General features: G+C 67.5%; 57 protein-coding genes (2 of these 57 running past the window's edge). 27 read left to right on the forward strand and 30 right to left on the reverse strand.

What is annotated here, in order from left to right; genetic code table 11:
• Positions 1 to 1,042, forward strand: the 3' portion of a protein-coding gene (pgi, locus tag ASF81_RS11860) for a glucose-6-phosphate isomerase (RefSeq protein ID WP_055809006.1). The gene continues 566 nt to the left of window position 1, outside the view; 1,042 of the gene's 1,608 nt are visible here — the last part of the coding sequence; its start codon lies off the left edge, out of view; the stop codon is at positions 1,040 to 1,042.
• A gap of 60 nt (positions 1,043 to 1,102) precedes the next feature.
• Here pgi and ASF81_RS11865 read toward each other — a convergent pair whose 3' ends face one another.
• Complete coding sequence (locus tag ASF81_RS11865) at positions 1,103 to 1,525, reverse strand: hypothetical protein (RefSeq protein ID WP_055809009.1); 423 nt, start codon at positions 1,523 to 1,525, stop codon at positions 1,103 to 1,105.
• A 298-nt stretch (positions 1,526 to 1,823) separates the two neighbouring features.
• Here ASF81_RS11865 and groES point away from each other — a divergent pair, with 298 nt between their 5' ends.
• On the forward strand, positions 1,824 to 2,111 hold the full coding sequence (gene groES / locus ASF81_RS11870; protein WP_055808823.1) for a co-chaperone GroES: 288 nt from the start codon (positions 1,824 to 1,826) through the stop codon (positions 2,109 to 2,111).
• Positions 2,112 to 2,164: 53 nt separating this feature from the next.
• Complete coding sequence (groL, locus tag ASF81_RS11875; protein ID WP_055754584.1) at positions 2,165 to 3,811, forward strand: chaperonin GroEL; 1,647 nt, start codon at positions 2,165 to 2,167, stop codon at positions 3,809 to 3,811.
• 102 nt (positions 3,812 to 3,913) lie between these two features.
• On the opposite strand, the gene ASF81_RS11880 is transcribed toward groL, so the two are convergent.
• Positions 3,914 to 4,642 (reverse strand): glycosyltransferase family 2 protein, encoded by a 729-nt coding sequence (locus ASF81_RS11880; protein WP_055808825.1) that lies wholly within the window; start codon positions 4,640 to 4,642, stop codon positions 3,914 to 3,916.
• 76 nt (positions 4,643 to 4,718) lie between these two features.
• Here ASF81_RS11880 and ASF81_RS11885 point away from each other — a divergent pair, with 76 nt between their 5' ends.
• The 3 genes from ASF81_RS11885 (at position 4,719) to ASF81_RS11895 (ending at position 7,836) form a co-directional block, all read left to right on the forward strand.
• On the forward strand, positions 4,719 to 6,413 hold the full coding sequence (locus ASF81_RS11885) for a glycosyltransferase family 39 protein (protein ID WP_055808828.1): 1,695 nt from the start codon (positions 4,719 to 4,721) through the stop codon (positions 6,411 to 6,413).
• Positions 6,413 to 7,327, forward strand: a complete 915-nt coding sequence (locus ASF81_RS11890; RefSeq protein WP_055808830.1) for a hydroxymethylglutaryl-CoA lyase — start codon at positions 6,413 to 6,415, stop codon at positions 7,325 to 7,327. Before ASF81_RS11885 ends, ASF81_RS11890 begins: the two co-directional genes overlap by 1 nt.
• Before the next feature lie 83 nt (positions 7,328 to 7,410).
• Positions 7,411 to 7,836 carry a hypothetical protein gene (locus ASF81_RS11895; RefSeq protein WP_055808832.1) on the forward strand — a complete coding sequence of 142 codons (426 nt, stop codon included), beginning with the start codon at positions 7,411 to 7,413 and terminating at the stop codon, positions 7,834 to 7,836.
• Between the two features lie 224 nt (positions 7,837 to 8,060).
• On the opposite strand, the gene ASF81_RS11900 is transcribed toward ASF81_RS11895, so the two are convergent.
• From ASF81_RS11900 to ASF81_RS11910, 3 genes are all read right to left on the reverse strand, one after another.
• Entirely contained in the window at positions 8,061 to 8,414 is a 354-nt protein-coding gene (locus ASF81_RS11900; RefSeq protein ID WP_055808834.1) for a hypothetical protein, read from the reverse strand.
• Positions 8,411 to 9,040 carry a polyhydroxyalkanoate synthesis repressor PhaR gene (phaR, locus tag ASF81_RS11905; protein WP_055808835.1) on the reverse strand — a complete coding sequence of 210 codons (630 nt, stop codon included), beginning with the start codon at positions 9,038 to 9,040 and terminating at the stop codon, positions 8,411 to 8,413. The genes ASF81_RS11900 and phaR overlap by 4 nt, the downstream gene beginning before the upstream one ends.
• A 91-nt stretch (positions 9,041 to 9,131) precedes the next feature.
• Positions 9,132 to 9,845: a hemolysin III family protein gene (locus ASF81_RS11910; protein WP_055808836.1), complete on the reverse strand. Its 714-nt coding sequence runs from the start codon at positions 9,843 to 9,845 to the stop codon at positions 9,132 to 9,134.
• A gap of 160 nt (positions 9,846 to 10,005) precedes the next feature.
• Here ASF81_RS11910 and ASF81_RS11915 point away from each other — a divergent pair, with 160 nt between their 5' ends.
• Positions 10,006 to 11,181 (forward strand): acetyl-CoA C-acetyltransferase, encoded by a 1,176-nt coding sequence (locus ASF81_RS11915; protein ID WP_055808837.1) that lies wholly within the window; start codon positions 10,006 to 10,008, stop codon positions 11,179 to 11,181.
• A gap of 169 nt (positions 11,182 to 11,350) precedes the next feature.
• On the opposite strand, the gene ASF81_RS11920 is transcribed toward ASF81_RS11915, so the two are convergent.
• Together ASF81_RS11920 and htpX are read right to left on the reverse strand one after the other, a co-directional pair.
• Complete coding sequence (locus tag ASF81_RS11920) at positions 11,351 to 12,958, reverse strand: M20/M25/M40 family metallo-hydrolase (RefSeq protein WP_055808839.1); 1,608 nt, start codon at positions 12,956 to 12,958, stop codon at positions 11,351 to 11,353.
• A gap of 120 nt (positions 12,959 to 13,078) precedes the next feature.
• On the reverse strand, positions 13,079 to 14,044 hold the full coding sequence (gene htpX, locus ASF81_RS11925; protein WP_055808841.1) for a zinc metalloprotease HtpX: 966 nt from the start codon (positions 14,042 to 14,044) through the stop codon (positions 13,079 to 13,081).
• Positions 14,045 to 14,130: 86 nt separating this feature from the next.
• On the opposite strand from htpX, the gene ASF81_RS11930 reads away from it, so the two are divergent.
• A complete protein-coding gene (locus ASF81_RS11930) occupies positions 14,131 to 14,388 on the forward strand; it encodes a DUF1674 domain-containing protein (RefSeq protein WP_082503556.1) in 258 nt (85 codons plus the stop codon).
• Positions 14,389 to 14,486: 98 nt separating this feature from the next.
• A complete protein-coding gene (locus ASF81_RS15595) occupies positions 14,487 to 15,647 on the forward strand; it encodes a hypothetical protein (RefSeq protein ID WP_055808843.1) in 1,161 nt (386 codons plus the stop codon).
• A 49-nt stretch (positions 15,648 to 15,696) separates the two neighbouring features.
• On the opposite strand, the gene pyrF is transcribed toward ASF81_RS15595, so the two are convergent.
• Positions 15,697 to 16,425 carry an orotidine-5'-phosphate decarboxylase gene (gene pyrF, locus ASF81_RS11940; protein WP_055808845.1) on the reverse strand — a complete coding sequence of 243 codons (729 nt, stop codon included), beginning with the start codon at positions 16,423 to 16,425 and terminating at the stop codon, positions 15,697 to 15,699.
• 83 nt (positions 16,426 to 16,508) lie between these two features.
• On the opposite strand from pyrF, the gene ASF81_RS11945 reads away from it, so the two are divergent.
• Positions 16,509 to 17,204, forward strand: a complete 696-nt coding sequence (locus ASF81_RS11945; RefSeq protein WP_017505485.1) for a MarC family protein — start codon at positions 16,509 to 16,511, stop codon at positions 17,202 to 17,204.
• 7 nt (positions 17,205 to 17,211) lie between these two features.
• Here the strand turns inward: ASF81_RS11945 and ASF81_RS11950 are convergent, their stop codons facing one another.
• The gene (locus ASF81_RS11950; RefSeq protein ID WP_055808848.1) at positions 17,212 to 17,610 is read right to left on the reverse strand and encodes a metallopeptidase family protein; all 399 of its coding nucleotides are present in this window, start codon (positions 17,608 to 17,610) and stop codon (positions 17,212 to 17,214) included.
• Between the two features lie 129 nt (positions 17,611 to 17,739).
• On the opposite strand from ASF81_RS11950, the gene ASF81_RS11955 reads away from it, so the two are divergent.
• The gene (locus ASF81_RS11955) at positions 17,740 to 20,061 is read left to right on the forward strand and encodes a PAS domain-containing sensor histidine kinase (RefSeq protein WP_055808849.1); all 2,322 of its coding nucleotides are present in this window, start codon (positions 17,740 to 17,742) and stop codon (positions 20,059 to 20,061) included.
• Here the strand turns inward: ASF81_RS11955 and ASF81_RS11960 are convergent.
• Positions 20,058 to 21,704, reverse strand: coding sequence for a M28 family metallopeptidase (locus ASF81_RS11960; RefSeq protein ID WP_055808852.1), 1,647 nt, complete (start codon positions 21,702 to 21,704; stop codon positions 20,058 to 20,060). The two genes, ASF81_RS11955 and ASF81_RS11960, sit on opposite strands and share 4 nt — an antisense overlap.
• A 37-nt stretch (positions 21,705 to 21,741) precedes the next feature.
• A complete protein-coding gene (locus tag ASF81_RS11965) occupies positions 21,742 to 22,956 on the reverse strand; it encodes a TIGR03862 family flavoprotein (protein WP_200932960.1) in 1,215 nt (404 codons plus the stop codon).
• 64 nt (positions 22,957 to 23,020) lie between these two features.
• On the opposite strand from ASF81_RS11965, the gene greA reads away from it, so the two are divergent.
• Positions 23,021 to 23,500, forward strand: a complete 480-nt coding sequence (greA, locus tag ASF81_RS11970; RefSeq protein ID WP_055809013.1) for a transcription elongation factor GreA — start codon at positions 23,021 to 23,023, stop codon at positions 23,498 to 23,500.
• 3 nt (positions 23,501 to 23,503) lie between these two features.
• On the opposite strand, the gene ASF81_RS11975 is transcribed toward greA, so the two are convergent.
• Genes ASF81_RS11975 through ASF81_RS12020 form a run of 10 tightly spaced genes read right to left on the reverse strand, consistent with a single transcriptional unit; the run spans position 23,504 to position 32,343 of the window.
• Positions 23,504 to 23,911, reverse strand: coding sequence for a helix-turn-helix transcriptional regulator (locus ASF81_RS11975; protein ID WP_055808854.1), 408 nt, complete (start codon positions 23,909 to 23,911; stop codon positions 23,504 to 23,506).
• A 16-nt stretch (positions 23,912 to 23,927) separates the two neighbouring features.
• Positions 23,928 to 25,565 carry an apolipoprotein N-acyltransferase gene (gene lnt, locus ASF81_RS11980; protein WP_082503558.1) on the reverse strand — a complete coding sequence of 546 codons (1,638 nt, stop codon included), beginning with the start codon at positions 25,563 to 25,565 and terminating at the stop codon, positions 23,928 to 23,930.
• 4 nt (positions 25,566 to 25,569) lie between these two features.
• Positions 25,570 to 26,016 (reverse strand): rRNA maturation RNase YbeY, encoded by a 447-nt coding sequence (gene ybeY, locus ASF81_RS11985; protein WP_055808856.1) that lies wholly within the window; start codon positions 26,014 to 26,016, stop codon positions 25,570 to 25,572.
• A complete protein-coding gene (locus ASF81_RS11990; protein WP_055808858.1) occupies positions 26,013 to 26,999 on the reverse strand; it encodes a PhoH family protein in 987 nt (328 codons plus the stop codon). The genes ybeY and ASF81_RS11990 overlap by 4 nt, the downstream gene beginning before the upstream one ends.
• Positions 26,999 to 28,435: a tRNA (N6-isopentenyl adenosine(37)-C2)-methylthiotransferase MiaB gene (miaB, locus tag ASF81_RS11995; RefSeq protein WP_055809016.1), complete on the reverse strand. Its 1,437-nt coding sequence runs from the start codon at positions 28,433 to 28,435 to the stop codon at positions 26,999 to 27,001. The genes ASF81_RS11990 and miaB overlap by 1 nt, the downstream gene beginning before the upstream one ends.
• A gap of 43 nt (positions 28,436 to 28,478) precedes the next feature.
• Positions 28,479 to 28,964: a Fur family transcriptional regulator gene (locus ASF81_RS12000; RefSeq protein WP_055808861.1), complete on the reverse strand. Its 486-nt coding sequence runs from the start codon at positions 28,962 to 28,964 to the stop codon at positions 28,479 to 28,481.
• 27 nt (positions 28,965 to 28,991) lie between these two features.
• Positions 28,992 to 29,435, reverse strand: a complete 444-nt coding sequence (rimI, locus tag ASF81_RS12005; RefSeq protein WP_055808863.1) for a ribosomal protein S18-alanine N-acetyltransferase — start codon at positions 29,433 to 29,435, stop codon at positions 28,992 to 28,994.
• Positions 29,432 to 30,112, reverse strand: a complete 681-nt coding sequence (gene tsaB / locus ASF81_RS12010; protein ID WP_055808865.1) for a tRNA (adenosine(37)-N6)-threonylcarbamoyltransferase complex dimerization subunit type 1 TsaB — start codon at positions 30,110 to 30,112, stop codon at positions 29,432 to 29,434. The genes rimI and tsaB overlap by 4 nt, the downstream gene beginning before the upstream one ends.
• A gap of 46 nt (positions 30,113 to 30,158) precedes the next feature.
• A complete protein-coding gene (locus tag ASF81_RS12015; protein ID WP_055808867.1) occupies positions 30,159 to 30,719 on the reverse strand; it encodes a NifU family protein in 561 nt (186 codons plus the stop codon).
• A gap of 49 nt (positions 30,720 to 30,768) precedes the next feature.
• A complete protein-coding gene (locus ASF81_RS12020) occupies positions 30,769 to 32,343 on the reverse strand; it encodes a helicase HerA-like domain-containing protein (RefSeq protein ID WP_055808870.1) in 1,575 nt (524 codons plus the stop codon).
• 98 nt (positions 32,344 to 32,441) lie between these two features.
• Here ASF81_RS12020 and ASF81_RS12025 point away from each other — a divergent pair, with 98 nt between their 5' ends.
• Positions 32,442 to 33,575 (forward strand): AI-2E family transporter, encoded by a 1,134-nt coding sequence (locus tag ASF81_RS12025; RefSeq protein ID WP_055808872.1) that lies wholly within the window; start codon positions 32,442 to 32,444, stop codon positions 33,573 to 33,575.
• Here ASF81_RS12025 and obgE read toward each other — a convergent pair whose 3' ends face one another.
• The 6 genes from obgE to ASF81_RS12055 all read right to left on the reverse strand — a co-directional run bounded on the left by obgE (position 33,576) and on the right by ASF81_RS12055 (position 39,016).
• The gene (gene obgE / locus ASF81_RS12030) at positions 33,576 to 34,622 is read right to left on the reverse strand and encodes a GTPase ObgE (protein ID WP_055808874.1); all 1,047 of its coding nucleotides are present in this window, start codon (positions 34,620 to 34,622) and stop codon (positions 33,576 to 33,578) included.
• Between the two features lie 52 nt (positions 34,623 to 34,674).
• Positions 34,675 to 36,129: an NAD-dependent succinate-semialdehyde dehydrogenase gene (locus tag ASF81_RS12035; protein WP_055808877.1), complete on the reverse strand. Its 1,455-nt coding sequence runs from the start codon at positions 36,127 to 36,129 to the stop codon at positions 34,675 to 34,677.
• 93 nt (positions 36,130 to 36,222) lie between these two features.
• Complete coding sequence (locus tag ASF81_RS12040) at positions 36,223 to 36,360, reverse strand: entericidin A/B family lipoprotein (protein WP_017505506.1); 138 nt, start codon at positions 36,358 to 36,360, stop codon at positions 36,223 to 36,225.
• Between the two features lie 50 nt (positions 36,361 to 36,410).
• Complete coding sequence (locus ASF81_RS12045; protein ID WP_055808879.1) at positions 36,411 to 38,105, reverse strand: sensor histidine kinase; 1,695 nt, start codon at positions 38,103 to 38,105, stop codon at positions 36,411 to 36,413.
• Positions 38,106 to 38,207: 102 nt separating this feature from the next.
• On the reverse strand, positions 38,208 to 38,819 hold the full coding sequence (locus ASF81_RS12050; protein WP_055754558.1) for a sigma-70 family RNA polymerase sigma factor: 612 nt from the start codon (positions 38,817 to 38,819) through the stop codon (positions 38,208 to 38,210).
• Positions 38,816 to 39,016: a NepR family anti-sigma factor gene (locus tag ASF81_RS12055; RefSeq protein WP_045809524.1), complete on the reverse strand. Its 201-nt coding sequence runs from the start codon at positions 39,014 to 39,016 to the stop codon at positions 38,816 to 38,818. The genes ASF81_RS12050 and ASF81_RS12055 overlap by 4 nt, the downstream gene beginning before the upstream one ends.
• Positions 39,017 to 39,217: 201 nt before the next feature.
• Between ASF81_RS12055 and ASF81_RS12060 the strand changes: the two genes are divergently transcribed.
• From ASF81_RS12060 to ASF81_RS12070, 3 genes are all read left to right on the forward strand, one after another.
• The gene (locus ASF81_RS12060) at positions 39,218 to 40,012 is read left to right on the forward strand and encodes a response regulator (protein ID WP_026108480.1); all 795 of its coding nucleotides are present in this window, start codon (positions 39,218 to 39,220) and stop codon (positions 40,010 to 40,012) included.
• A 337-nt stretch (positions 40,013 to 40,349) separates the two neighbouring features.
• Positions 40,350 to 41,381: an NADP-dependent oxidoreductase gene (locus ASF81_RS12065; protein ID WP_055808881.1), complete on the forward strand. Its 1,032-nt coding sequence runs from the start codon at positions 40,350 to 40,352 to the stop codon at positions 41,379 to 41,381.
• A 15-nt stretch (positions 41,382 to 41,396) separates the two neighbouring features.
• On the forward strand, positions 41,397 to 41,804 hold the full coding sequence (locus ASF81_RS12070) for a hypothetical protein (RefSeq protein WP_055808883.1): 408 nt from the start codon (positions 41,397 to 41,399) through the stop codon (positions 41,802 to 41,804).
• Positions 41,805 to 41,865: 61 nt separating this feature from the next.
• Here the strand turns inward: ASF81_RS12070 and ASF81_RS12075 are convergent, their stop codons facing one another.
• Positions 41,866 to 42,648: a SapC family protein gene (locus ASF81_RS12075; RefSeq protein WP_055808885.1), complete on the reverse strand. Its 783-nt coding sequence runs from the start codon at positions 42,646 to 42,648 to the stop codon at positions 41,866 to 41,868.
• A 117-nt stretch (positions 42,649 to 42,765) separates the two neighbouring features.
• Between ASF81_RS12075 and ASF81_RS12080 the strand changes: the two genes are divergently transcribed.
• The 7 genes from ASF81_RS12080 (at position 42,766) to ASF81_RS12110 (ending at position 48,537) form a co-directional block, all read left to right on the forward strand.
• Positions 42,766 to 43,254, forward strand: coding sequence for a Fur family transcriptional regulator (locus ASF81_RS12080; protein WP_017505514.1), 489 nt, complete (start codon positions 42,766 to 42,768; stop codon positions 43,252 to 43,254).
• A gap of 2 nt (positions 43,255 to 43,256) precedes the next feature.
• Positions 43,257 to 44,147 carry an alpha/beta fold hydrolase gene (locus ASF81_RS12085; RefSeq protein ID WP_055808888.1) on the forward strand — a complete coding sequence of 297 codons (891 nt, stop codon included), beginning with the start codon at positions 43,257 to 43,259 and terminating at the stop codon, positions 44,145 to 44,147.
• A 79-nt stretch (positions 44,148 to 44,226) separates the two neighbouring features.
• Entirely contained in the window at positions 44,227 to 44,892 is a 666-nt protein-coding gene (locus tag ASF81_RS12090) for a nicotinate-nucleotide adenylyltransferase (RefSeq protein ID WP_055809018.1), read from the forward strand.
• A gap of 144 nt (positions 44,893 to 45,036) precedes the next feature.
• Entirely contained in the window at positions 45,037 to 45,471 is a 435-nt protein-coding gene (gene rsfS / locus ASF81_RS12095) for a ribosome silencing factor (RefSeq protein WP_082064315.1), read from the forward strand.
• A 4-nt stretch (positions 45,472 to 45,475) separates the two neighbouring features.
• Positions 45,476 to 45,940, forward strand: coding sequence for a 23S rRNA (pseudouridine(1915)-N(3))-methyltransferase RlmH (rlmH, locus tag ASF81_RS12100; protein ID WP_055808890.1), 465 nt, complete (start codon positions 45,476 to 45,478; stop codon positions 45,938 to 45,940).
• Position 45,941: 1 nt separating this feature from the next.
• Positions 45,942 to 47,021, forward strand: a complete 1,080-nt coding sequence (locus tag ASF81_RS12105) for a murein hydrolase activator EnvC (RefSeq protein WP_055808892.1) — start codon at positions 45,942 to 45,944, stop codon at positions 47,019 to 47,021.
• Positions 47,022 to 47,160: 139 nt separating this feature from the next.
• Positions 47,161 to 48,537, forward strand: a complete 1,377-nt coding sequence (locus ASF81_RS12110; RefSeq protein ID WP_055808894.1) for a S41 family peptidase — start codon at positions 47,161 to 47,163, stop codon at positions 48,535 to 48,537.
• A 39-nt stretch (positions 48,538 to 48,576) separates the two neighbouring features.
• Here ASF81_RS12110 and ASF81_RS12115 read toward each other — a convergent pair whose 3' ends face one another.
• Together ASF81_RS12115 and ASF81_RS12120 are read right to left on the reverse strand one after the other, a co-directional pair.
• Positions 48,577 to 49,749: a carboxynorspermidine decarboxylase gene (locus tag ASF81_RS12115; RefSeq protein WP_055808896.1), complete on the reverse strand. Its 1,173-nt coding sequence runs from the start codon at positions 49,747 to 49,749 to the stop codon at positions 48,577 to 48,579.
• A gap of 13 nt (positions 49,750 to 49,762) precedes the next feature.
• Positions 49,763 to 50,968 (reverse strand): saccharopine dehydrogenase family protein, encoded by a 1,206-nt coding sequence (locus ASF81_RS12120; RefSeq protein WP_039245835.1) that lies wholly within the window; start codon positions 50,966 to 50,968, stop codon positions 49,763 to 49,765.
• A gap of 314 nt (positions 50,969 to 51,282) precedes the next feature.
• On the opposite strand from ASF81_RS12120, the gene ffh reads away from it, so the two are divergent.
• The 4 genes from ffh to ASF81_RS12140 form a co-directional block, all read left to right on the forward strand.
• Positions 51,283 to 52,821, forward strand: a complete 1,539-nt coding sequence (ffh, locus tag ASF81_RS12125; RefSeq protein WP_055808898.1) for a signal recognition particle protein — start codon at positions 51,283 to 51,285, stop codon at positions 52,819 to 52,821.
• A 24-nt stretch (positions 52,822 to 52,845) separates the two neighbouring features.
• Positions 52,846 to 53,397, forward strand: coding sequence for a 30S ribosomal protein S16 (gene rpsP / locus ASF81_RS12130; RefSeq protein WP_055754551.1), 552 nt, complete (start codon positions 52,846 to 52,848; stop codon positions 53,395 to 53,397).
• A 69-nt stretch (positions 53,398 to 53,466) separates the two neighbouring features.
• Entirely contained in the window at positions 53,467 to 53,994 is a 528-nt protein-coding gene (gene rimM / locus ASF81_RS12135; protein ID WP_055808900.1) for a ribosome maturation factor RimM, read from the forward strand.
• Positions 53,995 to 54,077: 83 nt separating this feature from the next.
• Positions 54,078 to 54,311, forward strand: the 5' portion of a protein-coding gene (locus ASF81_RS12140; protein ID WP_055808902.1) for a glutathione S-transferase N-terminal domain-containing protein. The gene runs 483 nt beyond the window's last position; the window shows 234 of its 717 coding nt (coding positions 1–234); the start codon lies at positions 54,078 to 54,080; its stop codon lies beyond the right edge, outside the window.

A 54,311-nucleotide genomic window follows, 5' to 3' on the forward strand; every position in this document is an offset into this window, starting at 1 on the left:
CCTGAATCCCGAAACCACCCTGGTGGTGGTCGTGTCCAAGACCTTCACGACGCAGGAAACCTTGGCCAACGCCGAGGCGGCGAAAGCTTGGCTGGCGGCGTCGCTGCCGGCCGAGGGGATGACGAAACACTTCATCGGGGTGACGGCGGCGCCGGAGAAGGCGGCGGCCTTTGGCTGCGGCCGGACGTTCGCCTTCCGGGACTGGGTCGGCGGGCGCTATTCGCTGTGGTCGGCGGTCAGCCTGTCGTGCGGCATCGCCCTGGGCTGGGACGTGTTCGAAAGGATGCTGGCGGGCGCCGCCGCGATGGACGACCATTTCGTGTCGGCGCCGCTGGAGCGGAATGCCCCGGTTCTGCTGGCCCTGGCCCAGGTGTTCAACGTCGATGGCCTGAACCGGCCGGCGCGTACGGTGGCGCCCTACGCCCACGCCCTGCGTCGCCTGCCCTCCTTCCTGCAGCAGCTGGAGATGGAGTCGAACGGCAAGCGGGTGCATCGCGACGGCACGCCGGTGACGCGTCAGACCTGCCCCGTCGTCTTCGGCGAGCCGGGCACCAACGGCCAGCACGCCTTCTTCCAGCAAATCCACCAAGGGCCGCAGACCGTTCCGGCAGAGTTCGTGATCGTCGCCAGGACGCATGAGGACGCGCCGGAGTCGCCGCTTTGGTCGAATGCGCTCGCTCAGGGCCAGGCCCTGATGCTGGGCAAGACGACCGAGGCCGCCAAGGGCGAAGGGCTGGCGCAAGGGTTGTCGGAGGAGGAGGCGACGCGCCTGGCGTCCCACCGCACCTTCACCGGCAACCGTCCGTCGACGGCCATCGTCATGGAGCGGCTGACGCCCGAGACCCTGGGCGCGCTGCTGGCCCTCTATGAGCACAAGACCTTCGTCGAGGGCGTGATCTGGGACATCAACAGCTTCGACCAGTGGGGCGTCGAACTGGGCAAGGTCCTGGCCAAGGCGATCCTGAAGGACGTGGACGCGGGCGGCCCCTTGGCGGACCTGGATCCGTCCACGGCGGCCCTGATGCGCCGCCTGATGGGCTGACGCGAAAAAGGGCCCGTCCTTGCCGGACGGACCCTTCCAGTCATCTAAACTGTCAAACGCTTACCAGCGGCGGTCGTAGCGGTAGTCGCGATTGTTGCGATAGTCGCGGCGGTCATAGCGCGAGTCGTAACGGCGGCCGTCGTAGCGGTAGTCGTAGCCCGAGCGGCTGCGGTCGATGCCGTGCTCGCGCTCCCAATGGCCTTGGTTACGGTAGCATTGGCCGCCGCGATAATATTCGCAGCCCGAGCCGCGGTTGGAGGCCACCGCGCCCAGCGCCGCACCGGCAAGCGCACCGCCCGCGATGTAGCTGCCGTCGCCGTTGCCATAGATGGCGCCGGCCAGACCGCCCACGGCGGCGCCGATCAGGGCGTTACGGCCGGTGTTGTCGCGATCGCGCGATTGGGCGGAAGCCGGAGCGGCCATCAGGCTCAGGGCCACGACGGGAGCGGCGGCGACCGCAGTGATCTTCAGCAGCTTGGACATTTTGGTCTCCTTCTTGGCTTGCCGATCTGCGTTTCCGGGACGGGAAGGCATCCAGCGTTGAGGCCTTTCTATCGCTGCCAGTTTGAACGACCCCGGAGGTCGGCATTCATTTTCGGTTCATTTGTCACAGAGAATTCGTGCGGCGATCCATCGCCGCCGCTTGACGATGACCCTGCCTCTGCCTAACTCCCGCTCGCGTTAGCACTCTCTCTGGTCGGCTGCCAAAACGGCGATCGCGAGAGCGCCGCACACCGTTTCAAAAACGCCCCGATCCGGGGGTTTTACAGGGAGAAGTCCGATGGCGTTCCGTCCGCTCGGCGACCGCGTGCTGGTCAAGCGCGTTGAAGAAGAATCCAAGACCAAGGGTGGCATCATCATCCCCGACACCGCCAAGGAAAAGCCGCAGGAAGGCGAAGTCGTCTCCGTCGGCCCTGGCGCCCGCGACGACACCGGCAAGGTCAATGCTCTGGAGCTGAAGGCCGGCGACCGCATCCTGTTCGGCAAATGGTCGGGCACGGAAGTGAAGATCGACGGCGAAGACCTGATCATCATGAAGGAATCCGACGTCCTGGGCGTGCTGTCCTAAGCACCCGACGTCCGACGTTCTTCAATCAATCCACATAGATAGGAGCTGCCCGCATGGCCGCTAAAATCGTACACTTCAACACCGACGCGCGCGACAAGATGCTGCGCGGCGTCAACGTGCTTGCCAACGCCGTCAAGGTGACGCTGGGTCCCAAGGGCCGCAACGTCGTGATCCAGAAGTCCTTCGGCGCTCCGCGCTCGACCAAGGACGGCGTGTCGGTCGCCAAAGAGATCGAGCTGGAAGACGCCTTCGAGAACATGGGCGCCCAGATGATCCGCGAAGTCGCTTCGAAAACGAACGACAAGGCGGGCGACGGCACCACCACCGCAACCGTTCTGGCTCAAGCCATCGTGCAAGAGGGCCTGAAGGCCGTCGCCGCCGGCATGAACCCGATGGATCTGAAGCGCGGCATCGACAAGGCCGTCGGCCTGGTGCTGGAAGAGATCAAGTCGAACTCCAAGCCGGTCTCCAACAACTCGGAAATCGCCCAGGTCGGCACCATCTCGGCCAACGGCGACTCGGAAATCGGTGAGCTGATCGCTCAGGCGATGGCCAAGGTCGGCAACGAAGGCGTCATCACCGTCGAGGAAGCCAAGACCGCCGACACCACCGTCGACGTCGTCGAAGGCATGCAGTTCGACCGCGGCTACCTGTCGCCCTACTTCATCACCAACGCCGACAAGATGGAGGCCCAACTCGAAGAGCCGCTCATCCTGCTGTTCGAGAAGAAGCTGACCTCGCTGCAAGCCATGCTGCCGATCCTGGAAGCCGTGGTGCAGTCGGGCCGTCCGCTGCTGATCATCGCCGAGGACATCGAAGGCGAAGCCCTGGCGACCCTGGTCGTCAACAAGCTGCGTGGCGGCCTGCGCGTCGCCGCCGTCAAGGCTCCGGGCTTCGGCGACCGCCGCAAGGCCATGCTGGAAGACATCGCCATCCTGACGGGCGGCCAGGTCATCTCCGAAGACCTGGGCATCAAGCTTGAGAGCGTCACCATCGACATGCTCGGCAAGGCCAAGAAGGTCACCATCACCAAGGACGACACCACCATCGTCGAAGGCGTCGGCGGCAAGGACGAGATCGAAGCCCGCGTGGCCCAGATCAAGCGCCAGATCGAAGACACCACCTCCGACTACGACAAGGAAAAACTGCAGGAACGTCTGGCCAAGCTGGCCGGCGGCGTCGCGGTTCTCCGCGTCGGCGGTTCGACCGAAGTCGAAGTGAAGGAAAAGAAGGACCGCGTCGACGACGCCCTGAACGCCACGCGCGCCGCGGCTGACGAAGGCATCGTTCCGGGCGGCGGCATTGCTCTGCTGAAGGCCTCCAAGATCCTGGCCGACGTCAAGGGCGACAACGCCGACCAGAACGCCGGCATCGCGATCATCCGTCGCGCCCTGCAGGCTCCGATCCGTCAGATCGCCGAAAACTCCGGCGTCGAAGGCTCGATCGTGGTCGGCAAGGTGCTGGAAAACGGCGACGCTTCGTTCGGCTTCAACGCCCAGACCGAAGAGTACGGCGACCTGGTGCAGATGGGCGTCATCGACCCGGCCAAGGTCGTCCGCACGGCCCTGCAAGACGCCGCTTCGGTGGCCGGCATCCTGATCACGACGGAAGCCGCCGTCGCCGACGCGCCCAAGAAGTCGGGCGGCGCCTCGGCCCCCGACATGGGCGGCATGGGCGGCATGGGCGGCATGGACTTCTAAGTCCAAGCTGACCGACGCTGAAATGCAGAAGGGCGGGGCCGCAAGGTCCCGCCCTTTTTGTTTGCCTATCCTCTCTGCCAAGCAGGGAGGGTGTGGGCCGTCTCAGAACTCCGAAATCGCGCCTGGCTTGCGGGACCGCGTCTTCAGCCACATGACGCCCAAGAGGTCCGAGACCGACGCCCGCAGTCGGCCCCAGTTGGTGTATTTCGAGCGGCCGACCTCGCGGTGGCGGTGGTCCACGTCGAGATACTGGTTCTTGAACCCCTCGCGGATCATCAGCGCCGGCAGGTAGCGGTGGATGTGATCGAAGTAGGGCAGGCGCAGGAAGACGTCGCGGCGGAAGGCCTTCAGTCCACAGCCGGTGTCGTCGGCGTCGTCGCCCAACAGTTTGCGGCGGATGCGGTTGGCCCAGATGGAGGCCTGGCGCTTGGCCTCGGTGTCCTGACGTTTGGCGCGACGGCCGCCGACCAGGCCCACGTCGCCGGGGGCGGACAGAAGCGCATCGACTAGGCGGGGCGCATCGGCCGGCGGGTTCTGGCCGTCGCCGTCCATCGTCACCACGACCGGCGCGCGCGCAGCCAGGACGCCGGTTCGAACCGCCCGGCTCTGGCCCGCGTTAGCGCCGTGGGCCAGCACGCGGAGCGCTGGCAGTTCGGCCATGGCCGCCTTCAACTCGGCCAGGGTCGCGTCCCTGGACGCATCGTCCACGAAGATCATCTCGTACGAACGGCCGGCGAAGGCGGCGGCGATCTCGCGCGCCAGGGGCACGGCGGCGCCCGCCTCGTCATGGACGGGAACGACGACGGAGATTTCGGGCGTTTCGACGGTCATCGGCGCTCCATAGAGGATAACGTGAGCTTAGGGGAGACGGCTGACGCAGGCGTGGTCGCCGTGTAAGGAGTCTGGAATGAAGACTTTCGATCTGGATGGCCGCATCGCCGGCTGGCGCGGGCCGGTTCTCGCGGCCCTGCTGACGCTGATCGCCGGCCTGCCGGGCCTGCTGCTGCTGCCGCCGCTGGATCGCGACGAGAGCCGGTTCGCCCAGGCGACGTCCCAGATGCTGGAAAGCGGCGACTATGTCGACATCCGCTATCAGGACGAGCCGCGTTGGAAGAAGCCGGTCGGCATCTACTGGATGCAGGCGCTCGCCGTGGGTCTGACCTCGGATGTCGAGGACCGCGAAATCGCGCCCTATCGCATCCCCTCCCTGCTGGGCGCCATGCTGGCGGCCTGGGCCGTGGCCTGGGCCGGCTCGGCCATGCTGGGCGGGCGGGTCGGCTTCTTTGGCGGGGCCATCATGGGGGCGACCTTCCTGCTGTCGACCGAGGCGGGGATCGCCAAGACCGACGCCATGCTGTGCGGCGCGACGACCCTGGCCATGGCGGCGTTGGCGCGCATCTATATGGCGACGAAGGCGGGCGAACGACCGATCCGGCCGCACAAGCTGCTGTTCTGGATCGGGATCGGTCTGTCGATCCTGATCAAGGGACCGATCGGGTTCTTGGTCGTGGCCCTGGCGATCATCGCCCTGTCGATCTGGGATCGGAACGTCAAATGGCTGTATCGCCTCGGCTGGGGTTGGGGCTTGCCGCTGGTCGCCCTGATGGTCGGACCGTGGGCGATCGCCATCACCATCGCCACCGACGGCGGCTTCTGGCGCGAGGCCATCGGCGGGGACCTGGCGCCCAAGATCGCCGGCGCGCACGAAAGCCATTCGGGCTTCCCCGGCATGTATCTGCTGCTGGCGCCCCTGCTGTTCTTCCCTTCGACCCTGCTGTTGCCCGCCGCCGTCTCGACGGGGTGGAGCCGACGCGCCGAGCCGGCGATCCGGTTCCTGGTCTGCTGGCTGGTCCCAGGCTGGCTGATGTTCGAACTGGCCCCGACCAAGCTGTGGCACTACACCCTGCCGACGTTTGGGGCGCTGGCCCTGCTGGCGGCCGCCGCCCTGGCCCAGCCCATCGGCAAGGTCTCGCGGATCACCGGCGCGGTGCTGGGCGCGTTCGCGGCTCTGCTGATCATCGCCATCACCGTCTATGGACTGACCGTCTATGGCACCTCGACGGCCCAGACCTGGGCGGCGCTGACGGTGGTCATGGCGCTGGCGGCGGGGGCGATGGGGGGCTTCCTTCTGCTGAACCGCGCGCCGGTCGCAGCGCTGGTCGCCTCGCTGGCCTTCGGGATCGTGGCGCACGCGGCTCTGTCGGGCACGATCCGCCAACTGCGGCCCCTGGCCATCGCGCCCCAGCTTGAAAAGGCGCTGGAGGCGGCCGATCTGCACCCGCGTCAGGGCCGCACGCCGGGGCCGGTGGCGATCACCGGCTTCCATGAACCCAGCTTCGTATTCCTGACCGGGCGCGACACCGACCTGACCGACGCCCAAGGCGCGGCTGAGGCCCTGGCCGAGGGGCGGCCTGCCATCGTCGAAGGACGCGACGCCGACGCCTTCCGTGCGGCGGCGGCGCGTCTGGGCGTGTCCGGTCGCGCGGTCGGGACGGTCAACGGCTACAACTATTCGGCGGGCGATCCGGTCAGCCTGACCGTCTATGCGCCGCCGCCCCGAAACGGAAACGGGAACGGGAACGCCGCAGCGGGAGCCGAGTGATGGGCCGCTTCATCCAGATCGTCGAAGTCGGGCCGCGTGACGGGCTGCAGAACGAAAAGGCGGTGCTTGAGCCCGCGGTCCGCGCCGATCTGGTGCGACGACTGGAGCAGGCGGGGGCGAAGCGGATCGAGGCCGTCTCCTTCGTCCATCCCAAATATGTGCCGCAGATGGCCGGCGCCGAAGAGGTCATGGCCGCCCTGCCGCATGAAGCGGGGCGCAGCCGCATCGGCCTCGTGTTGAACGGCAAGGGCTATGACCGGGCGCTGGCGACCGGGGTGGACGAGGTCAATGTCTCGGTCGCCGCCACCGACGGCTTCGGCCTAAAGAACCAGGGCTTGGCGGTGAAGGATCAACTGGCCATGCTGGGCGAGATCGTCGCCCGCCGCCACAACGCCGAGGCCAGCGAGGGCGCGCCGTCGCTGTCGGCCATGATCTCCTGCGTCTGGGGCTGTCCTTTCGATGGCGAGGTTTCGGTCGATCAGGTCGCGGACATGGTCGGGGCGATAGCCGAGATGGGCGTCGGCGAAATCGGTCTGGCCGACACCATCGGCGCGGGCGATCCCTGGGCGGTAACGAAAAAGGTCGAGGCGGCCAGGGCGGCCGCACCGGACGCGAGCCTGCGTCTACATTTCCACGACACCCGCAACACAGGCCTGGCCAACGCCTATGCGGGCGTCGAGGCCGGGATCGACGTGCTGGACGCCTCGGTCGGGGGGATCGGCGGCTGCCCGTTCGCGCCGGGCGCCACGGGAAACATCGCCACCGAAGACCTGGCCTATATGCTGGCGCGCGGCGGGTTCGAAACCGGCTATGACCTGGACGCCCTGATCGCGACGGCGCGCTGGATCGGCGAGGCCATCGGGCGGCCGGCGCCGTCGGCGCTCAGCCGGGCAGGTGGATTTCCCAAGGCTTGAACCCTTGTGGCGGCGTTTCGCAAACGGCGCTAAATCAGGGTGAACAGGCGTAGCCGTTGGACCGGCTGCGAAGAGGACCGTCCATGCTGCTCGCCATTCCGCTGCTGCTGATCCCGGTGGTGCTCTACAATATCGTGGTGCTGTTCGGCGCGCCGAGCGGGGCAGGGATGGTGCAGGCGGACGTTCTGCTGCGCGATCCGCTGTTTTCCGTCACGATGACCTCGGGCGCGCAATGGACGATCGGGTCCGGCGACCTGATCCTGTTTCTTGGCCTGATCCTGCTGTTCTTCGAGCTGGTGAAGTCCACCTCCAGCCAGCGGATCGCCATCATCAATCACGCCCTGTCGATGATCCTGTTCATAGGCGTGCTGGTGGAGTTTCTGCTGCTGCCGGGCTTTGCGACCTCGACCTTCTTCTTGATCGTGATCATGATCCTGCTGGACGTGCTGGCCGGGTTCATCGTGACCATCATCGCGTCGCGCAAGGATTTCGATTTGGGCGGGGCATGAGCCGAACGGCCTCAAGTCGCGCAAAGCGCGGTAGGCCCTAAAAAACATGCGCTCAAGCAGCGCGAAGCGCGGTAGCGCTTACGAAAATGCCGTGAAGATCAGGGCGACGACGGCGACGTCGAAGGCTTTGGCGGCGAGGGTGAAGACGGCGGGCATGGGCGGGTCCGGCTGAGAGCGTTCTGTCTCGCCCCCAGCAAACCCCGTGCCGCCCGAGCGGCGTCAGCTCAGATGTCGGTCTTGGCGGTCTTGCCCGTTTTCGGACGACGCTCGGCCGCGCCCGAATATTCGGCTCCGAGGTAGGCGGAGCGGGCTGCATCCAGCACCGGCGGCCCGCCGCGCAGGCCGCGTTTCTGCCCGCTCTGGCCCATCTGCTGGGCGACGAAGGCGGCGGCGCCGGGCTCGGGCGTCGGCAGGACGGCAGCTCTTGCCGGGGTTGGTTGCGGCTCGACGATCTCAGGCGCATCCACGGGGACCAGGGCGCGCGAGGCGGATCGGGCGCGCCGCTCGCGCTCGCGGCGTTCGCCTTCGCGGCGATCCACCCTGTCCGGTCCGCCGACGGCCTGGATCCGGTCGGTCATTTGCTCTTGCCGCCCGCCAGTTTCTCGATCTGACGGCGCATCTCGTCCATCTGGCGACGCATCTCGTCCAGGGCGTCCGGCGCCTCGGGCGGCGGCGCTGGTTCAGCCTTTTCGTCCGAGGCGGCAGGCGTCGGCTCGGCGCGGGGATAGGTAAAGGCCGGGAACATCTGCATGGCGCGCTCGAACATCGCCATATTGGCGCGCGCGGCGTCCTCCATCAGGGTCGCGCCTGCGCCGGTTCCGAAGGCGCGGCCCATCTGACTGGCGAACTGTTCCTGCTGGCGGCCGAAGTTGGCCAACGACATCTCCAGGTAGGAGGGCAGCACGCCCTGCATCTGGCCGCCGTAGAAGCCGATCAGCTGGCGCAGGAACTGAACCGGCAGCAAGGCCTCGCCCCGGCTCTCTTCCTCGAAAATGATCTGGGTCAGGATCTGGCGGGTCAGGTCGTCGTTGGTCTTGGCGTCATAGACGACGAACTCCGTCCCCTCGCGCACCATGGTGGCCAGGTCTTCCAGCGTCACATAGGCGCTGGTCCGCGTGTTGTAGAGCCTGCGGTTCGCATACTTCTTGATGACGACCTGAGCACTGTCGCCGGTCTTTCCACCCTTGGTCTTTTCGTCAGCCACGCTTGTTCTCGCGATGTTGCAACGCGTCACTATCCTCCGTTGCGACGCGATGCGCCAGAGGGGGAGAAAACCGCGGGGAACGGACGGTTGATCAGTGGCTCATGGCCGGGGCTAGCACGACGCCGACTAAGACGGCTGTCCAGTGGACTGTCGCGCCGGTGACGACGAAGCCGTGCCAGATGGCGCGGCGGAACCTCACGCGCGGGCTGATGAAGACGAAGACCCCGGCGGTGTAGATCAGGCCGCCGATGACCAGCAGGGCCAGGGCGATCGGGTGCACCGTCTCGACCATCGGCTTCAGGGCCGCGACCGCCAGCCAGCCGAAGACGACATAGACGCCGCTCCAGAACTTGTCCGAGATGCGTGGCGCGAACAGCTTCACCCCGGCGCCGAGGAAAGCCAGGGTCCAGATCAGGGTGGTGAATCCGATGGCCCACAGACCCTCGAACCGCTGAGTGGTGAAGGGGGTGTAGCTGCCGGCGATCATCAGGAAGATCGCCGCCTCGTCCAGTCGCCGCAGCACCGGCCGCGCGGCGCAGGGGTTGGTCCAGTTGTAGATGGTCGAGGCCGTCAGCATGCCGACGAGGCACAGGGCGTAGATGGCGGTGGCCATCACGCCGCCGATCCCCGCATAGACCCCGGCCAGACCTGCGAGAATGATGCCGCCGACCGCCGCCAGCATCAGGCCGACGACATGGACCCACAGATCGGCCAACTTTTCCGCGCGTGTCGGATAGTGCTCGATCATGTCCAGCTCGTCCGGCGTGCATACGTGGGTGACAAGACGTTTCAGCGTGCGCAGCATGGACCTTCCAATCCGTCGATCGCCTCTATCGTTCCCCGACAATGCGCCGACAGGGTGACGATTGGCTGAATCGCGCCCTGTCCATGTCGTCGCAGGTGACGAAAGCGCTGCAATGCGGCAAAACGGTCATGCCGAGTTATTCTCCAAAGAGTGAAATCCCATGACCGACGTCGTCATCGTTTCCGCCGCGCGCACCCCGGTCGGCTCCTTCCTGGGCGCCTTGTCGTCGCTTCCGGCGTCCAAGCTGGGCGAGATCGCCATCAAGGCGGCGCTGGAACGGGCCGGTGTTTCCGGCGACGAGGTCGACGAGGTGATCCTGGGTCATGTGTTGCAGGCCGCCGCGGGTCAGGGCCCTGCGCGCCAGGCCGCCGTCGGCGCCGGGGTGCGCAAGGAAGCCGCCGCCTGGAGCCTGAACCAAATCTGCGGCTCGGGCCTGCGCGCCGTCGCCATCGCCGCCCAGCAGATCGCTTTGGGCGACGCCAGGATCGTGGTCGCCGGCGGTCAGGAGAGCATGAGCCAGGCGCCGCACGCCCAACAGCTGCGCAACGGTCACAAGATGGGCGACGTCGCCCTGGTCGACACCATGGTCAAGGACGGCCTGTGGGACGCCTTCAACGGCTATCACATGGGGCAGACGGCCGAGAACATCGCCGAAAAATGGTCCATCAGCCGCGAGGCGCAGGACGAATTCGGGCTGGCCAGCCAGCACAAGGCCGAGGCGGCCCAGAACGCCGGCAAGTTCGATGACGAGATCGCGCCGGTCGTTATCCCCGGCCGCAAGGGCGATGTGACGGTCGACAAGGACGAATACATCCGCCACGGCGCGACGCTGGAGCTGATGCAGAAGCTCAAACCGGCCTTCACCAAGGACGGCAGCGTCACCGCCGCCAATGCATCCGGGCTGAACGACGGCGCCGCCGCCCTGGTGCTGATGAGCGCCGACGAGGCCAAGGCGCGCGGGCTGGAGCCGCTGGCCCGCATCGCCTCCTACGCCACCGCCGGCGTCGATCCGTCGATCATGGGGACCGGCCCGATCCCGGCGTCGAAGAAGGCGCTGGAGAAGGCGGGCTGGGACGTTTCCGATCTGGATCTGGTAGAGTCCAACGAGGCCTTCGCCGCCCAGAGCCTGTGCGTGGTCAAGGAACTGGGTCTCGACCCAGCCAAGGTCAACGTCAACGGCGGCGCCATCGCCATCGGCCATCCCATCGGCGCCTCGGGCGCGCGCATCCTGACGACGCTTCTGTTCGAGATGAAGCGCTCGGGCGCGAAGAAGGGTCTGGCGACCCTGTGCATCGGCGGCGGCATGGGCGTGGCCATGTGCGTCGAGCGCGCGTGATTTTCTAAGCCCTTCTCCCGGTGGGAGAAGGTGGCCGGGCGGAGCTCGGCCGGATGAGGGTCGGATGGTGGGCTAGATCGCACCAGCCGACCCTCACCCTTTCGCACAAGCACGACGGCTGCGCCGCCGTGTGCTCAAGCCCTCTCCCACCGGGAGAGGGTCGTCAATTTCAGTCCGCCGTCGGATATTCGAACGGATCGCTCGGCGTGGGCTGGGTCGGCAGCGGCATGCGAGGCAGGGGCTCGTCGCGGTTGGCGGCGTTCAGCAGGAAGCTGGCCAGGATGACGGCCGCCTGACGCAGGTCGTCGGCCTTCAGGTGGTCATAGCTGTCGATGCTGGTGTGGTGCAGGCGGCTGGAATAGTCGAGCGGGTCCTGGATGAACTGATATCCCGGCACGCCGACGGTCTGCATATAGACGTGGTCGGTGCCGCCCGAATTGCGCAGCGAGACCGTCGTCGCGCCCATGCTGGCGAACGGCGCCAGCCATTCCTGGAAGATCGGGGCGGCGGCGACATTGCCCTCGGCGTTGATGCCGCGAATCTTGCCCGAGCCGTTGTCCAGATTGAAATAGGCGACCAGATCGCGATAGCCGGCGCGCGGCTCGATCGGCCAGCGGCTGCGCCAGGTGCGGTTGTCCGGCAGGCCCGCCAGCGCCGGATCGTTCGACGCAGCCCGCGTCGCCAGATGCCGGTCGACATAGGCCAGCGAGCCGAGGATGCCCTGCTCCTCGCCGTTCCACAGGGCGAAACGAATGGTGCGCTTGGGCTTGACGTTGAGCGCCTTCAGGATGCGGGCGGCCTCCATGACCACCGCGCTGCCGGCGGCGTTGTCGACCGCGCCGTCCGAGGCGACCCAGCTGTCCAGATGGGCGCCGGCCATGACGTATTCGGTTCCGCGCGCCGTGCCGGGGATGTCGGCCAGGATGTTGTAGGCGTTGACGTCCTCGTCGTGGAACCGGACCTCGCTCATCAGCTCCAGCGTCGGCGGCGCGTCGGTCAGTGCGAGGCGCGCCAGACGGCGATAGTCCTCGGCCGCCAGCTCCATCCCCGCCAGCTTGGGCGTGGCGCCCACCTGATAGGTGTAGCCCGTGCCGTGCAGCAGGCCGCCGTCACGCTGGGAAATCCGCACCCAGGCCAGGGCGCCTTGTTCAGCCAGGAAGGCGTCCAGCTGAGTGGCGAAGTTGACGGTCTTCAGCGAGCGTTCGATGGCGGCCGGCGAATGTTGAGGCTGATTATAGGTGTTGCGCTCGGCCAGTTCGGCGCTGGTCCAGCGGCGGAAGGCCGGCTCGGTCGGCTCCGATCCCGTGCCCGGCTGGGACAGCATGACGATCTTGCCCGACAGCTTACCGCGCCATTTGTCGAAATCCTCGACCTTGGAGATCGGGGCCACGATCACGCCGCCGCTGATCACGCCATTGGTCGAGGGCGTCCAGGCCACCGGGATGGCGCGCAGATCCAGCGGGCGCGGCGCGGTCATGCGGGCGCTGGAGCGGACGATGGACCAGCCCCGGCCGAACTCGAACCCTTCGGCGCGCACGTCGGACAGACCGTAGTCGCGGAACTGCTGCTGCGCCCAGCGTTCGGCTTCGCGCATCTGGGGCGAGTTGGTCATTCGCCCACCGATCCGGTCGGTCAGATAGGCGGCGGTCTGCATCACCTGGCTGTGGTTCAGCCCCTGATCGATGATGCCGTTGACGGCGACGCGGTCCACCGACTGGGCGGCGACCGGCGTGGCGAGAAGAGCGGCGGCGGAGACGAAGGCGAGCAGACGCGACATGGATTTCCCCAAGAAAGCCCGATGGCTGAACAGGGGCGCATCTGAGGTGATCCGGTCGCGGAGTGCAAACCGCAAACGGCGTTCAGGCCGCGACGATCAGCCCCATGTTCACCCGCATCGTCACCCCCAGGGGCCGCGCGGCTCCGTCGGGGTAGTCGGGACGCCGGTGGTCGTGAAACCAGCGGCCGGTCGCGGCTGGGTCAGGTCCGGCGTTCGGGCGCGGGACTGGATGCCCATCTTCGCGCCCAGCTCCATCAAGGCCCGGACGCGGTTTCCCGTCGCCGGATGGGTCGAAAACAGATTGTCCGCGCCGCGGCCCGCCAGCGGATTGATGATGAACATCTGACCCGAGGCCGGATTGCGCTCGGCCGTCTGATTGGTGATCCGCTTGGCGTAGGCGTCGATCTTCTGCAGGGCCGAAGCCAGGGCCTGGGGATCGCCGGCGATCTCGGCGCCGACGCGGTCGGCCTCATATTCGCGGCCCCGGCTGATGGCCATCTGCACCAGCCCGGCGGCCATGGGCGCCAGCAGCATCAGGGCGATTGTGCCAATGATGCCGCCCGGCCGCTCGCGGTCGTTGCCGCCAAAGAACAGGGCGAAGTTGGCGAGCGCCGCGATGGCGCCCGCGATGGTTGCCGTCACCGTCATGATCAGAGTGTCGCGGTTCTTCACATGGGCCAACTCGTGCGCCATCACCCCGCGCACCTCCTCGCGCGTCAGCATGTCCAGCAGGCCGGTGGTGGCGCAGACGGCGGCGTTCTCGGGATTTCGGCCCGTGGCGAAGGCATTGGGCTGATCATTGGGGATGATGGCGACCTGCGGCTGGGGCAGGCCCGCGTCGCGGGCCATCTGGCGCACGTCGGCGACATAGTTGCGGACCACGGCGTTGGGGTGCTGCTCGTCGACCGGCTGGGCCCGATACATCTTCAGCACGATCTTGTCGGCGTTCCAGTAGCTGAACAGATTCATCCCGCCCGCGAACAGCAGGGCGATCGCCATGCCGGTCGCGCCGCCGATCAGATAGCCGACCCCTGCGAACAGGGCCGTCATCGCCGCCAACAGAATGAAGGTCTTCAGATGGTTCATTGCGGTTCCATTCCCGATCCGACTGGCGTCACGGGCTTGAACCTCTATTTGAGAGAAGGCGCATCAAGCCTCAAGGGAGCCGCCCTGTGACCGAACATCCCACCCTCGCGCCGAATGACGCCGACGAAACGCCGGTTGCGACTCCTGTCTTCAACGCCGGCGTGCCCCACGCTACGCCTGAACGGCCGCTCAGCGAGGCCGCACGGCGCGCGCTTCAGGAAGCGGCGGATCGTCGCGCGGCGGAAACGACCGTTCAGGCGGACACGGAATACGGCGGTCCGACCGGTCCCGAACCGACCCGCTTCGGCGACTGGGAGAAGAAGGGTCTGGCGGTCGATTTCTGACCCGCCGAGCCTGCTGCGACGGGCGCAAAGGTTAACCACGCCTTAAGAAACAGGCGCCGGACTTGCCAGTGTCGGGACAACTCAGAGGAGTCTGTCCCGTGACGATACAGTCGATACTTACCGCCGCGTCGGCGGCTCTGCTGCTCTCCGCAGCGCCCGCTTTGGCCGGTGGTCCCGGTCACGGGGGGTATGGCGGCGGCCATCCCGGCGGCGGCTGCGGCGGGGGATGCGGCGGCGGCGGTCACTACGGCGGCGGCAACTACAACGCCAACCACAACGTCAATGTGAACGTGAACGGCGGCGCCTACGCCAATGCCAACGCCAACGCCTATGCGAGCGCCTCCAGCTATTCGGCGAGCAGCGCCCGGTCCTATTCCAGTTCGTCCAGCTTCCAGCGCGGCTATGTCGGCGGCGGCACGACCTACGTCGGAAGCGGCGGCTATTCGGAGGGCTACTACGGAGGCGGCTATGTCGGCGGCGTCAGCGCGACCTCGGTCCTGGTCGGCCGTCCTCCGGTCAGCGCCCCGGTCGGCTATCCGGTCTATGGGTTCGGCCGTGACTACATCGGCTGGCGTCCGTATCCGGGACGTCCGGTCGACTGCAACTGCCGTCCGCCCGTTCGCCCGCCGGTTCGCTACGAACAACGCTATGAGCAGCGTTACGAGCAAAGCTACGTCGATCAGCCGCCGGTCTATGTCCAGGCGCCGCCCGTCCAGATCGCGCCGCAGCGCATCTATGTCGCCCCGTCTCAGGTCAGAATGGCGCCGCCCCAGATCGAGATGGGACCGCCCACCTATATCGAACAGCCGCCCATCTATGTGCAGGCGCCGCCGGTGAACATCGGGCCGCAGCGCGTTCAGGTGGCTCCGTCGCAGGTGAACCTGGCCCCGGCCCAGGTCGATGTCGGCCCGCCCGTCTACGTCGATCAGGCCCCGGTCTATGTGCAGTCGGCGCCCGTCAACATCGGCCCGCAACACATCCAGGTCGCCCCGGCCCAGGTCAATGTCGCGCCCGCCCAGGTCGAGGTCGGAGGCCCGGTCTATGTCGATCAGTCGCCGGTCTATGTGCAGTCCGCGCCGGTCAATGTGGCTCCGGCCCAAGTCTATGTCGCGCCGCCGGAAGTGAATACGGCCCCGCCGCCGCCGCCTCCGCCCCCGCCGCCGTCGGGCTACTACGGCGATCTGCCGCCGCCCGAGGCGCCTGCGCCCCACGCCCCGCCGCGTCACGGCTACGCCCAGGAGCCGGGCGAGCGCGGCTGATCGCCTGTTGCGAAAATAACCGAAGACGAAACGGTCGCCCTGGTCTGTCTCAGATCAGGGCGATCTGCTGTGTGATCTGTTGCGCCGCCGCGCGTGGATCGCTCGACGCCGTGATCGGCCGACCAATGACCAGATGGGTCGCGCCGGCTTCAAGCGCCGCCTCGGGCGTCGCCGCCCGCGCCTGGTCGTCCAGCGCGGCGCCGACCGGTCGCACGCCGGGCGTGACGATCAGAAAGTCGGGCCGCCCCGCCTCGATCGCCAGAGCCCGGGCGCGCGCCGCCTCATGCGGGCTGGAGACGACGCCGTCGATCCCGGCCTCCAGAGCTTGCCGCACGCGCCGCTCGACCAGATCGGCCGGCGATAGGCTGTGGTCGTCGGCGGCCAAATCCTCGGCCGTCAGGCTGGTCAGGACCGTAACCCCCAGCACCTTCATATTCGAGCCCGCCGCGCCGCGCGCCGCCGCCGCCATGACCTGGGGCCGCGCATGGACCGTCAGCAGGTCGCAGTCGGCGCCCGCCAGATTGGCCGTCGCCTTCTCCACGGTCGCGCCGATGTCGTGCAGTTTCCAGTCCAGGAAGATCTTTCGCCCCTGCGCCTTCAGCTCACGCGCCAGCGCCATGCCATCGACCGCGAACAGTTGCAGTCCAACCTTGTAGAAGCCGATCGCATCGCCGATCCGCTCGGCCAGGGCGACCGCCTCAGCCGCCGTCGGGACGTCCAGGGCGCAGATGATCCGCTCGTCGGGCGCACGATCGGAGGCGGTTTGGGGATCGGTCATCGACGGACTCGCGCTGAGCGGCTATGCCGGACACGAGGGCGCGTCGGCAGGGCGGCGTGATGGATTGAGGGCGAGGGCAGGCGATGAACGCAGTCGATTTGGGTGTCAACCTGTTCGTGACCCTGTTCGCCTTGCTGGACCCGATCGGCAATCTGCCGATCTTCGCCGCCGCGACGGCGGGGGCGACCCTGCGTCAGCGGATTTCGGTCTCGGCCCTGATCTGCGCCTTCGCCGCCGTCTTCCTGGCCTTCTTCCTGTTCACGGGCCTGGGCCTGTTGCAGTTCTTCGGCATTTCGCTGGCGGCGTTCCGCATCGCGGGCGGCATATTGCTGCTGTTCCTGGGGCTGGACATGGCGCGCGGCGACTTCCTGGCCATGTTCGCCGACAAGGATGCGCTGGCCGATTCCAAGGACGTGCGCGGCTATGCCCGCAGGCGTTTCCAGCGTCTGGTCGTGCCCTTCGCCATTCCGCTGATGATCGGCCCCGGCGCCATTTCGGCGGTCATCATCCAGGCGGGGGAGGCGGCCAAGCTGGGCTACGCCGGGACCATGGGCTCGCTGGTCGCGATCGCGGCGGCCTGCGCCGTCTCCTTCGTCTGTTTCGCCCTGACCGGGTCGCTTAGCCGCCTGCTGGGCGAGGTCGGCATGGCGATCATCGTCAAGGTGCTGGGCCTGATCCTGTGCGCCCTGGCGATCCAGTTCATTCTGTTGGGCCTGGGCGAGGCCATCCCCGGCATGATCTCCGGCGCGGTGACGACGCCCTATCCGGCGACCAAATAGGCCGGGTTCAGTCCGCGTCGTCCTCGATGGCGTGGATGTCGTCGTCGGTCAGGCCCAGGTGGTGGCCGATCTCGTGGATCAGGACGTGGGCGATCAGTTCGCCGATCCCCACGTCGCCGCGCTCGCACCATTCGTCCAAGATGGGGCGGCGATAGAGGAAGACCCGCGACGGCTCGGCCGCCGGGCCCAGGCTGTCGCGCCGGCCGATGTCCACGCCATGGTACAGGCCCGTCAGCTCGAACGGATCCTCGATCTCCATCTCCGCCAGCGTCGCCTCGTCGGCGAAGTCGTCGATGCGGATGACCACCTCGCCCGCCGCCTGTTTGAACGGTCCGGGCAGGGCGTCGAACGCCTCCTGAGCCAGGCGGGCGAAGTCATCGAGGGAGGGGGCGATCGGGTCGGTCATGTCCGCATATCGCCGCCCCGACGCCCTGCCGCAACGGGGCGCGATGACGCGATTACGAGACTGCCGCTTTTTCGCGCGCTTGGAGTATGGTTAGCGAATCGGGGCTGAGACTCTTCTCCAGGGACACGAATGGCCGAGGCCGACATCGCCTATGTCGCCACAGCGGGCGCAGCCGGACTGGCCATGGCCGTCAGCGCCTGGGCCTTGCTGCTGCGTGGGCGGTTGCATGAGACCGCCGTCGCCGCCGAGCGCGAGCGGGTCGAGGCCCTGGCCGACCTCAGCCGCCATGACGCCATGTTGCGCGCCTTCGACGACGTCAGCCTGGCCCTGACGCCGGATGGGCAGGCGGCTGGTGTGCCGATCGGTTCGGCCGAACTGATCGCGCGGCTGGCGGGTGAAGACGCCGAGGCCGGGGCCGCCGTCCTGAACAAACTCCGGATCACCCACGGCGCGCTGATCGACGCCCTGGTTCACGAAGGTCAGGCGTTCGAAGGTCTGGTCGCGCTGGACGATGTGGAACCCTGGCGGATCGAGGGCCGGGTTGCGGGCGGTTCCGCCTGGCTGCGGCTGTCGCCCGCCTCGCGCTTCACCCTGACCGGGGCGGATGCGACCGAAAGCGGCCTGGCCCTGCTGGGCGACGCCTCGCCCACCCCGACCTGGGTCGTGGACGGGACCGGAAAACTGGCCTGGGCCAACCGCGCCTGGCTGAACGAGACCAGTGCCGAGAGCATCGACGACGCCGTCGAAAAGAGCGTGTCCTTCGACCGCGGCGCCGACGCCCTGGTCGCTGAGGCCGCGCGGCTGGGCGTGCGCCAGGAGGGCTTCCGCTGGACGACCGGCGGGGGCGCGCGGCGCGCCTGGCGCATCATCGCAGAACCGGCGGGCGGCGGCGCCGTCACCGCCTTCGCCATCGAAGTGACCGAGGCGGAAGAGACGCGCGACACACTGCGCCGCCACGTCGACGCCCATGACGAGACGCTGAACCACCTGGCCGACGCCGTCGCCATCTTCGGCCCGCAGAAGCGGCTGGCCTTCCACAACACCGCCTTCCAGACCCTGTTCGACATCGACGCGGCCTGGCTGGACGAACGTCCGACCCATGCCGAGCTGCTGGATCGCCTGCGCCAGCGTCGCAGCCTGCCCGAGGTCGTCGATTACGCCGGCTGGAAGGCGCGGGAGCTTGAGTTCTATGGCGCGTCGGAGGCTTCGCCGGACGACAGCTGGTCCCTGCCGGACGGGCGCACCCTGCGCGTCGTGCGCCAGCCGCACCCGCTGGGCGGCATTCTGCTGATCTTCTCGGACATCACCGACGAGCTGAAGTTGCGCAGCCGCTTCAACGCCCAGATCCAGGTCCAGCGCGCGACGCTGGACAAGCTGAACGACGCGGTCGCAGTGTTCGGCTCGGACGGCCGGCTGCGGCTGCACAATGAGGCGTTCGAGACCTTCTGGAACCTGTCGGCGGACAAGATCGCGACGGCCTCGGATTTCGACGCCCTGGCCGAACTGTGCAAGGCCGTGCTGCCCGATCCCGCCCTGTGGCTGGGGCTGAAGGCGCGCGTCGCCGATCCCGATCCCGAAAGCCGTGTCGCCATCTCGGGCGAGGGCCGGACCGTGGACGGTCGCGTCGCCGCCTGGCAGACCCGCCCCCTGCCGGACGGCGCGACCCTGGTCGCCTTCTCGGACGTAACGGCCCGACGCGGGCTGGAGCAGGCGCTGGTGCAGCGCGAACAGGCCCTGGCCGAAAGCCAGGCGCTGAAGCGCGAGTTCGTGGGCAGCGTCTCGTATGAGCTGCGCACGCCGCTGACGACCATCGTCGGCTATTCCGAACTGCTGGAGACGATGGGTGACCTGCCCGAACGCAGCCGTCAGCACGCGGGCGCCATCCGCATCGCCGCCAGCCAGCTGGCCCGCTCCATCGACGACGTGCTGGACATGGCCCAGATCGACGCCGGCGAGATGGAGCTTTCGCTGGGCGATCTGCGGGTCTGCGACCTGCTGAGCCAGGCCGCCGAAAAGGTCCGGGCGCGGGTCGAGGGGCGCGGCGCCACCCTGACCGTGTCCTGTCCCGCCGATCTCAAACCCATCCGCGCCGACGAGCACCGCATCGGCCAGGCGCTGGATCATCTGCTGGAGAATGCGGCGCGCGCCGTGTCCGAAGGCGGGGCGGTCGAGCTGAAAGCCGAGGCCGGCCCGTCTGAAATCCGTCTGACGGTGTCCGACACCGGGCGCGGGATTCCCTATCACCTGCAGGCCCACGTCTTCGACCGCTTCGTGCGGCGCGAGCGCGGCGGTCCCGGCGTGGGGCTGGCCCTGGTCAAGGCCTTGGTCGAACTGCACGGCGGCTGGGCCGAGGTCGAAAGCGAGCCGGGCAAGGGCGCCGCCTTCATCCTGCATCTGCCGCTGGGCGCCGCGACCACCGCCGCCGCGCCCGAGCTTCAGCTAGAGATCTAGCGTCGCGAAGCCTTCGAGGCGTCCCGCGCCGGGCCGAACTCGGCGCCGGCGTTCCATTCCGGCCATTGGTCTCCATCCGCCAGCTCGCGACCGACGGCGTAGATCAGGGCCACATCGGCGGCGGCGGCGTCCATCGTCCAGGTCGAATCCCATTCGTCCGTGGGCTGATGATAGCGGTTCTGGACGTAGTCGCGGCTGGCCGCGCTAGCGCCGGTGAAGCCCGCCGCCGGGAACAGGGCCGGCACGCCCTCCAACGCCAGTGGGAAATGGTCCGAGCGATAGAAGGCTCCGGCCTGGGGCGCCGGATCGGCGATCAGGGTGCGGCCCGTCTCGGTCGCGTGGCGCGCCAGGATGTCGTCCAACTGGTTCTTGCCCCTGCCGATGACGACGACGTTCGGGTCGATCTCGGTCCCCGGCAGCAGGCTGTCGACGTTGATGTTGGCGACCGTGGTCTCCAGCGGCCAGACCGGATTGGCGGCGTAATAGGTCGAGCCCAAGAGGCCCGCCTCCTCTCCCGACCAGGCGGCGAAGACGACCGAGCGTTTCGGGCGCGGACCCTCGGCGAAGGTGTGGGCCAGTTCCAGCAGGGCCGCAACGCCGGTCGCATTGTCCACCGCCGCATTATAGATCTTGTCGCCCTGGGCGTTCGGCGTGCCGACGCCGTAGCCGTCCCAATGGGCCCCGTACATGACGGTTTCGTCCGGGCGTTCGGAGCCGGGAATGCGGGCGATGACGTTCTTGGTTTCCACCTTGTCGGCGATCTGGCCGAAGTCGACGCTCATCGTCAGGCCGGGCAGGACGACGGGCTTGAAATCGGCGCTGCGCGCACTGTCCTTCAGGGCGGCGAAGTCGAGGCCGGCGGCGGTGAACAGCTCTTCCGCCTTGGCGCGCTGGATCCAGCCCTGGAACGCCGCGCGCTCGGCGTCGGGGTTGGCGCGCACGATGTCGAACTTGGGCGCGGCCGATGAGTTCTGCAGCGTCGACCAGGGATAGCCGGCGCCGGCCGTCTCATGCACCACCAGCACGCCCGCCGCGCCACGACGACCCGCTTCCTGGAACTTGTAGGTCCAGCGGCCATAGAAGGTCATGGCGTTTCCGTCGAACTTGCCTGCGACCGGATCGCCGTCGGGCGCCTGGAAGTCGGGATCGTTGACCAGGACGACGATGACCTTGCCGCGCACGTCCATGTCCTTGAAATCGTCCCACTGGCGCTCGGGCGCCGTTGCGCCGTAGCCGACGAAGACCACGGGAGCGTCGGTCACCGTGATGTGGTTGGTCGGCCGGTCGCTGGACACCAGAACGTCGGGACCGCGCTCCAGGCTGATGGTCTTGCCGCCAACGGTCGCGGCGACGGTCGCCGGACCGTCCTGGCGCGTGCGCGAAAGATGAGCGACCTGGACGAAGGCGCCGTCCGGCCCGCCGCCCTCAGCCCCCGTGGCTTTGAACTGTTCGACCAGCCAGGCGACGGTCTTTTCCTCGCCGGCCGAGGCGGGGGCGCGGCCTTCGAATTCGTCCGACGCCAGAACCCGAACCGACTCATTCATCCGCGCGGCGTCGATGTTCGGCGCCGTCTCCTGCGCCAGGGCCGGCGAGCAGGCCATCATCAGGGCGAGGATGGAAACAGCGGGGAGGGCGTGGCGCATCGGATACTCCTGATCGAACCGCGCGACCCTGCCTTTCTCAGTCCCGGCTGTCGAGCCAGTCGATGACGCCCTCGGCCGCGACGACGGCGGAGGCGAAGCTGGCCTGAAGCAGATAGCCGCCGGTCGGCGCCTCCCAATCCAGCATCTCGCCGGCGACGAAGACACCCGGTCGCGCGACCAGCATCAGCCGTTCGTCCACGCCGTCCAACACCACGCCGCCCGCCGAGGAAATCGCCCGTTCCAGTCCCTGAACGCCGCTCAGGGTCAGGGGCATGGCCTTGATCCGTTCGGCCAAGGCCCGAGGCGAGGCGGGCAGGGGGCCGGCCTCATACAGCAGGGCGACGGCGGCCGGCTCCAGTCCGACAACCTTGCGCAGATGGTTCGACAGGCTGGCCTTGCCGCGCGGCTTCGACAGGCGGTCGGTCAATTTTCCGACCGCCACATCGGGCTTCAGGTCGATCTGGATCTCGGCGCGCCCCGCCGTCTCGACCGTCGTCCTCAGCGCAGCAGACAGCGCATAGATGGCGCCGCCCTCGATGCCGTAGCGGGCGATCATCGCCTCGCCCCGCGCCGTCCGGTCGCCATGGGTGACAGCGACGCCTTTCAGCGGCTGGCCCGCGAACCGATCACGGAACAGCGCCGACCAGGCCACGTCGAAGCCGACATTGGCTGGCCGGAACGGCGACACGGCGGCACCCTGCGCTTGGAGCCACGGCGTCCAGGCGCCGTCCGAACCCAGGCGCGGCCAGCTGGCGCCGCCCAGCGCCAGGACCACGGCGTCGGGTCGTTCCAGCCGTTCGCCCTCCGGCGTCTCGAATGTCAGCGCGCCGTCGCGCCAACCGGTCCAGCGCGAACGCGTGCGAATCTCGACGCCCTGTGCCTCCAGCCGCGCCAGCCAGGCCCGCACCAGCGGCGAGGCCTTCATGGCCTTCGGAAACACTCGCCCGCTTGAGCCGACGAAGGTCTCCTGCCCCAGGGCCTCGACCCAGGCGGTCAGGTCGGCAGGCGTGAACCGGTCGATCCAGGCGGCGGCCGTCGGCTGGGCAGGGCCATAGCGGGTCATGAACCGGTCCAGCGGTTCCGAATGGGTCAGGTTCAGCCCGCCGCGCCCGGCCATCAGCAGCTTGCGGGCCACGGACGGCATTCGGTCGTGCGCCACGACCGTCGCCCCCGCCTGCGCCAGCCGTTCGGCCGCCATCAGTCCTGCGGGACCGGCGCCGATCACATGAACCTGACGGGGCGATTTCATCATCGGCCCGCTTTGCCCGGTTGCTGTCGCGCTGGCTATAGGCGCCGTCATCGCTATGTTCCCGGCCATGAGCGTTGCCTTCACCCGCGAAGAAGATCTGGAAGCCACCGCCGCCGATTTGGCGGACCGCCCGATCTCGCACCATCCCAATCTTGTCACGCCCGAGGGTCTGGCCGCGATCGAGGCCGAACTGGCCTCGGCCCGCGCCGCCTATACCGCCGCCCAGGTGCAAGGCTCGATCGAGAGCGACCGCACCGCCATGGCGCGGGCGACGCGGGATCTCCGCTACTGGTCCGCACGGCGCGCCTCGGCCCAACTGATCGCGCCGACCGAGGACGATGGGGCCGTGCGGTTCGGGGGTTCGGTCTCCATCGAGCGCGAGGATGGACGCGCCCAAACCTGGCGCATCGTCGGCGAGGACGAGGCCGATCCGGCCGCAGGCTCGGTCAGCCATGTCTCGCCCCTCGCCCGCGCCGTCATGGGCAAAAGGGTCGGCGACGAGGTGACGGTGGCCGGTCAGTCGGCCGAGATCGTCGCGGTTGGCTAGACCTCAGTTCTGGGTGTCGTCGTCGCCCAGCATATCCCGCATCATATCCAGGATCAGCTTTTGCTTGCGCGCCGGCAGGCGCGGCGCCAGCCGGGTGATCTCGACGCTGGTCTTGGTGGGGCGATGCTCGTGGTCGAAGGCGGGCGCCTCTTCGGCGACCCCCACCGTCGCGCCGCTGTAGCCGTCGAAGAAGAAAGGAATGCCGACCTTCATGAACTCGGCCATCTCGAACAGTTTCGAGGCCGAGACGCGGTTCGTGCCCTTTTCGTACTTCTGCACCTGCTGGAAGCTGACGCCGACGGCCTTGGCCAAGGCGGTCTGGGTCAGGCCAAGGTCGAGACGCTTTTCCTGAACGCGACGGCCGACATGGCGATCGACGGGGTGCGGATCCTCGTCCTTTTCACGCGCCATCGCCGTCACCCTTCACCTAGATCGCTACTCGACTTCTCTGGACCCTAGATCGCCGAATCGACGGCCACAAGGACAGGACGAACGCTGTTAGCATTGAGAAAAAGAACAGGAAATCGCCAAATCGACCGTAGGGCGTGACGCCCGTCGGACGGGGCAGGGGAGCGTCGATGACGCCCATGACGCCGGGGTCCAGCCGTTGCCCGTCGACGATTCGTCCCCACGGGTCGATCATGGCCGAAATGCCGGTCGGGGTGGCCCGCGCGATGGGCAGACCGGTCTCGATCGCGCGATAGCTGGCCAGGTTCAGGTGCTGGCGCGGGCCCGAGGTCGCGCCGAACCAGGCGTCATTTGACGCATTGACGATCCACTCGGGCCGCCCGGCCGCGCCGGGCGTGAAGCCGGGATACAGGCTCTCATAGCAGATCAGCACCTGCGCCGGCGGGGCGCCGGGAACAGAGATCGGGGCCGGCGTCGGTCCAGCGGAAAAGTCGCTGGGCATATGCACCAGGCTGCGCAGGCCGATGGAGGTCATGATCGACCCCAAGGGGAGGTACTCGCCGAACGGCACCAGCCGGTGCTTGTCATAGACGGCGGCGACCCTCAGGCCCGCTCCGCCTTCGTCGGCCAGGGCGAACAGGCTGTTGTAATAGCGCGCGCCCTCGGGCGCGGTCAGGTCCGGCTCGCCGCGCGCCAGGCCCATCAGCAAGGTCTGTCCGGGTCGCAGGGCGCCCGCGATGGCCTGGGCGTCGGCTGAGGCGAAGACGTCGTTGGCCGAGGCGGGCAGGGCGCCTTCGGGCCAGACCACGACGTTGGGCGTGCGCGCCGCCGCCTGACCCGTCAAGGCGACATAGCGATCGACGATGGAGCGATAGGCCTCGGGCGACCATTTGGTTTCCTGCTTCACATCAGCTTGGACCAACCGCACGACTGTGTCTGTGAACTGAAGATCCGACTGCGCCAATCTGACGGCGCCGAAGCCGCCGACGGCGATCAGGGCCAGGGCGCCCAAGCCCGCTGAGATCAACCGGCTGCGCTTGTCGCCAAGTCCGATCAGGGGCGCGAAAGCCGTCGTGGCCGCGACCGTCACCAGGCTCAGCCCATAGACGCCGACGACCGAGGCGAATTGAGACATGCCGCCGCCCGCGCGCCAGGTCGCGCCAGCCGGGTTCCACGGAAAGCCCGTCAGCACATGACCCCGCAACCATTCGGCGGCGCAGAACAGGGCGGCGAACAGCAGCACCCGCACGGCGCCAAGCGGCGCGAACCTGCGATAGAGGGCGCAGGCCGTCCCCCAGAACAGCCCCAGGCCCGCCGGCAGCAGGCTGGCCGCAAACGGCGCCATCCACGCCTGTTCGGGATTGACGAAGAACGCCTCGGCCACCCACCAGCACCCGACAAAGAAATAGGCGAACCCCGCCAGCCAGCCCATCCAGAAGGCCCCGCGCGTCGTGTCGGACCGCTCCGACAGGATCATCAGCAGCGGATAGCCCAAAAGCCCGATCAGCACGCCGAACGGCGGATGGGCGAAGGCCGTTCCGGCGCCGGCCAGCAGCGCCAGAACGATGCGGATCAGCCGCCACGTCAGGGCGCGCTTCTTGTCGGGCAGGGCGCGGATCGGGGCCGCGAGACGGTCCAGCAGGGCGTCTGGGAACATCGGGTCAGTCCTGCTCGGCGAGATAGGGGTCGGCGACGCCGATCTGGGCCAGGATGTCGCGCTCCTCGGCCTCCATCTCCTCGGCCTCGGCGTCGTCTTCGTGGTCGCGTCCCAAGAGGTGCAGCACGCCGTGGACGACCAGATGGCTTAGATGATCGGCCAGGGTCTTGCCCTGCGCCTCGGCCTCGGTCGCGCAGACGCCATAAGCCAGGACGATGTCGCCCAGATGCGGAAAGGCGTTCTCCGGCGCGGGGAAGGACAGGACATTGGTCGGCTTGTCCTTGTCGCGAAACCGACCGTTCAGTTCGCGCACGGCCGCGTCGTCGGTCAGCAGGACGACGATGTCGCCCTCCACGGCGCCCAGCGCGGCCTGCGCCGCGCGTTCGACGACGGCCTCGGCGTCCGGCAGGGCGCCGGTCCAGGCCTCGGCCTCGACTTCAATCTCGATCATGCGGGGTCTTCGAGGTCCGGGGCGGGGCGTCTGCGCGCGGCGTCGGCGTCATAGGCGCGGACGATCCGCTCGACCATGGCGTGACGCACCACGTCGGACGCCTCGAACTTCAGGATGCCGACGCCCTGAACCCCGTCCAGGATGCGCAGGGCGTGGGCCAGACCGGAATCGCGCGGGTTCAGCAGGTCGATCTGCGACGGGTCGCCCGTCACCACCATCCGCGCGCCTTCGCCCAGACGGGTCAGCACCATCTTCATCTGCAGGCGGCTGGTGTTCTGGGCCTCATCGACGATGACGAAGGCATGGCTGAGCGTGCGGCCGCGCATGAAGGCGATGGGGGCGGCTTCGATCTCGCCCTTGTCGCGGCGACGTTGCACGTCCTCGGCGCCCAGAATGTCGTTCAGCGCCTCCCAGATCGGCGCCAGATAGGGATCGACCTTTTCGTTAAGGTCGCCGGGCAGGAAGCCCAGCTTCTCGCCCGCCTCGACCGCCGGGCGGGTGATGACCAGTCGGTCCACCTGCCCCCGCCGCAGCAGCGATGCGCCATAGGCCGCCGCCAGAAAGGTCTTGCCGGTGCCCGCCGGGCCGACGCCGAAGCTCAGTTCGCACCGGCCCAGCATGTCCAGATAGGCGGCCTGCGCCTTGGTCTTGGGCACGATGGCGCCGCGCTTGCCGCCCGGCAGCGACACGCCCGCCGCCGCCATGCCCGGCGTGCCGCGACCGCCGCGCGCCTGGCCGAGTGCTGCGCGCACGTCGGCCTCGGTGACTTCGGCGCCCAGGGCCGCGCGCTTGGCCAGGTCCTCGATCACCTGGCGGGCGTCCGTGCGGTCGCGTGCGCCGCCGTTGACGGAGACCCCGCCGCCCGGGGCCTCGACCAGCACCTTGAAGGCGTCCTCGATCAGGGCGACGTGGCGACTGTTCGGCCCGATGACCGCCCGCAATTCGGCATCGTTCAAGGGGACGAATTCAGACTCACGCGCCATCAAGCGGCCTTTTCTTTTTGGGCTGTCGCCGAGCCTGCGCGACCCGGCTGTTTGAGCCCGTCTGCTATGAGCCGGCCTGACAGACTGTTCTGCTGGCCGGCGATGATCTCGACCGGAACGATCTGCCCGATCAGATGATCCGCGTCATCGACGTGGACCGATTGAAGATATGGGGATCGACCGATCGCTTGGCGACGGTGGCCGTGCCGTCCCGGCTTGTCGAACAGGACGTTCAGCGTCCGGCCGGCCTGAGCCGCATTGAAGGCGGTCTGCTGTTCCGTCAGCAGGGCGATCAGGCGATGCAGTCGATCCTTGACGATTTCCGGCTCGACCTGTTTACCCATGCCCGCCGCCGGCGTGCCCGGTCGCGGCGAATAGGCGAAGGCGAACGCCCCCGCGTAGTTCACACGCTGCACCAGATCGAGCGTGTCCTCGAACTCCCGATCCGTCTCACCGGGGAAGCCGACGATGAAGTCGCCGGCGATGGCGATGTCCGGCCGTGCAGCGCGAATCCGGTCGATCAGGTCGAAATATTTCTGACGCCCGTGCTTGCGGTTCATCGTCCGCAAAATGCGATCCGACCCCGCCTGAACCGGGAGGTGCAGATAGGGCATCAGGGCGTCCAGATCGCCATGCGCGGCGATCAACTCATCGGCCATGTCGTTGGGGTGGCTGGTCGTATAGCGGATGCGGTCCAGGCCGGGGATCTCGGCCAGGGCATAGGCCAGTTCGGCCAGGGTCGCCTTTCGCCCGTCCGACCGCTCGCCATCATAGGCGTTGACGTTCTGGCCCAGCAGGGTGACTTCGCGCACGCCCCGATCCGCCAACTGCCGCGCCTCTTCCAGCACCGCCGCCATCGGCCGCGACCACTCTGCGCCGCGCGTATAGGGCACGACGCAGAAGGTGCAGAACTTGTCGCAACCCTCCTGCACCGTCAGGAAGGCGGTCGGCCCCTCGGTGAAGCGGGCCGCGGGCAGAGCGTCGAACTTGTCGTCAGGAGCGAAGTCGGCGCCGATCCGCTCGCCTCGCGCCCGCGCCGTGCGGGTCAGAAGCTCGGGCAGTTGGTGATAGGCCTGGGGACCGACGACGATGTCGACGGCTGGTTGACGCCGCATGATCTCCTCGCCCTCGGCCTGGGCGACGCAGCCGGCGACGGCGATGGTCAGGTCCCCGCCGGTCTCGCGCCGGATGTCGCGCATCTCGCGCAGCTTGCCGAGCTCGGAATAGATCTTCTCGGCCGCCTTTTCGCGGATGTGGCAGGTGTTCAGGATGACGAAGTCGGCGGCCTTCACGTCGTCGGTGACGCCATAACCCAGCGGGCGCAGCACATCGGCCATGCGCTCACTATCATAGACGTTCATCTGACAGCCGTAGGTCTTGATGAACAGACGCTTTTCGGGCGCCGTCTCGACTTGAGGAACCAGGGTCTCGGTCATCGTGGGCTTATGATCGCCCGCAAGCGTCGCGACAAGCCGAGCGTCAGCCCGCATCCACATCGGCGGGATCGATCCGCGCCGCATGGCGGGTGAAGATCAGGCCTTCGCGCTTGGACGGCTCGGCGCCCTCGATCGCAACGCCGTAGAGCTCCAGCTTGTGGCCGATCAGCTGGAAGCCCAGCCGTTCCGCGATCTCATTCTTCAGCCGCTCGATCTCGGCGTCGAAGAATTCGATCACCTCGCCCGACTTGGTGTCGATCAGGTGATCGTGGTGATCGTCGCCGGCCTCTTCATAGCGGCTGCGGCCGTCGCCGAAGTCATGCTTCTCGACCACGCCCGCCTCTTCGAACAGGCGCACGGTGCGATAGACGGTGGCGATGGAGATGTGCGGATCGATGGCCGACGCGCGGCGATACAGCTCTTCCACATCCGGGTGGTCCGCGGCGTTAGACAGCACCCGGGCGATCACCCGGCGCTGTTCGGTCATACGCATGCCGCGCTCGGCGCAGAGTTTTTCGATCCGGTCCATGCGCCTAGAATAGGGGCTTGGATCGCATCAGGGAAGCGTCAGGTTGGCGTCCGGCGCACAGAGGTCGCGGCTCATCACCACAGCATCGGTCCGCGATCCGTCGGCGCCCGCATAATAGGCTTTGCGGAGACCGATCGGGTCGAACCCGGTCCGCTCATACAGGCTGCGCGCGGCGACATTGTCGTCGGCGACCTCCAGGAACAGCCGCGTCGCGCCGGCCTGGACCGCAGCGAGGGCCGCCGCCTCGACCAGACGCCGCCCCAGTCCGTGGCGGCGTGCGGACGGGACCACGGCCAGGGTCAGGATTTCCGCCTCGTCGACCACGGTCCGGATAAGGATGAAGCCGTCGGGCTCACTGACCGCCAGCACGCCCGGTTGCGACAACAGATCGGCGAAGGTGTCGGCCCCCCACGGCGCGGCGAAGGCCTGGGCGTGCAGGGCGGCGAGTGAGGCGGGGTCCGCCGCCGTCATGACGCAGGCTGGCGCGGCTGGCCCGGCAGGCGGCTGGGCGGCGTGGCGTCGGGCGCGCGCAGATAGAGCGGACGGGGCGGCTGGGTCGCCGGATCGGCGGCGGCGGCCAGGCGCGCCAGCGCCTCCGGCGACGGTGCGACCCGGTCGTCCAGATGGGCGAAGGTCAGATCAGGGAAGGCCTGGCTCACGACCGCCGCGCCATTACCGACCAGGGAGACGCCCGGTCCGATGTCGGCGATCCGCCGCGCGGCCTCTTCCAGCGACAACGCTTCATCGGGTCCAAGGGGCCCACCGTCGGCGAAGAGGCGCGCATAGACCTGACCGCGCCGTGCATCGATCAGGGCTGCGATGGGGCCGTCTTGATTGGTGAGCGAAGCGGCGAGGGCATCCAGCGCCGAAAGACCGACGACCGGCCGATCCAGCGCCGCGCCCAGACCCTGAGCAAAAGCCAGACCGACGCGCAGACCGGTGAACGAACCCGGTCCGACCGTGACGCCGATCCGGTCCAGGCTGTCGAACCCGCCGCCCGCCTCGGCCATGACATCGCGCACCAGGCCGCCGATCCGTTCCTGGTGCCCCTTGGTCATCGGCTCGAAGCGCACGGCGAGCGCGCGATCGTCCTCGAACACCGCCGCCGTGCAGGCGCCGAGCGCCGTATCGATCACCAGAAGTCTCATGGGCGTCTTCTAGGCGGCGCGTTGCAGAACCGCCACCGCGTCCGGATCAGAGGGTCTGCTCGACCCGCGTCACCTCGGGCACATAGTGGCGCATCATCTGCTCGACCCCGGCCTTCAAGGTCGCCGACGACGACGGACAGCCGGCGCAGGCGCCGCGCATCCGCAGGTTCAGAACGCCGGTCGCCTCGTCAAAGGAATCGAACAGAATGTCGCCGCCGTCCTGGGCCACGGCGGGGCGAATGCGGCTGTCCAGCAGGGCCTTGATCTCGGCGACGATCTCGCTGTCGTCCTCGGCATGGCCGTCGGTTTCGCCGCCGGCGCCGCGCGTCAGCGCCTGACCCGAGACGAAGTGATCCATGACGACGCCCAGGATCGGCGCCTTCATCTCGGACCACTCCGGACCCTGCGGCTGGCGGGTCACCGAAACATAGTCCGCGCCGAAGAAGACGCCGTCGACGCCTTCCAGCTCGAACAAGGCCTCAGCCAGCGGAGAGGCCGTCGCCTCGTCGATGGTGCGGTATTCCAGCGCGGCGGTCGGCGACACGTCGCGGCCGGGCAGGAACTTCAGCACGTTGGGATTGGGCGTGGGTTCGGTCTGGATGAACATGGGCGGGAGATGCGCTCGCCCCCGCCCCGTTGCAAGACCCGAGCAGAACCTAGCGCCGCTTCAACCCGCCCAGCAGACCGCGCATCAGCTCGCGGGTCAGGGTCGACCCAGCGGTGCGCAGGACCGACTTGGTCAGCGCCTCGACCGGCGTTTCGCGGGTCGACCGGCGCGCAGGCTTTGCGGCTTCGCGCGCCGCCCGCGCTTCGGCCTGAGCTTGAGCCTTCGCCCGCGCTTCGGCAGCCTTCTGATCAGCCTTGGCCTGAGCGGCGGCGGCCTTGTCGGTCTCGGCCTGCGCCTTGGCCTGGATTTGGGCCTGAACTTCAGCCTGATCGGCGGCGCTGTGGCGATTGGCCAGGATTTCGGCGGCGGATTCGCGGTTCAGCACCTGCTCGTAAAGGCCCCGCACCGGGCTGGCGGCCATGACGGCGGCGCGCTCAGTATCGGTCGCGGGACCCAGGCGCGAGGCCGGCGGGCGGATCTTGGTGCGGGCCACGATGGTCGGCGCGCCCTTTTCGTCCAGCACGGACACCAGGGCCTCGCCCACGCCCAGACCCTGAATGGCCTCGGCCGTGTCGAAGGCGGCGTTGGCGCGGAAGCTCTGTGAGGCCGCCTTCAGCCCCTTCTGCTCGGACGGCGTATAGGCGCGAAGCGCATGCTGAATGCGGTTGCCCAGCTGGGCCAGCACGCTGTCGGGAATATCGGCCGGGTTTTGTGTCACGAAATAGACCCCGACGCCCTTGGATCGGATCAGGCGCACGACCTGTTCGACCTTTTCCAGCAGGGCGCGCGGGGCGTCGTTGAACAGCAGGTGCGCCTCGTCGAAGAAGAAGACCAGGCGCGGCTTTTCCGGATCGCCCACCTCTGGGAGCTGTTCGAACAGCTCCGACAGCAGCCACAGCAGGAAGGCCGCATACAGGCGCGGACTGTTCATCAGCCGGGTCGAATCCAGCACATTGACCTGGCCCCGGCCGTCCAGGCCGACGCGGATCATGTCTTCCAGCTTCAGCGCCGGCTCGCCGAAGAAGGCGTCGCCGCCCTGTTGCTCGACCTGCAACAAGGATCGCTGGATGGCGGCGATGGAGGCGGGGGCGACGTTGCCGACCTCTCGCCCGATCCGCTCGGCGTTCTCGCCCACATAGACCAGCAGGCTCCTCAGATCGTCCAGATCCAGCAGCAGCAGACCCTCCTTGTCCGCGACGTGAAAGACGACGGTCAGCACGCCTTCCTGCACGTCGTTCAGGTTCAGCATCCGCGCCATCAACACGGGGCCGATTTCCGACACGGTAGTCCGGATCGGATGTCCCTTCTGGCCATACAGGTCCCAGAAGACGGTGGGGGCGGCACGCGGCGTCAGGGTCAGGCCCATCTCCGTCGCGCGGGCGACCAGCTTCTCGTTGGGCGCACCGACCTGGGAGATGCCCGACAGGTCGCCCTTCACATCAGCGCAGAAGACCGGCACCCCGGCGTCGGAAAAACCCTGGGCCATGATCTGCAGAGTGACCGTCTTGCCTGTCCCGGTGGCGCCGGCGACGACGCCGTGGCGGTTGGCGCGGTTGAACAGCAGGTTTTCCGGCTGGGCGGCGTCGGACTGGCCGAGGAACAGGCCGGGCAGGGCGTCGGGCATTAGGGTCTCCGATGGCGTCTCCGGCAAAGGTCTAGCGCGTTCCCTGCGCGCTCGGAACAGCGATTGACGGCGACGGCGGGCGGTTCGACAACACGATCATGAAAAACCCCATCGCCACGCCGTCTTCGGTCGCCGCTCGCAATGCCCTCGGCGTCATCGCCACGGTCGCGGCCGGGGCGGCGATCTACTGGCTGCGGGACATCCTGACGCCGCTGGCGATGGCCATCTTTCTCCTGATCATGATCGACGGGGTGAAGCGGTCGGTCGAGGCGCGCACGCCATTGAACAGCCGCATGGCTGGAATCGCGGCCCTGACGCTGGTGGTGCTGGCCTTCTTCGCCTCCATCGCCATCATCGTGAACGGGGCGGCGGGCTTCTTCGGCGAGGCGTCCGGCGTATCCCAGAACATCGGCCCGCGCATCGATCAGATCATCCGCGACGCCTATGGGCTGGTGCGTCTGGCCAATCCGCCGACGGCGCAGGATCTGATCAACGGCGTCGATGTGCGCGGCTGGCTGACCTCCATGGCGTTCCAGGTGCAGGGCATCGCTTCGGGCGCCTTCTTCGTCCTGATCTATCTGGGCTTTCTGCTGGCCTCGCAGGTCGGGTTCCGGCGCAAGATCGTCGCCATGTTCCCGTCAGAAGCCCAGCGCGACGAGGCGGTCGCGGTTTTCCAGCGCGTGCGCGGCGGGGTCGAGGGCTATATCTGGGTGCAGTCGGTAACCGGCGCGATGATCTGCGTCGTCGCCTGGATCCTGATGCGGGCGGTCGGGCTACAGAACGCCGAGTTCTGGACCTTCGTGATCTTCATCGTCGGCTTCATCCCCGTGCTGGGCGGGGCGGTGGCCGGTCTGGCCCCGCCGCTGTTCGCCCTGGTCCAGTTCGAAAGCTATTGGCCCGCCGCCATCCTGCTGGTCGGTTTGCAGGTGATCCTGTTCGTCGTCGGCAACTTCATCCAGCCGCGCATGCAGGGCGACAATCAGAACATCGACCCGGTCGTGGTGCTGCTGGCCCTGGCCTTCTGGGGCAAGCTGTGGGGCGTGGTCGGCATGTTCCTGTCGACGCCGCTGGCGGTCATGGCCATGGCGATCCTGGCCGAGTTCAAGGGCTCGCGCTGGATGGCGATCCTGCTGTCGGGCGACGGCGAGCCCTATGCGAACGAGGGCAAGACGACCGACAAGCCGAAATCGACCCGCCGCAAGCCCAAACCGGAACCCGCAGCGGAGGCCTGATCAGGGCTGCCAGCCGCTGATCTGGTCCGCGTCACTGTCGCCGGCCAGGGCGCCGCGCGTCTTCTTCACCTCGGCCCAGGCGGCGCGCAGCAAGGCGGGCACGCCTTCGCCCGACACGCCGGACACCAGCATGGGACGGCGACCGGCGACGGCCTCCAGTTCGGCGGCCTTCTCCTCGCGCGCCTCCGGCGTCAGGGCGTCGATCTTGTTCAGGGCCAGGATTTCGGCCTTGTCCGCCAGACCCTCGCCATAGGCTTCCAACTCGCCCCGAATGATGCGGTAGGCCTCGACGACATCGTCCTGGGTGCCGTCGATCAGGTGGATCAGGCTGGCCGAGCGTTCGACATGGCCCAGGAACCGCGTGCCGAGGCCCGCGCCCTCGCTGGCGCCCTCGATCAGGCCGGGAATGTCGGCGATGACGAACCGCTCTGACGGCGACAGGTCCACCATCCCCAGGTTCGGCGCCAGGGTCGTGAACGGATAGTCGGCGATCTTGGGCTTGGCGGCGCTGGCGGCCGACAGGAAGGTCGATTTGCCCGCGTTTGGAAGACCCGCCAGACCGATGTCGGCGATCAGCTTCAGCCGCAGCCAGATCCAGCGTTCCTGCCCTTCCTGACCAGGGTTGGCGTAGGTCGGCGCCTGATTGGTCGGCCCCTTGAAGCGCACATTGCCCCAGCCGCCGTTGCCGCCCTTCAGCAGCAGCTCCACCTTGCCCGGCGTGTCCATGTCCAGCAGGACCGTTTCCTTGTCCTCGTCCAGCACCTGGGTGCCGACGGGCACCTTCAGATGCACGTCCTCGCCCTTGCCGCCGTGCATCTGGCGCCCCTGGCCGTGGTGGCCGGTCTGGGCCTTGAAATGCTGCTGATAGCGATAGTCGATCAGGGTGTTCAGACCCTCGACCGCCTCGATCCAGACATCCCCGCCCTTGCCGCCGTCGCCGCCGTCCGGGCCGCCGTTCGGGATGAATTTCTCGCGTCGAAACGAAACGGAGCCCGCGCCGCCGTTGCCGGAGCGGATATAGATCTTGGCCTGGTCGAGGAACTTCATCGCGGGCTTATGCCGCAGAAGCGCGGCGAATTACAGGCCCGGCGACCCGGCGCTATTTCAGCGCCAGCGTCACCGTTTTGACGTCCACATATTCGTCGATGCCGTGGATCGAGCCTTCGCGGCCATAGCCCGACTGCTTGACCCCGCCGAACGGCGCGACGGCGGTGGAGATCAGTCCGGTGTTGACCCCGCACATGCCGGCCTCGATCCGCCGGCTGAACCGCATGGCGCGGTCTAGGTCGCGGGTGAACAGATAGGAAGCCAAGCCATAGTCGCTGGCGTTGGCCTTCTCCAGCGCCTCCTCCTCGGTGTCGAAGGCGAAGACGGGGATCATGGGACCGAACGTCTCTTCCTCGCGGAACAGGGCGTCGTCGCCGCCCAGGGTCACGGTCGGCTGGAAGAAGCGGCCGCCCAGATCGTGGCGCGACCCGCCGGTCAGGACCCGACCGCCGTCGGCCTTGATCGCCGCCACATGCTTTTCGACCTTGTCGATGGCCTTGTCCTCGATCAGAGGCCCGACTTTCACGCCGTCGTCGTAGGCGGGACCGACCACGATCTTGGCCACCTCGGCGGCCAGTTTCTCGGCATAGGTCTCGGCGACCGACCGCTCGACATAGACGCGGTTCGGACAGACGCAGGTCTGGCCCGAGTTCCTGAACTTGCCCTTGATGGTTTCGGCGACCGCCAAATCCAAATCGGCGTCGGCGAAGACGATCAGTGGCGCCGCGCCGCCCAGCTCCATCGACACCCGCTTCAGCGTTCCGGCGCATTGCTCGGCCAGCTTGCGGCCCACGCCGGTCGAACCGGTGAAGGACAGTTTGCGAATGTCCGGGCTATCGGTCAGCGCCTTGCCGATAGTGGCGGCATCCCCGGTGACGATCGACAGGGCGCCTTTCGGCAGGCCGGCTTCATAGGCCAGTTCGGCCAGGGCGATGGCGGTGAAGGGCGTCTGGCTGGCCGGCTTGACCACGGCGGTGCAGCCTGCCGCGAACGCCGGCCCCAGCTTTCGCGTCAGCATGGCGGCGGGGAAGTTCCAGGGCGTGATCAGGGCGCATGGCCCGACCGCCTCGCGATAGGTCAGGATCAGATGTCCCAGCGGACTGTCCTGAGTCTCGCCGATCAACCGTTCGGCCTGGCCGGCGAACCATTTCAGGAAACCGTTGGCGTAGGTGACCTCGCCCTTGGCCTCTTCGAACGGCTTGCCGTTTTCCAGCGCCATGAGGGCGCCCAGGCCTTCCAGATTGTCGTCGATCAGCGCCGCCCATTTGCGCAGGAAGGCCGCACGCGCGTGCGGATCGGATCGCGACCAGGTCTTGAACGTCTCGCTCGCCGCCGCGATGGCCTGTTCGGTCTCGGCGGCGCCCAGATCGGGGACGTGGCCGATCACATCGCCTGTCGCCGGATCATCGACGGCGATGCCACCGCCGTTGGCCGGAATGGCCTTGCCGGCGATCAGGGCGTGCTGGCGCAAGAGTTTGAGGCCGGCGTCGCGGGCGGTGTGGTTCACGGGATGGCTCCTATCGCGGTCCTGAAACGAACAAGGCCCCGACGATGCGGGGCCTTGCCGGTCGAATGCTGCAGCCTGGGCTGCGGCCGTCGATTAGTTCTTGGCGTCTTGGGCGGCGCCGGTCACGGCCTGGCCGGCGGCCTGGGTGTCGCGGCCCACGCCTTCAACGGTGTTGCAGGCGGCGGTGGTCAGGGCGGCGGCGGCGGCGACCAGAACGAAAATCTTGCGCATAGGGGAAGCTCCAGGGTTGGCCGGGGTGAAACTCCGCCGGACTCGCCTCATCAACGCGACGCCAGCGCTGCGGTTCCGGGCGTCTTGTCCGCCGGATCGACGGGCGCGAGCGCTTCTGGGGTGGCGAAGATCATGCGGGCGATGGTGCCGCCGCCGGGCGGGGTGGCGAACTCGGTCTCGCCGCGCAACTGCTTGGCGAAGGCGCTCATCAGGGTGCGGCCCACCCCGACCTCAGCGCCGGCCTGGGCGCCCGGGCCATTGTCCTCGACTTCCAGAACCGATTTCTCGCCCTGGACGCGGAAGCGCACCTTCAGCTCCCCGCCGCTGCCGGCGAAGGCATGCTTCTGGGCGTTTGTCACCGCCTCGACCAGCCACAGCGCCAGGGGCGCTAGCTTGTCGGGATCGACGTGCAGGGAATCGGCGTCCACCGAACTGATGACCACCGGTCCGCGCCCGGCTTCGCTGGCGACCAGTTGCCCCACGAGTTCGTTGAGGAACTCGCGCGCATCGGCGTGGCGAATGTCGTTGCTCTGATACAGGGTGCGGTAGATCAGGGCCAAGGCCGAGATGCGTTGGCGCGTATCGCCCAGCGCCGCCTTGGCCGGCGCATCGGTCAGGGCGCGCTGCTGCATCGACAGCAGGGACGAGATGATCTGAAGGTTGTTCTTCACCCGGTGATGGATTTCGCGCATCAGCGCGTCTTTTTCCGTCAGGGCGTCGGTCAGTTCGCGGTCACGCACGGTGATGGCCTCGGCCATCTCGTCCAGGGTGCGCGCCATGGTGCGGATTTCGGATGGGGCGTTCATCGCCTGCAGCGGGCGCACCGAGAACCGGCCCTTGGCGTAGATCGCCGCGACCCGCTCCAGATAATCCAGCCAGCGGATGAAGATACGCTCGGACAGCAGCATCACCGCCGCGAACGCCGTCAACCAAGCGCCCAGCGGCAACAGCAGCGTGCCGATCGGATTGAGCCGTGCCCACGACAGCCACCCCGGCGCCGGGGCCGACAGCAGGGCGTAAAGATCGCCGCCGGCCAAGGCCGCGCCCGCATAGTCGCGGCGCTGGTTCTGCGCATCCTTGGCCTCGAACACCGCAGACCCCTGATCGCGCGCCCGATCGACCCAGCCCGCGATGTCGTCGCCGGCCGAGAGTTTGAACACGTCGGGATCACTGGCCGTCAGAATACGACCCGCGCCGTCGGTCAGGGCGGCTTGAGCGCCCGACGGCAGCGCGGCGTCCGTGACATCGGGTTGCAGGGCGGAGAAGGGGATCACGGCGACCATGGCGCCGTCGAACCGGCCCATCGGCCGTTCGGCCCGGGTGGCCACGACCAGCGCGCCTTCATAGCCGGCGCCATCGGGGGCGCGCATGACCACCAGTTCTTCGCCATTGCGCAGCCGCTGGAACCAAGTCGACTGGGCGGCGGGCGCCACGCCGGATCTCACGCCGTCCACTCGGCCCGAGGCGCAGACCGCCTCGCCCGTCGGGCTGATGCGGTAGAGGCCCTCGTAGCCTTCCAGACGTCCGACCAGCGCCGTCAGACGCGGTGCGCAAAAGGGGCCGACCGCATCGGGGCTGAGCGCGCGCAACAGCACCTGGGCGCTATCCAGTTTGGCCTTGGCGCTGGAGGCGCTGCGTTCGGCCGCCAGTTGAAGGTCCACCTGCCGGTCGTCGGCCTGTCTTTGGAAGTCCGCCTGGGTCTGGATCAGGCTGAGCACGAAGATCGGCAGCAGGGCCATGGCCATGGCCGCGCCCAGCCGAAACCGGATGCCCTGAAAGCGATCCGAGCTCCACGTGCGACCGAGCCGCGGCCTTGGGGCGTCCCTGGTCGTCTCATTCACCGCAGATCAGCTCCGGGCGCCGGCCAGCCTGTCGGCCTCGCCGAGAATCGAGCGCATGGCGTCGCCTGCCGCCTTGCCGTCGCGGCCGTAGCCGCCCCGTTCCAGGGTGGCTTGCAACGCCCGACGCGCGCGGCTGACGCGGCTCTTCACCGTGCCGACGGCGCAGCCGCAGATTTCGGCCGCTTCTTCATAGGCGAAGCCGCCAGCGCCAACCAAGATCAAGGCCTCGCGCTGTTCTTCGGGCAGGGTCTTCAAAGCTTGACGCAGTTCGTCCAGAGCAACGGGCGCCTCGGGATCGTCCACGGCGACCAGGGTCCGCTCGGCGGCTTCCTGATCCAGCTGCGACTGACGCCACGAGCGGCGTTTTTCGGAATAGAACTGGTTGCGCAGGATCATGAAGGTCCAGGCCTTCATGTTCGTGCCCATCTGATAGCTGGCGCGCGCGTCCCAGGCCTTCATCATGGCGTCCTGCGCCAGATCGTCGGCCGCGGTCGGATCGCCGGTCAAGGTCCGGGCGAAGGCGCGCAGATGCGGGATCAGCAAGACCAGTTCGCGCTTGAAGCCCTCGTCGTCGGCCGACGCGGGTTTGGGGGCGGCCCCAAGGCGTGACGTGCTCATGCGGCGCTGTCCGAAGACTTGGCGTCGGCGCGTTTCAGGATATCGAGAAACTCATCGGGCACGGGTTCGTTGACGACCTCGTCGAACATGTGTCGCAGCTTAACGCCAATGGCCTGCTGGCGAAGGCGAGCTTCTTCAAGCCCTGCCTCCCCCTTCTGGTCGCCTTTGGGACGAGAGGAGTCCGGAGAATCGATCATAGACAGAGCCAAGCCCACCCAACTGTCATCGCGAAGAGATGTCGGTCTCAAACGTCATCAGACCGGCGGGGTTCCTGCATGAACGGCTTTTAATGCTAAAGCTTGTTCGCAGCGGCGGAACCGTGATGCGAATGTGACGTTTAAGCTGGCTATAACGCCCTGCCTTGCCGGTCGGGCTGTGATTTGTCGGGGACTATCTGAATGAGCCTTCTGGCCAGACTCGCGCCGCATCTTCCTTATGTGCGCCGCTACGCACGCGCCCTGACCGGCGATCAATCCACGGGCGACAACTATGTCCGTGTCGCTCTGGAGGCCCTGGCGGCCGGCGAACAGCAACTGTCGGCTGACATGACGCCGCGGGTCGCCCTTTATCATGTCTTCCACGCCATCTGGTCCTCGACCGGCGCGCAACTGGAAACCGGCACACTGGAAACCACGGGCAGCGACGCCTCGCAGCGTCTGCTGCGCATCGCGCCGCGTTCGCGCCAAGCCTTCCTGCTGACCGCCCTTGAAGGCTTCACCCCTTCGGAAGCCGCGCAGATCCTGTCCGCCGATCCGCGCGACGTGGAGCGTCTGATCGCCGACGCCCAGGCCGACATCGACGCCGAACTGGCCACCGATGTTCTGGTCATCGAGGACGAGGCCATCATTTCGGCCGATATCCAGAGCCTGGTCACGGAACTGGGTCACCGCGTCACCGGCACCGCCACGACGCACGACGAGGCGATCGACGCCGTCGCCCGCCACAAGCCGGGTCTGGTTCTGGCCGACATCCAGTTGGCCGACGGCTCGTCGGGCATCGATGCGGTCAAGGATATCTTGAAGACTATGGATGTGCCGGTGATCTTCATCACCGCCTTCCCGGAACGCCTGCTGACCGGCGAGCGTCCTGAGCCGACCTTCCTGATCACCAAGCCCTTCCAGCCGGAAACGGTGAAGGCGGCGATCAGCCAGGCGCTGTTCTTCCACCCGTCACGCCAAAAGGAAGCCGCTTAAAACACGGTCTCTTTCAGGCACCAAGATCGGCCTCGGTCCCTCGGGATCGAGGCCTTTTCTTTGTTTTGCGCCAGCATCGATGGACGAAAGTACGAAAACGCAAAAAAAGCGATCAAGGTCGGGAACCGGCTTCAGGCGCCGTCGTTATCGGTTTGTGGAGGCGGCGACGCCCCCCGACTTGATCTGCGAAAGCTGATCATGCCGCCTCCGCGCCTCATTCTCGATGATGCCACTTCAAAGCGATCCGAAAGGGTCGCTTTTTTCTTGGCGCACACCTCGACCGAGGCCGCCGTCGCGGCCAAGATGGTGGTCAAAGAAAACGCACGGAGAGACGCCAATGGCTTCGACAAGCGGCAAGACGAACCGTCAATGGGTGCTGCGCCAGCGCCCAAAGGGCCTGATCCAGCCCGGCGATCTGGAACTGGTCGAAACGGCCATCCCTGATCTGAAGGAGAACGAGGTGCTGGTCCGCACGGTCTATCTGTCGCTGGACCCGACCAATCGCACCTGGATGAACGATTCCGAGGGCTATCTGCCGCCGGTCGGCTTGGGCGAGGTCATGCGCGGCCTGACGCTGGGCGTGGTCGAAGCCTCGCGATCCAGCCGCTTCAAGGCCGGCGATGTCGTCATGCCGACCTCGGGCGGTTGGGCCGACTATGCGGTCGTGCCGGAAGGCGGTCTTCGCCCGGTCCACCGTGCGCCGGGCCTGCCGCTGACGGCCAATATGTCCGTGCTCGGCATGACCGGTCTGACCGCCTATTTCGGCGTCACCGATGTGTTGAAGGCCAAGGAAGGCGAGACCATCGTCATCTCGGCCGCCGCCGGCGCGGTCGGCTCGATCGCGGGGCAGATCGCTAAACAGCGCGGGTGTCGCGTCATCGGCATCGCGGGCGGCCCGCAGAAGTGTGCCTGGCTGACCGACGAACTCGGTTTCGACGCGGCCATCGATTACAAGAACGAGGATGTCGGCGAGGCGCTGGACCGTCTGGCCCCCGACGGCGTCGATCTGAACTTCGAAAATGTCGGCGGCGACATCATGATCGCGGTTTTCAACCGTCTGAAGGTCCACGGCCGGATGGCGGTCTGCGGCCTGGTGTCCTCCTACAATGCGACCAAGGCGCCGCCGTCGCCGAACTTCGCCCGCATCATCACCCATCGCCTGCACGTCCAGGGCTTCCTTGTTCTGGACTACGCCCCGCGCGCCCGCGAGATGGTGGCGGAAATGGGCCCGTGGCTGGCGGACGGCCGGGTGAAGTGGAAGGTTCACGTCGACGACGGGCTGGAAGGCGCGGTGGGATCGTTGAATCGCTTGTTCACCGGCGATCACGACGGCAAGCTGCTGGTTCGCGTTTCCGAAGAACCCGCCTGAACCCAAGGTCTGCGCATGAGCGATCCGCTGCACATCCATTTCGAAGACCTGGAGGTGGGACAGGTCGTGCCGCTGGGCGCCTGTGCGGTCGATCAGGGGGCGCTGGACGTTTTCATTGAGCGGTTCTCGCCGGGCTGGGACGTGGCCTACGGCGCGCCGGACGCTATGGTCTATGTGCTGTGGAGCCGACTAGCGGCCGACAAGTCCGGCGGCTGGGCCCAGACCAAGGTCCTGGCCGTCGATGGGCTCCGTTACATGCGTAATCCCCCGGCGGGCGAACTGCTGCGGGGTCGCATGACGGTGATGGGCAAGGATCCGGTCGGCGACGACAAGGGCATCGTCATCGCCTCGCATGACCTTCTGGACGAGGCCGGGCGTCTGGTCTTTTCCTGCCTGACCCGGGCGCTGTTCTCGCGCCGCTGAAACGACAAACGCCCCGCCGGCGAACCGGCGGGGCGTTGATCGATCTTGGAAAGACCAGGTCTTAGTTTACCGAGGTCGGGGCCTGGGCCTGACGCATCACGGCCATGGCGATCAGGCGATCCCAACCGACCAGCGACACCAGGTGGGCGTAGATCTGGCCCAGAGCGCCGTTGTCGCGCAGCTCGACCAGCTTCTCGGCGGGCAGGGCGCGCAGCTTGTCTTCCGACACCGCATAGTATTCGGCCAGCTTCTGCGGCTGACCCGGCGTGCCGTCGGGATTGCGCGGCGTGAAGTGGGCTTCGCGGATGTCCAGCAGGTCCAAATCCTTGACCAGGGCGACGAAGCCTTCTGTGCGCTGGCGCTCCTGTTCGAAGTTGTTGCAGAACTCCATCGCCATGTTCGTGTAGTCGCTGGGCTGGCCGTCGACGAACAGCGGGTTCTGGCCGCCTTCGGCGACGATCGACGCGCCGCGGTCGATGCACAGGATCAGGCGCTGGTTCTGCTTGTCGTCGGCGAAGACGAACGGATAGCGGCGCACATAGGCCGGCACATAGGCGTCGGCGCGGAACTCGCCGTCCGGCGCGACGAACAGGTTTTCGTTGGAGCTCAGGCCCATCACGGCGACCGGCTGGCGGTTATCGCCGGTGAAGATGATCGGATAGGACAGGGCGGCGGCCGAGAATTCGGTGACCGTCAGCGGCACGATATTGGTCTGGGCCACGAAGGCGTAGGGCTTGTCGCTCGGGTTCACGCCCAGGCCGCCGTGGACGCTCTGATCCAGCGGTTCGGGGTTGGAGTAGAAGAGGACGTTGCCTTCAAGCGGCGAATTGTTCGTGTCGGTCATGAAGCGAGGACGCTCTGGTTAAAGATCGGAGGCGCGCCTTCTAGCCCAACGCCGCGCAACCGGCAAACCCGCGACGCGTCGGTTGCAGTGGGGGTCGCCAGCCATTAGCTGTGGCGTATGGGTTCCGCCTGCGATCATGACCATGACCACTCCGGCCTGAACGGCGGGGCGCTGGACCGCGCCCTTGCGGCGGCCGAGGCGCGCGCGGTTCAGCAGGGCGAGCGGATGACCGCCCAGCGTCGTCGCGTCCTGGCCCTGCTGCTGGAAAGCGGCGAGCCGGTGAAAGCCTACGATCTGATCGCCCGCTTCGGCGAGGACGGCCAAGCCGCCAAGCCGCCGACCGTCTATCGCGCGCTGGAGTTCCTGGAACGGCTGGGCATGGTGCACCGCATCGCTTCCATCAGCGCCTATGTCGCCTGCACCGACGATGGCGAGGCCGCCCACGCGGCCGCCTTTCTGATCTGCGACTGCTGCGGCGCGACGCGCGAGGTCAGCGGCCCGGATCAGAGCGCCATGAACGCCGCCGCCTCGGCCGCCGGCTACGCCATCGCCCGCACGACGATCGAGGCGCACGGTCGCTGCGCCGCCTGTCGCGACGTCGCATGACCATGGATGGGGCGTTGATGTCCCCACCGCGTCGCCTGTCCGTGCCGATCGACAATCGCTGGGGCGCCGGCGAAATGGCCGTGCTGGATTTCGGCGATCCCAACCGGCCGGTCGATCTGATCTTCTCTCACGCCAACGGCTTCAACGCCGCCACCTATCGCAGCCTGTTGTCGCCGCTGTCGGCGTCCCTGCGCATCTGGGCGCCGGATTTGCGCGGCCATGGTCGGTCTGCGCTGCCGACCTTCGCGCGCCCCAAGACCAGTTGGCTGGACCATCGTGACGACCTGCTGGCGCTGCTGGAGGCCATCGACGGCCCGCCCGTGGTCATGGCCGGCCATTCGATGGGCGGCACGGCCTCGCTTCTGGCGGCCGCCGTCCGGCCGGATCGGGTGTCCAGCCTGGTGCTGTTCGATCCGGTGATCTGGAAACGCTCGGCGGTCTTCGCCTTCAACCTGCCCTTCGCCCACAAGCTGATGAAGGCGATCCCCATCGCCAAGGCCACCCTGCGTCGTCGCAGCCAGTTCGACAGCCGCGAACAGGCCATGGCCGCCTATCGCGGGCGCGGCGCCTTCAAAGGTTGGCCCGACATGGTGCTGGCCGACTATCTCTCCGAAGGCCTGAACGAAGGCGACGGCGGGTTCAGCCTGAGCGCGGCGCCGGCCTGGGAGGCGGCCAACTACGCAGCCCAGGCGCACGATCCGTGGCGGGCCATGAAACGCTATCCCGGACCGGTTCGCATCCTCAAAGCCGAACACGGCGCCCTGACCCATGTGCCGGTCCAGCCCAGAGGGCTGCCCAATGTCTCGGTCGAGGTCGTGTCCGGCGGCGGGCACCTGTTCCCCATGACCCATGCCGACGTGGCGCGCGACGCCCTGTTCGACGCCGCCGTCTGAGAACGAATTCTGTAGGCGGAGCATGGGCGCGCGCTATAAGGGCGCCGCTGAGCATAACGCCCGCCGCCCGAGACGCCGCTTGTCCTTCTTCCACGCCGGTCCCGCGCCCAAAGGCGCCGGCCCCCGCTCCGGGGCGCTCCGCGACGGTTTGATCCTCGCTCCAAGCATGAAGGTCGGCCTGTTCGGCGGCTCCTTCAATCCCGCCCACGACGGTCACGCCCATGTCGCCGAGACCGCCATGCGGCGTCTGGATCTCGACCGGGTCGTCTGGCTGGTCTCGCCGCAGAACCCGTTGAAAGACGCCCGTCAAAGCGCGCCGCTGGAAGACCGCATGGCCTCGGCGCGCCAGCACGCGCGTGGTCCGTCGATGATCGTCTCGGACTTCGAGAGCCGGGCCGGCGTCGCCTGGACCGTGGACACCCTGCGCCTGCTGGTCGCGCGGCATCCCGGCGTGCATTTCGTCTGGCTGATGGGGTCGGACAATCTGGCCAGCTTCCACCGCTGGAGGGGCTGGACCGACATCATGCGGCTGATGCCGGTGGCGGTCATCGCCCGGCCGGGTTCGCTGCTGGACAGCCGCACGGCGCCGGCCGCCGCCCGCTTCGCCGGTTTTCGCATTCCGGCCCAGCAGGCGGGGCTTCTGCCGACGCTTCAGGCGCCCGCCTGGACCTATCTGACGGCGCCGCTCAACCCCCTGTCGTCCACGGCGATCAGGACCGGCGCAGGCGTGCGCGCGACCTCGTGATCGCCGGATGATTCGGGCGGCGGTTCACGTTGCGGCCCATCCGTGCTAGAGGGCTTCTTTAGTCAACGCTCCCGGAGCCCTCCGCTGACCCCCTCGCCCGCGTATGATACGCAAGACGCCGCCGTCTCGAATACGGCGCACGAGATGGACCCTATCGAACCTCTCCATTCCGAAGACGGCTTTGAATCCGACGCCTCCCCGCGCGGCTTCGACGATTCCGCTCCCCGCCCCGTCGGCTCCACGCCGCTGGAAGAAGCCCTGCTGAGCCGCCTCGACGAGGACAAGGCCCAGGACATGGTCCTGATCGACCTGAAGGGCAAAAGCGCCATGGCCGACACCATGATCGTGGCGTCCGGTCGTTCGCACCGTCACGTCGGCGCCATCGCCGACCACCTGCTGCGCACGCTCAAGGAACAGGGGCTGGGCAAGGCTAAGGTCGAGGGCCTGCCGCACTGCGACTGGGTTCTGATCGACGCCGGCGATGTGATCGTGCACCTGTTCCGCCCGGAAGTGCGCACCTTCTACAACATCGAAAAGATCTGGGCGGTCGATTCCGCCCACCGCATGGTCCGCGACTGACACCATGAAGCTGAGCATCGTCGCCATCGGCCGACCGGGCCGGGGGCCTGAAGCGACGCTCGCCGACGACTACGCCAAGCGCGCCACCCTGTCGGGACGCGCGCTTGGCCTCGGTCCCCTCGAACTGATCGATCTGGAAGCCCGCAGACCCGGCAAGGCGCCGGAGGCTGAGCTGATCCTCGCGGCCGCAGAAGGATCGCACCTGATCGCCTGCGACGAGCGCGGCAAGACCTATTCCTCGCGCGCCTTCGCCGACCACATCGCCAAATTGCGGGACCAGGGCGAGCGTCGTCTGGTCTTCGCCATCGGCGGGGCGGACGGGCTGGACGCCAGCGTGCGCGACGCTGCGTCCTCGACCCTGGCCTTCGGTCCACAGACCTGGCCCCACGCCCTGGCGCGCGCCATGCTGGCCGAACAGCTGTATCGGGCCGTGACCATCCTGGCCGGATCGCCCTATCATCGCGACTGACATGCGTCGCGCCATACCCTTATCGCTGGCCCTGCTGACGGGTTTCGTCTGCGCCGCCCCGGCGATGAGCCGACAAGCGCCCGAGAGCGAACTGTCGCGCATCCAGGCCGAATACCGCGACGAGACGGTGCGCGCCCGTCGTCTGCGCGCCGACGCCGACGCCGCCAAGACCGAACTGGCTCAGTTGGAGCGCCGTCTGGCCTCGCTGCGGGCCGACGAACAGACCGGCGACCGTCAGATCGACGATCAGCGCGCCCGGCTCCAGCAACTGACCGAACGCGAGGCCGAACTGGTCACGGACCTGGCGCGTGAGCGCGGCGCCCAGGGGCGTCTGCTCAGCGCGCTGCAGATGATGAGCCGCCGCCCGCCGCCGCCCTTGCTGGTGCCCGTCGACAAGGCCATCGACACTGTGCGCGCCTCCATCCTGCTGAAGGCCATGACGCCGGATCTGGAAAGCCGCGCCAAGGTGCTGGCCGCCCGTCAGGCCGAGATCATGCGCATCCGCCGCCTCGCCGTCCTGTCCTCGGAGCGACTGCTGACGACCGAGAGCGAGCAAGGCGACCGGCGCGGCGAGATCGAGGGGCTGACGGCGCGCAAGACCGCCCTGACCGCCGTCCTGAACGCTGAGGCCCGCGCCGCCGAACGCGCCGCCGCCTTGCTGGAGCGCCGCATTCGCGAACTGGGCGGCGCGGTCCCGACCACCCAGGCCGAAGAGACGCCGACCGCTCGCCTTCCGGCCGGACGCGGCCGCCTCAGTTCGCCCGTCGCCGGCGCGCCCAGCCAGACCTGGGGCGCTGGAACCTCTGGCTGGCGCTGGCGGGCGGACCGCGCGGCCGTCACCGCGCCCGCCGACGCCAAGGTCGCATACGCCGGACCGCTGACGGGGTGGGGCAATGTCGTGGTGCTGGACCTCGGGCCCGGCTGGCGCGCCGTCATCGCCGGCTTGGAAAGCGTCGATGTCGGCCCGGACGCCCGGGTCTCGGACGGCCAGACCCTGGGGCGCAGCGGCCCGGACGGCGATGTCTATTTCGAACTGCGTCGCGACGAACGGCCGATCGATCCGGGACCGTGGTTGCGTTGAACCCGCAATAGTCCTTTGCATTCTCGTCTGACGCTGATTTTATCGGCGGGACGCCGCGTCGCCACGATTTGGTCGTGACGACGGGGCCTTAACCTTCCCACGGGCGCCCACAGTGATCGGCCCGACCGAAAGAGACCGAATGCGTAAACTGCTCCTCGTCGGCTGCGCCGCTCTGGTGCTCGGCGGATCCGCCGCTGCTGTCAGCAGCCAGACCCCACGAAACGAAACCTTCCGCATGCTGGAGCTGTTCGGCGACGTGGTGGGCATCGTCGAGCAGGCCTACGTCGTCCCGGTCGACAACAAGAAGCTGATCGAGGCCGCGCTGGCCGGCATGATGACGGCGCTGGACCCGCACTCCAACTATCTGCCGCCCTCCAACTACGACGACCTGCGCGAACGCACCGAGGGCCAGTATTCGGGCGTCGGCCTGACCATCAGCGCCGACGGCGGCATGGTGAAGGTCATCTCGCCGATGGACGACAGCCCCGCCGCCAAGGCCGGGGTCCAGGCGGGCGACGTGATCTCTTCGATCGAGGGCCAGAACGCGGCCGGCCTGACGGTCAGCCAGGTGTCCGAGAAGCTGCGCGGCGCCGTGGGCACCAGCGTCAAGGTGACCTTCCTGCGCGACGGCTCCGACCCGCTGGAAGTGACCCTGACCCGCGAGGTCATCAAGGTTCAGTCGGTCACAGGCCGGGTCGAGGGCGACTTCGGTTATCTGCGCGTCTCGACCTTCAACGAGAACACCGGCCGCGAGCTGAACGAAGCCATCGCCAAGATCAAGGCCGAAAAGCCGGGCGTGAAGGGCTATGTCCTGGACCTGCGCAACAACGGCGGCGGTCTGCTGAACGCCGCCATCGACGTGTCCGACGCCTTCCTGGAACGCGGCGAGATCGTCAGCCAGCGGGGCCGCAAGCCCGAGCAGATCCAGCGCTATTCCGCCAAGCCCGGCGACATCACCGGCGGCCTTCCGCTGGTCGTGCTGGTCAACTACGGCTCGGCCTCGGCGTCGGAAATCGTCGCCGGCGCCCTGAAGGATCATCAGCGCGCGACCATCGTGGGCCTGACCAGCTTCGGCAAGGGTTCGGTCCAGACGGTGATCCCGCTGCGTCAGGGCCAGGACGGCGCCTTGTCGATCACGACTGCGCGCTACTACACCCCCTCGGGCGCCTCGATCCAGAAGATCGGCATTGAGCCGGACCTGGAAGTTGCGCGTTCGGAGGCCGAGGCCCGTATCGTCTCGCGCTCCAGCTTCATCTATTCCGAAGCCGCCTACGCCACGGCCCTGGACGCCTCCATCGGCGCCGAGCGCAAGGGTCCGCACACCCCGCGCGAAGCCCCGGGCGACAAGTTCGACAAGGAAAAGGACTATCAGCTTCAGCGCGCGTTGGACGTTCTGCGCGCCGGCGGCGACCTGTCGAAACTGCCGGCCGCGCCCGAAGGCATCGTCGTCACCGAGCCGGGCTCGACGCCCAAGCCCGACGCCAACCCGGCGGCGGACGAACCGAAAGAAGAATAGATTGGGAAAGGGCGGCGCGAGCCGCCCTTTTTCTTGCGCCTAGGAAAGGCGATCGCGGAACGCGGAATAATCGAACGCGCGCACCGTCGTCAGCGCGTCTGTATCCGAGTTCCACAGCACGATGGACGGCAGCGGCACGCCGTTGAAGGTGTTGGTCTTCACCATCGAATAGTGGGCCTGGTCCAGAAACGCGATGCGCGTCCCCGGCGTCGGCCGCTCGGCGAAGACGTAGTCGCCGATGATGTCGCCGGCCAGGCACGACGGCCCGCCCAGCCGTACCGTCACCCCATGTTCGGGTTCTTTCAGCAGCGCGGGGCGATAGGGCGCCTCGATCACATCGGGCATGTGGCAGGTGGCGGAGATGTCGGTGATGCCGACGGGCATACCGTTGTCGAAGACGTCCAGCACCTCGCCGATCAGGATGCCGGCGTCCAGCGCCACGGCCTCGCCCGGCTCCAGATAGACCTGAACCCCGTGCCGGGCCTGCAGATCGCGTACGAAGGCGATCAGATCGTCGGTCTGATAGTCGGCGCGGGTGATGTGGTGCCCCCCGCCCAGGTTCAGCCATTTGATCCCGCCCAGCAGCGGCGAAAGCTTGGGCTCCACCGCCGCCCAGATGCGCGACAGGGGCTGGAAATCCTGCTCGCACAGCGCATGGATATGCAAACCGTCGACGCCGATCAGATGTTCGGCGGTCAGTTGCGACACCGGAAAGCCCAGGCGCGAACAGGGCTGGGCCGGGTCGTATTTGGCGACCTCCCCTTCGGAATGTTCGGGGTTGAGCCGCAGGCCGATCTCGAACACCTGCCCTTCAGCCCGCGCCTTGGCGATCAGGTCGGCGAAGCGGGCGATCTGGGCCGGGTTGTTGAAGATGACGTGGTCCGACAGACGCAGGATTTCAGGCAGGTCCTTGGCCGTATAGGCCGGCGAATAGGTGGTCAGCTCGCCCTTGTAGAACTCGCGCGCCAGCCGCGCCTCCCACAGGCCCGAGGCGCAGACCCCGTCGAGGTATTCGCCCACCACATCGGCCAGCGACCACATCGAAAACGCCTTCAACGCCAGAAGCACGCGCGCCTCTGCCCCGTCGCGCACGCCCTTCAGCACGGACAGATTGCGGCGGATGGCCGCCTCGTCCACCACGAAGGCGGGCGAGGCGACGCGGTTCAGGTCGAAATGCGCAAAGGCGCCCGGATCGCCGGCCTGGGTCTGCATTCAGTCGGTCCGATCAGAAGTCCAGAGGGGCGTCCAGGTCCTGAACCTTCCACGGCAGGCCGTGCTTGTTCAGCATGTCCATGAAGGGATCGGGGTCCAGCTGCTCCATGTTGAACACGCCGTCGCCCTTCCACTGGCCGGTCACCATCAGGGCTGCGCCGATCATGGCCGGCACGCCGGTGGTGTAGCTGACGGCCTGGTTGCCGGTCTCGGCATAGGCCTCTTCGTGGTCGCAGATGTTGTTGACGTAGACCGTCTTCTTGACCCCGTCCTTCAGGCCGGTGGCGATGACGCCGATGTTGGTCTTGCCCTTGGTGATCGGACCCAGCGAGGCCGGCTCGGGCAGCAGGGCCTTCAGGAACTCGATCGGAATGATCTCGCGGCCCTGGAACTGCATCGGCTCGATCGAGGTCATGCCGATGTTTTCCAGCACTTCGAGGTGCTTCAGATAGCTGTCGCCGAACGTCATCCAGAAGCGGATGCGCTTGATCTCGGGATAGAACTTCGCCAGCGATTCCAGCTCCTCATGGTACATGAGGTACATGTTCTTCGGACCCACGCCCTCGAAGTCGAAGGTCTGTTTATGGCTCAGCGCCGGGCCTTCGACCCACTGGCCGTTCTCCCAGTGACGCGAGTTCGCGGTCACTTCGCGCAGGTTGATCTCGGGGTTGAAGTTGGTCGCGAAGGGCAAGCCGGTGTCGCCGCCGTTGCAGTCCAGGATGTCCAGCGTCTCGATGGAATCCAGCAGATGCTTCTTGACGTAGGTGGTGAAGACCGAGGTCACGCCGGGGTCGAAGCCCGAACCCAGCAGCGCCATCAGGCCGGCGTCCTTGAAACGGTCCTGATAGGCCCACTGCCACTTGTATTCGAACTTGGCCTCGTCGCGCGGCTCGTAGTTGGCGGTGTCCAGATAGTCGACGCCGGCGGCCAGGCAGGCGTCCATGATCGACAGGTCCTGATAGGGCAGGGCCAGGTTCACGACCAGTTCAGGCTGCACCTTCTGGATCAGCGCCGTGGTCGCCGCCACGTCGTCGGCGTCGATGGCCGCCGTGTCGATGTCGACGCCGAAGCGCGACTTCACGGACTGGGCGATCGCATCGCACTTGGACTTGGTGCGGCTCGCCAGGGTGATATGCGAGAAGATGTCCGCGTTCATCGCCATCTTGTGGACGGCCACCGAACTGACGCCGCCTGCGCCGATAACCAGCACCTTGCTCATCTGTGCTTCTCCCGAAGTCTGAAACCCTGGCGACAGCGCCGCCCCTATAAAGGGCGCGGCTCTTAGCACGATGATGACAATCCGCTAAATCCCTGCGCCGATATTGGGTCTTATAGCGTGAGCGGATCACTCCGGTTGCCTTTGTACGGTTTTTCCGCCATAAGCCGCCGCTTCCGACGCAAGTGAACCTGCGTCTCCACCGGGACGACCCTCATTTCGATGAGACGAGCCCGGCGAGAACCCTCCGCCGACGTGATCGTCGCCGGGGGCCGTTGTCGTATGGAGCCGTTTCACCCGTCGCCATGAGGTAGTGAATGTTCGAGGCTCTGAACGAGCGGCTGACAGGCGTCTTCGACCGGATCACCGGGCGCGGCGCCCTGTCCGAAAAGGATGTCGCCGAGGCGATGCGCGAAGTGCGCGTGGCCCTGCTCGAGGCCGACGTCGCCCTGCCGGTCGTCAAGGAATTCATCGCTTTCGCCACCGAGCGCGCGACCGGCGAAGAGGTCATCCGTTCGGTCAAGCCGGCCGATCAGGTGGTCAAGATCGTCTATGACGGCCTGATCGAGATGCTGGGCGGCGAAGAGCCGGTCCCGCTGAACACCAACGCCAATCCGCCCGCCGTGGTGCTGATGGCCGGCCTCCAGGGCTCGGGCAAGACCACGACCTCGGCCAAGCTGGCGCTGCGCCTGACCAAGTTCGATCGCAAGAAGGTCATGATGGCCTCGCTGGACACGCGTCGTCCCGCCGCGATGGAACAGCTGGCCACCCTGGGCAAGCAGATCGAGGTCGCCACCCTGCCGATCGTGGCGGGCGAGAGCGCGGTCCAGATCACGCGCCGGGCGCTGCAATCGGCCAAGCTGCAGGGCTTCGACGTCCTGATCCTCGACACCGCCGGGCGCATCACCCTGGATGAGGGGCTGATGAACGAGGTGGCCGAGGTCGCCGACATCGCCAAGCCCGTCGAGACCCTGCTGGTCGCCGACAGCCTGACCGGTCAGGATGCGGTGCGTACCGCCAAGGCCTTCCACGAGCGCCTGCCCCTGACCGGCCTGGTCCTGACCCGTGCCGACGGCGACGGTCGTGGCGGCGCCATGCTGTCGATGCGGGCCGTCACCGGCCTGCCGATCAAATATCTGGGCGCCGGCGAAAAGGTCGATGCGCTGGACGTGTTCGACGCCCGTCGCGTCGCCGGCCGCATCCTGGGCCAGGGCGATATCGTCGCCCTGGTCGAAAAGGCCAGCCAGGATCTGGACCAGGCCAAGGCCGAGAAGATGGCCCGCAAACTGGCCAAGGGTCAGTTCGATCTGGACGACCTGGCCGGCCAGCTTCAGCAGATGAAGCGGATGGGCGGGCTTCAGGGCATCATGGGCATGCTGCCCGGCGTGGCCAAGATGAAGGGTCAGATGGCCGAGAGCGGCATCGACGACCGCATGATCCTGCGTCAGGAAGCCATCATCTCCTCGATGACCAAGGCCGAGCGCAAGAAGCCCGACCTGCTGAACGCCTCGCGCAAAAAGCGGATCGCCGCCGGCGCCGGCGTCGATGTGCAGGACGTAAACCGGGTTCTGAAGCAGCATCGGCAGATGGCCGATGTGGTCAAGTCGATGGCGCGCGGCGGACCCAAGAAGATGCAGCAGATGGCCGCCATGCTGGGCGGCCTCGGCGGCGGTGGCATGCCCGGAATGGGCGGCGGCGGCCCCGACATGGCTCGTCTCAAGGCGCTGGGCGGCTGCAAGATGGCCGAACCCTCCGCCGACGATCTGAAAGCCATCCAGGACCGGCTCGCCGGACTGGGCGGCGGACAACTTCCGGGAGGTCTTCCTGGCCTGCCGGGCTTCCCTCCCAAGAAATAACGACTTCCTAGAAAGAGACCTGAAATGCTGAAGATTCGTCTGGCCCGCGGCGGCGCCAAGAAGCGCCCCTACTACCACATCGTCATCGCCGACTCGCACTCGCCCCGCGACGGCAAGTTCATCGAGAAGGTCGGCAGCTACAACCCGATGCTGCCCAAGGACGGCGCCACCCCGCGCGTCGCCCTGAAGGTCGAGCGCATCGCCGAATGGCTCGGCAAGGGCGCCCAGCCGACCGACCGCGTCGCCCGCTTCCTGTCGCAGGACGAGACCCTGGGCCAGAAGGTCAAGTGGACGCAGTCGAACAACCCGAACAAGGGCGCTCCGGGCAAGAAGGCGCAAGAGCGCGCCGCCGAACGCGCCCAGCGCGAAGCCGACCGCCTGGAAGCCGAAGCCGCCGCCAAGGTCGAGGCTGCTGAAGCCGCCGCCCGCGCCAAGGAAGAGGCCGCCGCAGCTGCCGAAGCCGCCAAGAACGCTCCCGCTGCTGAAGAAGCGCCTGCCGAAGAAGCTCCGGCCGCTGACGCCGCCGCCGAGGAAGCCCCGGCTGCTGAAGCGACCGAGGAAAAGGCCGAAGGCTAAGCCTTTCGGTTTGACGGTGATCAGGGCGGCGTCTTTCGACGCCGCCTTTTTCATGGGTTAAGAACACGCATGACCACGGACAGCAGATTGATCCTCGTCGGCCAGATCGGCGGCGGCTTCGGCGTGCGGGGCGAGGTGCGGGTGACCGCCTTCACCGCCGATCCCCTGGCCTTGACCGCCTATGGCCCTCTGCTGCGCGCCGATGGGACCGTGGCCTTGACCTTGACCTCGACGCGGCCCGACAAGAACGGCGTCGTCGGACGCGCCAAGGAGATCGCCACCAAGGAACAGGCCGACGCCCTGCGCGGGCTCAAGCTGCACGTCCCTCGCGACCGCTTCCCGGAACCGGAAGAGGACGAATTCTACCTCGCCGACCTCTTGGGGATCGAGGTCCGCGACACGGCGGGCGCCGTCATGGGCACGGTGAAGTCGGTCCAGAACTTCGGCGCGGACGACATGCTGGAGATCGCGCCCGCCGCCGGCGGCCCGACCTGGTATCTGCCCTTCACCAAGGAAGCGACGCCGGAACTGCATCTGGCCGACGGCTGGCTTCTGGCCGTGCCGCCGACCGAGGTGGGCGAGCGCGAGCCGGACTGAAGTTTTGTCACCGCTCCCGTCGGTGTTGCGGATGGGCCGAACGGCGCCGACATAGGCCTATCGCAATAGCCGAGGCCGCACCCATGACCGACTTGTCCGCCTTCCCGATCACGCAACGCTGGCCGGCCCAGCATCCCGACCGCATCCAGCTGTATTCCCTGCCGACGCCCAACGGCGTGAAGGCCTCGATCATGCTGGAGGAGGTCGGCCTGGCCTACGAGCCGCACCTGATCGACATCACCAAGAACGAGACCTGGGGGCCGGAGTTTTTGTCTCTGAACCCCAACGGCAAGATCCCCGCCATCCTCGATCCGAAC

Source organism: Brevundimonas sp. Leaf168 (assembly GCF_001423685.1).
GTDB classification, from domain to species: domain Bacteria; phylum Pseudomonadota; class Alphaproteobacteria; order Caulobacterales; family Caulobacteraceae; genus Brevundimonas; species Brevundimonas vesicularis_C.

Excerpts from the sequence above, each read along its gene's own strand:
- ASF81_RS11915 (WP_055808837.1), top strand. The coding sequence starts at position 10,006 with ATGACCGACGTCGTCATCGTTTCCGCCGCGCGCACCCCGGTCGGCTCC.
- ASF81_RS12040 (WP_017505506.1), bottom strand. The coding sequence starts at position 36,360 with ATGCGCAAGATTTTCGTTCTGGTCGCCGCCGCCGCCGCCCTGACCACC.
- ASF81_RS11965 (WP_200932960.1), bottom strand. The coding sequence starts at position 22,956 with ATGATGAAATCGCCCCGTCAGGTTCATGTGATCGGCGCCGGTCCCGCA.
- groES (WP_055808823.1), top strand. The coding sequence starts at position 1,824 with ATGGCGTTCCGTCCGCTCGGCGACCGCGTGCTGGTCAAGCGCGTTGAA.
- rimM (WP_055808900.1), top strand. The coding sequence starts at position 53,467 with ATGACCACGGACAGCAGATTGATCCTCGTCGGCCAGATCGGCGGCGGC.
- rsfS (WP_082064315.1), top strand. The coding sequence starts at position 45,037 with ATGGACCCTATCGAACCTCTCCATTCCGAAGACGGCTTTGAATCCGAC.
- ASF81_RS12110 (WP_055808894.1), top strand. The coding sequence starts at position 47,161 with ATGCGTAAACTGCTCCTCGTCGGCTGCGCCGCTCTGGTGCTCGGCGGA.
- ASF81_RS12065 (WP_055808881.1), top strand. The coding sequence starts at position 40,350 with ATGGCTTCGACAAGCGGCAAGACGAACCGTCAATGGGTGCTGCGCCAG.
- ASF81_RS11865 (WP_055809009.1), bottom strand. The coding sequence starts at position 1,525 with ATGTCCAAGCTGCTGAAGATCACTGCGGTCGCCGCCGCTCCCGTCGTG.
- ASF81_RS11990 (WP_055808858.1), bottom strand. The coding sequence starts at position 26,999 with ATGGCGCGTGAGTCTGAATTCGTCCCCTTGAACGATGCCGAATTGCGG.
- ASF81_RS11960 (WP_055808852.1), bottom strand. The coding sequence starts at position 21,704 with ATGCGCCACGCCCTCCCCGCTGTTTCCATCCTCGCCCTGATGATGGCC.
- ybeY (WP_055808856.1), bottom strand. The coding sequence starts at position 26,016 with ATGATCGAGATTGAAGTCGAGGCCGAGGCCTGGACCGGCGCCCTGCCG.
- ASF81_RS12045 (WP_055808879.1), bottom strand. The coding sequence starts at position 38,105 with ATGGCCATGGCCCTGCTGCCGATCTTCGTGCTCAGCCTGATCCAGACC.
- ASF81_RS11895 (WP_055808832.1), top strand. The coding sequence starts at position 7,411 with ATGCTGCTCGCCATTCCGCTGCTGCTGATCCCGGTGGTGCTCTACAAT.
- rlmH (WP_055808890.1), top strand. The coding sequence starts at position 45,476 with ATGAAGCTGAGCATCGTCGCCATCGGCCGACCGGGCCGGGGGCCTGAA.
- ASF81_RS12060 (WP_026108480.1), top strand. The coding sequence starts at position 39,218 with ATGAGCCTTCTGGCCAGACTCGCGCCGCATCTTCCTTATGTGCGCCGC.
- rpsP (WP_055754551.1), top strand. The coding sequence starts at position 52,846 with ATGCTGAAGATTCGTCTGGCCCGCGGCGGCGCCAAGAAGCGCCCCTAC.
- ASF81_RS12055 (WP_045809524.1), bottom strand. The coding sequence starts at position 39,016 with ATGATCGATTCTCCGGACTCCTCTCGTCCCAAAGGCGACCAGAAGGGG.
- ASF81_RS12070 (WP_055808883.1), top strand. The coding sequence starts at position 41,397 with ATGAGCGATCCGCTGCACATCCATTTCGAAGACCTGGAGGTGGGACAG.
- ASF81_RS11945 (WP_017505485.1), top strand. The coding sequence starts at position 16,509 with ATGAACGCAGTCGATTTGGGTGTCAACCTGTTCGTGACCCTGTTCGCC.
- miaB (WP_055809016.1), bottom strand. The coding sequence starts at position 28,435 with ATGACCGAGACCCTGGTTCCTCAAGTCGAGACGGCGCCCGAAAAGCGT.
- rimI (WP_055808863.1), bottom strand. The coding sequence starts at position 29,435 with ATGACGGCGGCGGACCCCGCCTCACTCGCCGCCCTGCACGCCCAGGCC.
- tsaB (WP_055808865.1), bottom strand. The coding sequence starts at position 30,112 with ATGAGACTTCTGGTGATCGATACGGCGCTCGGCGCCTGCACGGCGGCG.
- ASF81_RS12085 (WP_055808888.1), top strand. The coding sequence starts at position 43,257 with ATGGATGGGGCGTTGATGTCCCCACCGCGTCGCCTGTCCGTGCCGATC.
- ASF81_RS12050 (WP_055754558.1), bottom strand. The coding sequence starts at position 38,819 with ATGAGCACGTCACGCCTTGGGGCCGCCCCCAAACCCGCGTCGGCCGAC.
- ASF81_RS11975 (WP_055808854.1), bottom strand. The coding sequence starts at position 23,911 with ATGGCGCGTGAAAAGGACGAGGATCCGCACCCCGTCGATCGCCATGTC.
- ASF81_RS12000 (WP_055808861.1), bottom strand. The coding sequence starts at position 28,964 with ATGGACCGGATCGAAAAACTCTGCGCCGAGCGCGGCATGCGTATGACC.
- ASF81_RS11885 (WP_055808828.1), top strand. The coding sequence starts at position 4,719 with ATGAAGACTTTCGATCTGGATGGCCGCATCGCCGGCTGGCGCGGGCCG.
- ASF81_RS12020 (WP_055808870.1), bottom strand. The coding sequence starts at position 32,343 with ATGCCCGACGCCCTGCCCGGCCTGTTCCTCGGCCAGTCCGACGCCGCC.
- pyrF (WP_055808845.1), bottom strand. The coding sequence starts at position 16,425 with ATGACCGATCCCCAAACCGCCTCCGATCGTGCGCCCGACGAGCGGATC.
- groL (WP_055754584.1), top strand. The coding sequence starts at position 2,165 with ATGGCCGCTAAAATCGTACACTTCAACACCGACGCGCGCGACAAGATG.
- ASF81_RS11880 (WP_055808825.1), bottom strand. The coding sequence starts at position 4,642 with ATGACCGTCGAAACGCCCGAAATCTCCGTCGTCGTTCCCGTCCATGAC.
- ASF81_RS11920 (WP_055808839.1), bottom strand. The coding sequence starts at position 12,958 with ATGTCGCGTCTGCTCGCCTTCGTCTCCGCCGCCGCTCTTCTCGCCACG.
- obgE (WP_055808874.1), bottom strand. The coding sequence starts at position 34,622 with ATGAAGTTCCTCGACCAGGCCAAGATCTATATCCGCTCCGGCAACGGC.
- ASF81_RS11910 (WP_055808836.1), bottom strand. The coding sequence starts at position 9,845 with ATGCTGCGCACGCTGAAACGTCTTGTCACCCACGTATGCACGCCGGAC.
- ASF81_RS12025 (WP_055808872.1), top strand. The coding sequence starts at position 32,442 with ATGAAAAACCCCATCGCCACGCCGTCTTCGGTCGCCGCTCGCAATGCC.
- ASF81_RS11890 (WP_055808830.1), top strand. The coding sequence starts at position 6,413 with ATGGGCCGCTTCATCCAGATCGTCGAAGTCGGGCCGCGTGACGGGCTG.
- ASF81_RS12075 (WP_055808885.1), bottom strand. The coding sequence starts at position 42,648 with ATGACCGACACGAACAATTCGCCGCTTGAAGGCAACGTCCTCTTCTAC.
- ASF81_RS12105 (WP_055808892.1), top strand. The coding sequence starts at position 45,942 with ATGCGTCGCGCCATACCCTTATCGCTGGCCCTGCTGACGGGTTTCGTC.
- ffh (WP_055808898.1), top strand. The coding sequence starts at position 51,283 with ATGTTCGAGGCTCTGAACGAGCGGCTGACAGGCGTCTTCGACCGGATC.
- ASF81_RS11950 (WP_055808848.1), bottom strand. The coding sequence starts at position 17,610 with ATGACCGACCCGATCGCCCCCTCCCTCGATGACTTCGCCCGCCTGGCT.
- ASF81_RS11900 (WP_055808834.1), bottom strand. The coding sequence starts at position 8,414 with ATGACCGACCGGATCCAGGCCGTCGGCGGACCGGACAGGGTGGATCGC.
- ASF81_RS12015 (WP_055808867.1), bottom strand. The coding sequence starts at position 30,719 with ATGTTCATCCAGACCGAACCCACGCCCAATCCCAACGTGCTGAAGTTC.
- lnt (WP_082503558.1), bottom strand. The coding sequence starts at position 25,565 with ATGTTCCCAGACGCCCTGCTGGACCGTCTCGCGGCCCCGATCCGCGCC.
- greA (WP_055809013.1), top strand. The coding sequence starts at position 23,021 with ATGAGCGTTGCCTTCACCCGCGAAGAAGATCTGGAAGCCACCGCCGCC.
- ASF81_RS12115 (WP_055808896.1), bottom strand. The coding sequence starts at position 49,749 with ATGCAGACCCAGGCCGGCGATCCGGGCGCCTTTGCGCATTTCGACCTG.
- htpX (WP_055808841.1), bottom strand. The coding sequence starts at position 14,044 with ATGAACCATCTGAAGACCTTCATTCTGTTGGCGGCGATGACGGCCCTG.
- ASF81_RS12120 (WP_039245835.1), bottom strand. The coding sequence starts at position 50,968 with ATGAGCAAGGTGCTGGTTATCGGCGCAGGCGGCGTCAGTTCGGTGGCC.
- ASF81_RS12080 (WP_017505514.1), top strand. The coding sequence starts at position 42,766 with ATGGGTTCCGCCTGCGATCATGACCATGACCACTCCGGCCTGAACGGC.
- ASF81_RS11955 (WP_055808849.1), top strand. The coding sequence starts at position 17,740 with ATGGCCGAGGCCGACATCGCCTATGTCGCCACAGCGGGCGCAGCCGGA.